At 47.5% G+C, this 49,848-nt stretch carries 45 protein-coding genes and 1 pseudogene (1 of these 46 only partly in view); 28 read left to right on the top strand and 18 right to left on the bottom strand.

Translation table 11 applies throughout. The annotated features are described in order from the left end of the window. Positions 1 to 388: 388 nt before the first annotated feature. Entirely contained in the window at positions 389 to 1,114 is a 726-nt protein-coding gene (locus OU793_RS04730) for an HAD family hydrolase (protein ID WP_005496615.1), read from the bottom strand. A gap of 676 nt (positions 1,115 to 1,790) precedes the next feature. On the opposite strand from OU793_RS04730, the gene OU793_RS04725 reads away from it, so the two are divergent. The 5 genes from OU793_RS04725 to OU793_RS04705 all read left to right on the top strand — a co-directional run bounded on the left by OU793_RS04725 (position 1,791) and on the right by OU793_RS04705 (position 8,425). Further along, positions 1,791 to 3,506: an ABC transporter ATP-binding protein gene (locus tag OU793_RS04725; protein WP_005455179.1), complete on the top strand. Its 1,716-nt coding sequence runs from the start codon at positions 1,791 to 1,793 to the stop codon at positions 3,504 to 3,506. 92 nt (positions 3,507 to 3,598) lie between these two features. Beyond that, complete coding sequence (locus tag OU793_RS04720) at positions 3,599 to 5,152, top strand: ABC transporter substrate-binding protein (protein WP_005478744.1); 1,554 nt, start codon at positions 3,599 to 3,601, stop codon at positions 5,150 to 5,152. Positions 5,153 to 5,327: 175 nt separating this feature from the next. Further along, complete coding sequence (locus tag OU793_RS04715; RefSeq protein WP_005455219.1) at positions 5,328 to 6,305, top strand: ABC transporter permease; 978 nt, start codon at positions 5,328 to 5,330, stop codon at positions 6,303 to 6,305. A 2-nt stretch (positions 6,306 to 6,307) separates the two neighbouring features. Next, positions 6,308 to 7,264, top strand: coding sequence for an ABC transporter permease (locus tag OU793_RS04710; protein ID WP_005455202.1), 957 nt, complete (start codon positions 6,308 to 6,310; stop codon positions 7,262 to 7,264). A 156-nt stretch (positions 7,265 to 7,420) separates the two neighbouring features. Continuing rightward, on the top strand, positions 7,421 to 8,425 hold the full coding sequence (locus OU793_RS04705) for an SPOR domain-containing protein (protein ID WP_140103256.1): 1,005 nt from the start codon (positions 7,421 to 7,423) through the stop codon (positions 8,423 to 8,425). A 104-nt stretch (positions 8,426 to 8,529) separates the two neighbouring features. On the opposite strand, the gene OU793_RS04700 is transcribed toward OU793_RS04705, so the two are convergent. The 5 genes from OU793_RS04700 to OU793_RS04680 form a co-directional block, all read right to left on the bottom strand. Beyond that, positions 8,530 to 10,833, bottom strand: a complete 2,304-nt coding sequence (locus OU793_RS04700) for a hypothetical protein (RefSeq protein ID WP_140103255.1) — start codon at positions 10,831 to 10,833, stop codon at positions 8,530 to 8,532. 263 nt (positions 10,834 to 11,096) lie between these two features. Beyond that, the gene (locus tag OU793_RS04695; protein WP_274647730.1) at positions 11,097 to 12,656 is read right to left on the bottom strand and encodes a hypothetical protein; all 1,560 of its coding nucleotides are present in this window, start codon (positions 12,654 to 12,656) and stop codon (positions 11,097 to 11,099) included. A 3-nt stretch (positions 12,657 to 12,659) separates the two neighbouring features. Further along, entirely contained in the window at positions 12,660 to 13,232 is a 573-nt protein-coding gene (locus OU793_RS04690; RefSeq protein ID WP_005455178.1) for a sigma-70 family RNA polymerase sigma factor, read from the bottom strand. A gap of 2 nt (positions 13,233 to 13,234) precedes the next feature. Continuing rightward, complete coding sequence (locus OU793_RS04685; protein ID WP_062905312.1) at positions 13,235 to 14,707, bottom strand: hypothetical protein; 1,473 nt, start codon at positions 14,705 to 14,707, stop codon at positions 13,235 to 13,237. Positions 14,708 to 14,720: 13 nt separating this feature from the next. Further along, positions 14,721 to 16,073 (bottom strand): serine/threonine-protein kinase, encoded by a 1,353-nt coding sequence (locus OU793_RS04680; protein ID WP_025509515.1) that lies wholly within the window; start codon positions 16,071 to 16,073, stop codon positions 14,721 to 14,723. A 219-nt stretch (positions 16,074 to 16,292) separates the two neighbouring features. On the opposite strand from OU793_RS04680, the gene OU793_RS04675 reads away from it, so the two are divergent. The 4 genes from OU793_RS04675 to OU793_RS04660 all read left to right on the top strand — a co-directional run bounded on the left by OU793_RS04675 (position 16,293) and on the right by OU793_RS04660 (position 19,291). Beyond that, positions 16,293 to 17,300: a substrate-binding domain-containing protein gene (locus OU793_RS04675; RefSeq protein ID WP_005496635.1), complete on the top strand. Its 1,008-nt coding sequence runs from the start codon at positions 16,293 to 16,295 to the stop codon at positions 17,298 to 17,300. Between the two features lie 55 nt (positions 17,301 to 17,355). Next, a complete protein-coding gene (locus OU793_RS04670) occupies positions 17,356 to 18,291 on the top strand; it encodes a LysR family transcriptional regulator (protein ID WP_140103254.1) in 936 nt (311 codons plus the stop codon). Positions 18,292 to 18,560: 269 nt separating this feature from the next. Next, complete coding sequence (locus OU793_RS04665; RefSeq protein WP_140103253.1) at positions 18,561 to 18,965, top strand: SMR family transporter; 405 nt, start codon at positions 18,561 to 18,563, stop codon at positions 18,963 to 18,965. Then, a complete protein-coding gene (locus tag OU793_RS04660) occupies positions 18,962 to 19,291 on the top strand; it encodes an SMR family transporter (RefSeq protein WP_005478614.1) in 330 nt (109 codons plus the stop codon). The genes OU793_RS04665 and OU793_RS04660 overlap by 4 nt, the downstream gene beginning before the upstream one ends. A 74-nt stretch (positions 19,292 to 19,365) precedes the next feature. On the opposite strand, the gene edd is transcribed toward OU793_RS04660, so the two are convergent. After that, positions 19,366 to 21,162, bottom strand: a complete 1,797-nt coding sequence (gene edd / locus OU793_RS04655) for a phosphogluconate dehydratase (RefSeq protein ID WP_159404214.1) — start codon at positions 21,160 to 21,162, stop codon at positions 19,366 to 19,368. Next, on the bottom strand, positions 21,162 to 21,686 hold the full coding sequence (locus tag OU793_RS04650) for a gluconokinase (protein ID WP_005467756.1): 525 nt from the start codon (positions 21,684 to 21,686) through the stop codon (positions 21,162 to 21,164). The genes edd and OU793_RS04650 overlap by 1 nt, the downstream gene beginning before the upstream one ends. A 153-nt stretch (positions 21,687 to 21,839) precedes the next feature. Here OU793_RS04650 and OU793_RS04645 point away from each other — a divergent pair, with 153 nt between their 5' ends. Beyond that, on the top strand, positions 21,840 to 23,216 hold the full coding sequence (locus OU793_RS04645; protein ID WP_005478622.1) for a GntP family permease: 1,377 nt from the start codon (positions 21,840 to 21,842) through the stop codon (positions 23,214 to 23,216). A gap of 9 nt (positions 23,217 to 23,225) precedes the next feature. Beyond that, positions 23,226 to 23,837 carry a bifunctional 4-hydroxy-2-oxoglutarate aldolase/2-dehydro-3-deoxy-phosphogluconate aldolase gene (locus tag OU793_RS04640; protein ID WP_005394384.1) on the top strand — a complete coding sequence of 204 codons (612 nt, stop codon included), beginning with the start codon at positions 23,226 to 23,228 and terminating at the stop codon, positions 23,835 to 23,837. A gap of 104 nt (positions 23,838 to 23,941) precedes the next feature. Here OU793_RS04640 and xapA read toward each other — a convergent pair whose 3' ends face one another. Next, positions 23,942 to 24,766, bottom strand: a complete 825-nt coding sequence (gene xapA / locus OU793_RS04635; protein WP_140103251.1) for a xanthosine phosphorylase — start codon at positions 24,764 to 24,766, stop codon at positions 23,942 to 23,944. A 119-nt stretch (positions 24,767 to 24,885) separates the two neighbouring features. Here xapA and OU793_RS04630 point away from each other — a divergent pair, with 119 nt between their 5' ends. Further along, on the top strand, positions 24,886 to 25,791 hold the full coding sequence (locus OU793_RS04630; RefSeq protein WP_005379156.1) for a LysR family transcriptional regulator: 906 nt from the start codon (positions 24,886 to 24,888) through the stop codon (positions 25,789 to 25,791). An 80-nt stretch (positions 25,792 to 25,871) separates the two neighbouring features. On the opposite strand, the gene gorA is transcribed toward OU793_RS04630, so the two are convergent. Further along, positions 25,872 to 27,227, bottom strand: a complete 1,356-nt coding sequence (gene gorA, locus OU793_RS04625) for a glutathione-disulfide reductase (RefSeq protein ID WP_005478739.1) — start codon at positions 27,225 to 27,227, stop codon at positions 25,872 to 25,874. A 259-nt stretch (positions 27,228 to 27,486) separates the two neighbouring features. Continuing rightward, positions 27,487 to 28,326 carry a 23S rRNA (adenine(2030)-N(6))-methyltransferase RlmJ gene (locus OU793_RS04620; protein ID WP_005478729.1) on the bottom strand — a complete coding sequence of 280 codons (840 nt, stop codon included), beginning with the start codon at positions 28,324 to 28,326 and terminating at the stop codon, positions 27,487 to 27,489. A 399-nt stretch (positions 28,327 to 28,725) separates the two neighbouring features. Between OU793_RS04620 and prlC the strand changes: the two genes are divergently transcribed. Then, entirely contained in the window at positions 28,726 to 30,768 is a 2,043-nt protein-coding gene (gene prlC / locus OU793_RS04615; protein ID WP_025441126.1) for an oligopeptidase A, read from the top strand. Positions 30,769 to 30,834: 66 nt separating this feature from the next. On the opposite strand, the gene asnC is transcribed toward prlC, so the two are convergent. Then, a complete protein-coding gene (gene asnC / locus OU793_RS04610; protein ID WP_005465258.1) occupies positions 30,835 to 31,299 on the bottom strand; it encodes a transcriptional regulator AsnC in 465 nt (154 codons plus the stop codon). A 170-nt stretch (positions 31,300 to 31,469) separates the two neighbouring features. Here asnC and OU793_RS04605 point away from each other — a divergent pair, with 170 nt between their 5' ends. The 3 genes from OU793_RS04605 to OU793_RS04595 all read left to right on the top strand — a co-directional run bounded on the left by OU793_RS04605 (position 31,470) and on the right by OU793_RS04595 (position 36,181). Continuing rightward, positions 31,470 to 34,553, top strand: a complete 3,084-nt coding sequence (locus OU793_RS04605; RefSeq protein WP_331274624.1) for an ABC transporter substrate binding protein — start codon at positions 31,470 to 31,472, stop codon at positions 34,551 to 34,553. Positions 34,554 to 34,642: 89 nt separating this feature from the next. Continuing rightward, the gene (locus OU793_RS04600) at positions 34,643 to 35,422 is read left to right on the top strand and encodes a class I SAM-dependent methyltransferase (protein ID WP_025502333.1); all 780 of its coding nucleotides are present in this window, start codon (positions 34,643 to 34,645) and stop codon (positions 35,420 to 35,422) included. A 186-nt stretch (positions 35,423 to 35,608) separates the two neighbouring features. Then, the gene (locus tag OU793_RS04595; RefSeq protein WP_025507137.1) at positions 35,609 to 36,181 is read left to right on the top strand and encodes a hypothetical protein; all 573 of its coding nucleotides are present in this window, start codon (positions 35,609 to 35,611) and stop codon (positions 36,179 to 36,181) included. Between the two features lie 52 nt (positions 36,182 to 36,233). Here the strand turns inward: OU793_RS04595 and OU793_RS04590 are convergent, their stop codons facing one another. Both OU793_RS04590 and uspA read right to left on the bottom strand, forming a co-directional pair. Then, positions 36,234 to 37,112 carry a carboxylate/amino acid/amine transporter gene (locus OU793_RS04590; protein WP_005467602.1) on the bottom strand — a complete coding sequence of 293 codons (879 nt, stop codon included), beginning with the start codon at positions 37,110 to 37,112 and terminating at the stop codon, positions 36,234 to 36,236. 64 nt (positions 37,113 to 37,176) lie between these two features. Next, positions 37,177 to 37,602: a universal stress protein UspA gene (gene uspA / locus OU793_RS04585; RefSeq protein ID WP_005467601.1), complete on the bottom strand. Its 426-nt coding sequence runs from the start codon at positions 37,600 to 37,602 to the stop codon at positions 37,177 to 37,179. Between the two features lie 227 nt (positions 37,603 to 37,829). Here uspA and ftnA point away from each other — a divergent pair, with 227 nt between their 5' ends. From ftnA to OU793_RS04570, 3 genes are all read left to right on the top strand, one after another. After that, positions 37,830 to 38,357: a non-heme ferritin gene (gene ftnA / locus OU793_RS04580; protein WP_005467599.1), complete on the top strand. Its 528-nt coding sequence runs from the start codon at positions 37,830 to 37,832 to the stop codon at positions 38,355 to 38,357. A gap of 90 nt (positions 38,358 to 38,447) precedes the next feature. Continuing rightward, complete coding sequence (uspB, locus tag OU793_RS04575) at positions 38,448 to 38,771, top strand: universal stress protein UspB (protein ID WP_005394407.1); 324 nt, start codon at positions 38,448 to 38,450, stop codon at positions 38,769 to 38,771. A gap of 157 nt (positions 38,772 to 38,928) precedes the next feature. Next, positions 38,929 to 40,122 carry an NAD(P)/FAD-dependent oxidoreductase gene (locus OU793_RS04570; RefSeq protein WP_005496652.1) on the top strand — a complete coding sequence of 398 codons (1,194 nt, stop codon included), beginning with the start codon at positions 38,929 to 38,931 and terminating at the stop codon, positions 40,120 to 40,122. A 101-nt stretch (positions 40,123 to 40,223) separates the two neighbouring features. Here the strand turns inward: OU793_RS04570 and OU793_RS04565 are convergent, their stop codons facing one another. Then, a complete protein-coding gene (locus tag OU793_RS04565; protein ID WP_005478617.1) occupies positions 40,224 to 41,567 on the bottom strand; it encodes a sigma-54-dependent Fis family transcriptional regulator in 1,344 nt (447 codons plus the stop codon). A 433-nt stretch (positions 41,568 to 42,000) separates the two neighbouring features. Between OU793_RS04565 and OU793_RS04560 the strand changes: the two genes are divergently transcribed. The 5 genes and pseudogenes from OU793_RS04560 (at position 42,001) to OU793_RS04540 (ending at position 45,134) form a co-directional block, all read left to right on the top strand. Further along, positions 42,001 to 42,552 carry a BON domain-containing protein gene (locus tag OU793_RS04560; RefSeq protein WP_005466985.1) on the top strand — a complete coding sequence of 184 codons (552 nt, stop codon included), beginning with the start codon at positions 42,001 to 42,003 and terminating at the stop codon, positions 42,550 to 42,552. A 45-nt stretch (positions 42,553 to 42,597) separates the two neighbouring features. Beyond that, positions 42,598 to 42,774 carry a DUF1328 family protein gene (locus OU793_RS04555; protein ID WP_159404213.1) on the top strand — a complete coding sequence of 59 codons (177 nt, stop codon included), beginning with the start codon at positions 42,598 to 42,600 and terminating at the stop codon, positions 42,772 to 42,774. A gap of 8 nt (positions 42,775 to 42,782) precedes the next feature. Beyond that, the gene (locus tag OU793_RS04550) at positions 42,783 to 42,980 is read left to right on the top strand and encodes a hypothetical protein (RefSeq protein WP_025607697.1); all 198 of its coding nucleotides are present in this window, start codon (positions 42,783 to 42,785) and stop codon (positions 42,978 to 42,980) included. A gap of 91 nt (positions 42,981 to 43,071) precedes the next feature. Continuing rightward, positions 43,072 to 43,503 carry a hemerythrin domain-containing protein gene (locus tag OU793_RS04545; RefSeq protein ID WP_069537369.1) on the top strand — a complete coding sequence of 144 codons (432 nt, stop codon included), beginning with the start codon at positions 43,072 to 43,074 and terminating at the stop codon, positions 43,501 to 43,503. 34 nt (positions 43,504 to 43,537) lie between these two features. Further along, positions 43,538 to 45,134: pseudogene (locus OU793_RS04540) on the top strand (diacylglycerol kinase family protein). A 226-nt stretch (positions 45,135 to 45,360) separates the two neighbouring features. Here the strand turns inward: OU793_RS04540 and OU793_RS04535 are convergent. Together OU793_RS04535 and OU793_RS04530 are read right to left on the bottom strand one after the other, a co-directional pair. Then, a complete protein-coding gene (locus OU793_RS04535) occupies positions 45,361 to 45,759 on the bottom strand; it encodes a hypothetical protein (RefSeq protein ID WP_005466483.1) in 399 nt (132 codons plus the stop codon). Between the two features lie 116 nt (positions 45,760 to 45,875). Next, on the bottom strand, positions 45,876 to 46,307 hold the full coding sequence (locus tag OU793_RS04530) for a PA2169 family four-helix-bundle protein (protein WP_005466482.1): 432 nt from the start codon (positions 46,305 to 46,307) through the stop codon (positions 45,876 to 45,878). 445 nt (positions 46,308 to 46,752) lie between these two features. Here OU793_RS04530 and OU793_RS04525 point away from each other — a divergent pair, with 445 nt between their 5' ends. The 4 genes from OU793_RS04525 to OU793_RS04510 are packed head-to-tail and all read left to right on the top strand — an operon-like array spanning position 46,753 to position 48,890. Then, complete coding sequence (locus tag OU793_RS04525; RefSeq protein WP_005466481.1) at positions 46,753 to 47,001, top strand: hypothetical protein; 249 nt, start codon at positions 46,753 to 46,755, stop codon at positions 46,999 to 47,001. Between the two features lie 43 nt (positions 47,002 to 47,044). Next, positions 47,045 to 47,557, top strand: coding sequence for a phage holin family protein (locus OU793_RS04520; RefSeq protein WP_140103877.1), 513 nt, complete (start codon positions 47,045 to 47,047; stop codon positions 47,555 to 47,557). Further along, positions 47,502 to 47,852 carry a hypothetical protein gene (locus OU793_RS04515; RefSeq protein ID WP_079882678.1) on the top strand — a complete coding sequence of 117 codons (351 nt, stop codon included), beginning with the start codon at positions 47,502 to 47,504 and terminating at the stop codon, positions 47,850 to 47,852. The genes OU793_RS04520 and OU793_RS04515 overlap by 56 nt, the downstream gene beginning before the upstream one ends. Before the next feature lie 9 nt (positions 47,853 to 47,861). After that, positions 47,862 to 48,890, top strand: a complete 1,029-nt coding sequence (locus OU793_RS04510) for an AI-2E family transporter (protein ID WP_140103876.1) — start codon at positions 47,862 to 47,864, stop codon at positions 48,888 to 48,890. A gap of 32 nt (positions 48,891 to 48,922) precedes the next feature. Here OU793_RS04510 and OU793_RS04505 read toward each other — a convergent pair whose 3' ends face one another. Then, positions 48,923 to 49,848: the 3' portion of an EAL domain-containing protein gene (locus OU793_RS04505; protein WP_005478689.1), read on the bottom strand. It continues 1,510 nt past the right edge of the window; 926 of the gene's 2,436 nt are visible here — the last part of the coding sequence; the start codon falls outside the window, past its right edge; it ends in the stop codon at positions 48,923 to 48,925.

The following is a 49,848-nucleotide window of genomic DNA, read 5'->3' as shown; positions in this document are numbered from 1 at the left end:
CTTCACCGACCACCATTAGAAAGCCTGCTTTTTAGCAGGCTTTCGTCGTTTTAGAGTTTATTACATAGCTTGGTCGACAATACTTCAAAGGATTTGGACCCAAGTGGGGGTCGCCTGAAGTTAGAATATAGCTCTTCACCAACCGCGATTTAAAGCCCCAGTCGAAAGACTGGGGCTTTTTTGCATTTTAGCCACTCTATTTTCCTCCATATTAGCTGAGAATGGCTAGCCAGAAGATTTCTATCAGCAGAATCTCGCTTTGCGTATGAATTGTAAGGTTGGTGCAGATTTTGGTGCTTTAGACCACCCATGATCCCAGAGCTTTTCGCGCAGATAAAATAAACCCCAGCTCAATGTCTGGGGTTGTGATTTTCTTAATCCGCTGTTGTTATTGGGCGAGTGTTTTCAGGATTTCCTTTAGCTCGACGGTTTCTCGGATTTCAAAGTTCGGCGTTATCTCTGTTGGATTACTTGCGCCAGTCGCATTCACCCACACACTCAAAATACCCATGTTGTTTGCGCCTGCGATGTCTGCTGCTAGAGAGTCACCGATGTGTAAGGCTTCTTCTGGTTTGATGTCGACAAGATTCAAGGCTTTTTGGAATATGCTGGCCGCTGGTTTTTCTTCTGGCTCTTCGCCACCCACAATAATATGGTCCACCCATTCATCCATTTGTGTTGCTTTCAATTTGGGGTGCTGCGAGAAAATTGGACCGTTAGTGATCACGACGAGTTTGTAGTGCTTACGTAGATCCGTCAGCATTTCTTTTACGCCAGGGAAGAAAGTGAACGCGCCCATACGTGCTGAATCAAAATAGTGTTGCGCTTGCTGAGCTTGCTCTGCATCGATGTGGATGCCGTTCTCCGCCAAAATCGTTTGGATCAGACCACAGCGAAAAGCATTTTCGTCTGGAAGAAGAGCAACCAGCTGAGGAAACTCTGCGTTGAGCTTTTTATATACCCCTTGCAAGTAGCGTTGTAAGAATGCTTGAGGATCAGAGACTTGTGGATACGTTTGTTGAATCCAGGCAGCAAATTTTTGCCCTGCAGCTTTGTCTGCTTGGGATGTGCCACATAACGTCTCGTCCATATCAAAAAAAATCGCTTTAAGCACAGGGGCTCCTTTCATTCGCTACTTAGTCATTAGTCACTGGCGTCGAAAGCCTATTATCCCACTCTAAATCGCATCGTAAAGAGGCAATCCGTCAGCAAATTGTGCAGTTTCGTTTACGCTTAAGTGATGCTGTTCTTTTGGCTTAATCATTAAACCGCATAACGGGCGCATAATCGCAACTTTGAGGAGGTTTCCTCTGTTTTGTTGTGGTGCTCACGTTTTAGCCTTAGGCGAAGCCGGTTAACTTTGGTTTTTTATGTTTGCCGACTATTTTGTTAGTAACATTTTATGCCGAAAAATCGCTTTTGGTACGATATATTGTTTGGTAAATGTTAATAATCGCACATGAATAGTGTGGTTATAGTGTGAGGTGATGTTGTGCCTATATTTAGAGCATTTTTCTAGTTTTAATGGTGCATGGCGCACAAAAATGGGGTGATATGAAAGTGGTTAAATACTTGTTAATGCATTTTTATTCGCTCATTGTGCGTGTATTCAATGTTTTTACGGCGGAATATACTTTAATTGTTGCTTTTTTGTGTGATTTTTGCCAAATTGTTTCCGCATTAAGATTTCAGAGTATTATTCTGAATTTGAACGGATTCATTCAGGTGATGAATGGCACGGGCTTTCCCAGTGCAATTCGATACCACAGACAAGGCAGTAGAGGTCTGAAATGTCACTATTAGAGGTGAAAAACCTTCGTATTGAGTATCCATCCCGACACGGCGTTCACGCGGCCGTGAAATCACTTTCGTTTAATATTGAACGAGGCGAAATCGTGGGTGTTGTTGGCGAATCCGGTGCGGGTAAGTCCACCGTTGGTAACGCCGTTATCGATTTGCTGAGCCCTCCGGGACGCGTTGCCAGTGGCGATGTCTTTTTGGATGGTGAAAAAATCTCTGGCTTAACACCAGAAGCGATGCGTAAGGTGCGTGGCTCGAAGATTGGTTTTATCTTCCAAGACCCTATGACCTCTCTTAACCCTTTGTTTACGGTTGAGCAGCAGCTAAAAGAAACCATTCATGCCAACATGAAAGTGTCTGACGACGAGGCGTATCAACGCGCGTTGTCTCTGATGCAGCAAGTCGGCATCCCTCAGCCTGAAAACCGTCTTAAACAGTATCCTCACCAGTTTTCTGGTGGTATGCGTCAGCGTGTGGTTATCGCGATCGCTTTGGCTGGTGAGCCAGATCTGATCATCGCCGATGAGCCAACCACGGCACTGGACGTATCAATCCAAGACCAAATCCTGAATCTTATCCGTGAGTTGTGTATCCAGAACAATGTTGGTTGTATGTTGGTTACGCACGACATGGGGGTGGTTTCAAACGTTACAGACCGCGTGGCGGTAATGTACCGTGGCGATCTTGTTGAGTTTGGGCCAACGGCAAAAGTGTTGGGCAACCCAGATCACCCATACACGCGCAGCTTGATTTCGGCGGTTCCTCGCTCAGACAGAAAGCTCGATCGTTTCCCTCTGGTGAGTTACATCGAAGAAGCGACAGAAATGAAGTCGCTGGACATCAAGAACCACTGGCTGGGTCAAAGCCAAGATCAGCGCGAGTACACTGGCCCGTTGTTGGATGTGAAAAACGTCAACCTAAGGTTTGTGACTAAGGACTCTTTGTTTGAAAGCCGCCGTGAGTACGTGCAGGCTTCGAACAATGTGAGTTTTGAGGTGCACGAAGGTGAGACGTTTGGTCTGGTGGGTGAGTCAGGTTCGGGTAAGTCGACCATCGCGCGCGTGATTGCTGGTTTGTATGAGCCAAACTCTGGCCAAGTGAAATTTGAAGGCATCGATCTCACGGCGATGAAGTCGGAAAAAGAGCGTCGTCCGATGCGACGTCAAATGCAGATGGTGTTCCAAAACCCATACACGTCTATGAACCCTCGTATGAAGGTGGCAGACATTATTGCCGAGCCAATTCGTTTCCATAAACTCACCAAGAATGAAGCAGAAACACGTCAAATCGTGAATGATTTGCTTGATCATGTTGGTTTGGGTCGCATGGCTGGCGTGAAATATCCTCATGAATTCTCTGGTGGTCAGCGTCAGCGTATTTCGATTGCGCGTGCCCTGGCAACTCGTCCTCGACTTTTGATTTGTGATGAACCGACATCAGCGTTGGATGTGTCGGTACAGGCACAAATTCTGAACTTGCTAAAAGATCTGCAAAGTGAACTGAACCTAACGATGTTGTTTATCAGTCACGATTTACCGGTGATTCGTCAGATGTGTGACCGAGTAGGTGTAATGCAGATGGGCACGTTATTGGAAGTCGCGCCTACCGAGCAGCTCTTTACTGCTCCACAGCACGAATACAGCAAAAAATTGATCTCTCTGATGCCTGAATTTACGGGCTTGCGAGAAGAAATCAAAACGGCATAAACCAAGTATTTCGCTTGGCTGATCTTTAGTCATTATAAAGACGCAAACACAATAACAAGGGATCCGGATCCCCGCATGAAGGAGTTATGCAAATGAAAACCATGAAAAGCAAATTAGCAGTGGCGCTAATGGCTGCGGGCCTTAGTTTTAATGCGCTAGCAGCAGATATTAAAGTTGGCTACGCTGCTGACCCAGTATCGCTTGACCCGCATGAGCAGTTGTCTGGCGGTACACTGCAAATGTCACACATGGTATTTGACCCTCTAGTTCGTTTCACTCAAACAATGGACTTCGAACCTCGTCTAGCAGAAAGCTGGGAACGTGTTAACGACACAACGGTACGCTTCAAACTGCGTGAAGGCGTGAAGTTCCACTCTGGTAACTCGCTAACAGCGGATGATGTGGTGTGGACATTTGAGCGTCTACAAAGCTCTCCAGACTTTAAAGCGATCTTCGACCCGTACGAGAAAATCGTAAAAGTGGATGACTACACGTTCGATTTGGTTACTAAAGGTCCATACCCACTTGTTCTGCAAACGGCGACGTACATCTTCCCTATGGACAGCAAGTTCTACTCAGGTAAGACAGAAGACGGCAAAGACAAGTCTGAACTAGTGAAGCACGGTAACTCATTTGCATCGACTCACGTTTCCGGTACTGGCCCATTCATCGTGACATCACGTGAACAAGGCGTAAAAGTGGAATTTGAACGCTTCAAAGATTACTGGGATAAAGCGTCGAAAGGTAACGTTGATAAGCTAACGCTAGTACCAATCAAAGAAGACGCGACTCGTGTGGCTGCGCTTCTTTCTGGTGGCGTCGATATGATTCACCCAGTAGCGCCAAACGATCACCAACGTGTGAAAGATGCGAAAGGCATCGATCTCGTGACACTACCTGGTACGCGAATCATCACGTTCCAAATGAACCAAAACAGCAATGAAGCGTTGAAAGACGTGCGCGTTCGTCAAGCTATCGTGCATGCGATCAACAACGAAGGCATCGTGAAGAAAATCATGAAAGGTTTCGCGACAGCTGCTGGTCAGCAAAGCCCTGCGGGTTACGTTGGCCACAACGAAAAACTGGTTCCTCGCTACGATCTGAAGAAAGCTAAAGAGCTGATGAAAGAAGCGGGCTACGAGAACGGCTTTGCCCTAACTATGATTGCGCCAAACAACCGTTACGTGAACGATGCAAAAGTTGCACAGGCTGCGGCGGCAATGTTGTCTAAGATTGGTATTAAGGTTGATCTGAAAACCATGCCAAAAGCGCAATACTGGCCAGAGTTTGATAAGTGTGCGGGTGACATGCTGATGATCGGTTGGCACTCAGACACTGAAGACTCTGCGAACTTCAACGAGTTCCTAACAATGACTCGTAACGAAGAGACAGGTCGTGGTCAGTACAACTGTGGTTACTACTCAAACCCAGAAATGGACAAAATTGTAGAAGCAGCGAACGTGGAAACGGATCCAGCGAAACGTGCAGAAATGCTAAAAGGCGTTGAAGCGACGCTTTACAACGACGCAGCATTTGTACCGCTACACTGGCAAAGTGAAGCGTGGGGCGCGAAGTCTAACGTGAAAGCAGCAGACATTGTGAACCCAATGGTTATGCCTTACTTCGGTGACCTAGTGGTTGAATAATCACATGATGTAGTTAGAAGGAGGGGACGTATTCCCTCCTTCATGAGCTTCTCTCAAGGAATGCTTGATGAGGCTCATCACTCAGCTCAGTTTTGTTTCAGTCGGATTGAGCGAGTTTTACAGACTGAATTTTCTCTCTAAATTTAGAGATCTATGGATAGTTAAGGGGCAAGGAATGTTTTCGTTTCTGGTCAAGCGCCTGTTTCAGGCACTGATAGTGATGTTTGTGATCAGTTTGGTGGCGTTTGCCATTCAGGACAACCTGGGTGACCCGCTGCGTGAGCTTGTAGGTCAGTCGGTTTCAGAGTCGGAGCGTCAAGCGCTGCGTGATGAACTGGGCCTGAACGATCCCTTTATCACAAAGTACACTCGCTTTGTCGGTAATGCACTGCAAGGTGATTTAGGTACGTCTTACTTTTTCAAGCGCCCAGCGGTTGAGGTTATTCTTGATAAGCTGGTGGCGACACTAGAGCTCGTGTTTGGCGCAACGCTCATCATTATTGTTTTATCGATACCACTTGGGGTGTACTCCGCGATTCACCCGAAAAGTATCTTCACCAAATTTGTCATGGCGATGAGTAGCGTCGGCATCTCGATTCCGGTGTTCCTGACGGCGATCATGCTGATGTACGTCTTCTCCATAGAGCTTGGTTGGCTGCCTTCCTACGGGCGGGGCGAGACTGTCAACGTGCTCGGTTGGGAATCTGGCTTCTTTACCATTGATGGTATCAAGCACCTGATCTTGCCGTGTATTGCGCTGGCATCGATCATGTTGCCGCTGTTTATCCGTCTGGTTCGTTCAGAAATGCTGGAAGTACTGAGTTCGGAATACATCAAGTTCGCTAAGGCTAAAGGCCTGAACTTACAAAAGATTTATTACCAACATGCACTTAAGAACACCATGCTACCGGTACTGACGGTAGGTGGCGTGCAAATTGGTACCATGGTGGCCTACACCATCCTCACAGAAACCGTGTTCCAATGGCCGGGCACTGGCTTCCTTTTCCTAGAGGCGATTAACCGTGTTGATACACCGTTAATCACAGCCTACGTAATCTTTGTTGGTCTGATCTTCGTGGTAACCAATACCATCGTTGACTTGCTGTACGGCATCATCAACCCAACTGTGAACCTAACTGGAAAAGGAGCTTAATCATGAGCCAAACCAATACTCCTGCTGCTCCTTCAGCCGTTCCATCTGCGTGGGAGCGCTTTAAAAACTCGGATTTCTTGTACTACTTCAAGCGCGACAAAGTGGCGATGGCGAGTTTTACGGTGTTTCTGATGTTCTTGGTGCTGGCACTGGCGGCGCCAATTCTGGCACCAACTGACCCGTACGATCTGACATCTATCGATATCATGGATTCAGAATTACCACCATCTTGGATGGACGGCGGTGAAGAACGCTTTGTGCTCGGTACCGATGAGCAAGGCCGTGATATTTTATCGACCATTCTTTACGGCTCTCGTTTGTCGCTGACGATCGGTTTTCTGGCGGTCGGTCTACAGCTTGTACTGGGCATCATCATTGGTTTGTCGGCAGGCTACTTCGGTGGTCGTATCGATAGCTTCTTGATGCGTTTTGCAGATGTGCAGTTGTCGTTTTCAACTATGATGGTAGCGATCATCGTCTCGGCCATTTTCAAAGCCAGCTTTGGCAGCGATTTTTACAGCCAATACGCGGTCGTGATGCTGGTGGTGATCATCGGTGTGGCTGAATGGCCACAGTACGCGCGTACGATTCGTGCATCGGTACTGGCAGAGAAGAAGAAAGAATACGTAGAAGCGGCACGCGTGATGGGCTTTAAAGCTCCACGCATCATGTTCCGCCATATTTTGCCGAACTGTTTGTCACCAATCTTGGTTATCTCAACCGTTCAGGTGGCCAACGCCATCATGTCGGAAGCGGCGCTGTCGTTCCTAGGCTTGGGTCTGCCTGTTGACCAACCATCTTTGGGCGCGTTGATCAGCATCGGCTTTAACTACATCTTCTCTGGTGCTTGGTGGATTACAGCCTTCCCAGGTATTGTGCTAGTTACTTTGGTACTGGTTATTAACCTTCTGGGTGACTGGTTACGCGATGTATTTAACCCGAAACTGTACAAAGGTTAAGAATTTAGACATAGAGCATTGTTAAATCGCTCATTTCCTTCCTAAACTGAGAGCCGGATGCAATTCCGGCTCTTTTTTTGCTAGTTATTCTTTATTCACATTTTTTTGGCGCTTTGCCGCCATAATGACCTTACCCACTAGTTCAGAGTGAAGCGTATGGAAATGAAGAAGGCACACCTCTTATCACGCATTGTCCAATCAGGCCTCAGCTTAGGAGGGCTATTGCTGTGCGCCCAATTTTCAGCCCCGGTACTGGCCGATGACTTTCTTTGTCAGGCGACTCAAGCGAGCGACAAAGAACTGCCGATGCTAGAGAAAAGTTGCCCAATCGGTCAGGGTGTTTGGGGAAAGAAAGTGCCGCAAGGAGGCAATGATTTCTATTGGATTCAATGTGGCTTGCTGCCTAAACCAATGCCACTTGCTAAAGCCAAACCCATTTACAGCAAAATCACCACCGATGTTTGGATGAAGCCCGAAACAAAGGGCTATCGTTGTCTTATTGGGCCTTATACAGAATTTTCTAAAGCGTCTGCTGATTTGCGAGGAGTCAAAACCTTGTCGAACTATCGCGAGGCATTTATTCGTGTGGTTGGCAAAGGGAGTGACAACACCGTGAAGCAAACGCAGCCGTCATCAAAGCCGACTCCTGTCGCCAAACCAAACGTCGCCCCGAAGCCTGTTGCGCCAGTCGTGGCCAGTCGTCCAGATACCGAGGCGTTTAAAGCTTCTGCGACAAAAACGACAGCGCAGCCAGTTACGGCAAAAGAGCCGAAACCGAGCACGACAACAAAACCGGTAGCGAAAGCAAAACCAACACCGAGCGTAAAAGACAATGGAGAGGTGGAAGTGCGCTTGCGAGCGTCTCTACATGGCAAAACGTATGTCGTGCCTTACCTGTTAGATAATCAGTTTTATATGGAATATGGTAAGCCGTGGAATCGACTCAACTACGAAAGCTCGCAACAGATTTGTCAGCAGTTGGGCATGTCGCTCGCCACGGCGACTGAATTTAAAGCGTTGCGAGATTCTGGTGTGATGGAGAAGAACAAATGGCCGCTGCAATTGCCGTATTGGGGTAAAGATAAGAAAGGCTTGTTTGCCGATCGAGAGCCAAATCAGTTAACCGGCACGTCGTTGTTGAATGTGATGTGTGTGAAGTAGCGGTTGTTCATCCTTAATGTATTCATACATTTTAGGACGAAACATGCTTGTCAAAACGAAGAAAGCCCCGCGATGCGGGGCTTTAGATTTCTTGGCCTAAGGGATTATTCGTTATCGCCTTCGCCAGTCCATTCGATATTAAATTTCACTGCTTCAATGTACTCTGCATTTTTATCATTAGCATAACCGATGAAGCTGTAGATATTCTTTACATCTAAGCTTTGAATCTGAGACAGATCAAAGTAGATGCTTGCATAGTCATACTCTTCGTCTGTAATCGTATTACAGCTGCCACCGATGTAATGTTGGCTGTACGGCGTGGTTAGATCATTGCCAGAGAACGTAAAACTTTTGTAGAACTCGTCGATGGTATCGCAACTAAAGTCTTTGCCTTCTACATCAAAATTTATGTAGGCCTTGTAACCTTGAGAGCCCTCAACTAACGCAAAACTTACCATGCCGAGATCGTAAACATTATCTTGTTCTGCTGGTAGGTAAATGTAGCCAAAGCGTTTGTCGTAGCTATCATCTGATTTCACTTGAATGCGAGATTCTGCATTAGCAGCATCTGCGAAGTACGTGTAGCGTTCTGCCTTCTCGTCTAATGCGATAGGGCGTTGAACGATAGTTTTTGCGCCTTTTGCAAGTTCGTCGGCATTACCAGCAACGTCAACTTCAAAAGACTCAGTCAGTGACTCGCCATCTTCTTCGAATTGGAATGTTGCGATCAGACGACCGTTTTCTACTTTGTACGTCGCTTGCTCCTTTTGTGTGTCTGCGTCAGTACATTCTGTGCGGTTTTCTGAGCTGCGAACGTTGCCGTAAACAACACCACCTTCAAACTTGATTGATTCACACCATACGCGAGAGTAGTCAAACTCATCGTTATCATCACCATCATCAGAGCCGTGCTCTAGGTAGTACCAAGTTTTACCTTCTAATGGGTGAGCCGTTGGTGGTGGCGTAACGCCTTCTTTTACTTCTGGCATGCTGAGTGCAATCTGCACCGCAGTATGACCATCTGTTGCGCTAATGGTAAGTGCTGCACCAGATTCACCAGCTTTTGTCGGTGTGCCTTTAATGGTGATAATCGCATTGCCATCTTCAATTGCTGTTAGGCCTTCAATGCCTACGTAGTCCGCTGAGTAGTCGGTGATCTGACCGTCTTTATCTTGGAACAAACCAGAAACATCGAGCGTTTGTTCAAACAGTTCGCCCTGTTGTAGGTACCAGCCATCAACAATGGATTGCAGGCGAGCTTGCTCTGCTTCAACAACCATTGGTGGTAAGTTTGCAGATTCGATTTCGATTTCGAATACTGTGCTCACAGTTGATAGCACATCCCCGTTAGAGTTTTTGTCCTGCGCCGTTAGAACAATCTCAAAATCACCGGATTTTTCTACGATCGCGGTTGGGTGTAGAACAATTAGGTTACCAACTTGCTCAACTTCAATGCCTGTGCCCGCTAAATTATGCGTCAGTTTTGTGCTCACAAGGCTTTGGTCTTTGTCTTTGAAAAGACCTTCGATGTCTAGCTCAACGCCATCAAATGCGGCACCTTTTACGATTTTTGGTAGCTTATCCAGTTTATCTTCAGCTGCGTCTTCTACGGTTTCGTTGACGGTTAGCTTGTTGTTGACTACCGTTTCAGGCGCTAAGTTGTCGCTATTCGGCGTGCTATCAGTGATGACTGGACGTAGGCTCGGGTCATTGATGTTTTCGCCAGACGCGACAAGACGATCCACTTCTTGGTTTGCCGCTTGAGCAAACTCAGTCGCTTTCTTCTCGTAATTTGTTGGGTTTTGCGCTTTAGATTCTGTCAGAATCTGAGCGGTTTTATGTAGTTCGGCGTTTTTTGTCGCACCTTCAACAAAGTCACTGTACAGATCAATCGGAGCTTCCTCTGAGCCTCCCAATGCTTTGTTTACGTTTGCTTTCGCGTCTTCTTCAGTAATTGAAGGGTCTTTTGCCATTTCAATCGCCACAAGGTCCGTGATAGGTGAGATCACGTTAGACGATGATGGTGCGCGGAATACGATTTCGTGCGCCATAGCTTGGCTTGGGTGGTCCATATCTACGGTGTAGGTGCCAGCGTATTTCTTGGCATCCAAGGCGATAAGTTGTTTCTGTTTCGCACCGTTTGGAACGAGAGTTTGCAGTGCTAAAGTTTTTCCTGGTTTAGCGGCCAGTGTAAGCTGACCTTTCTCATCGGTCAGACCAAGAATAGATTCTTGAGTGTCCCATTGACCGTTGTTGTTCGTGTCTTCAAAAACAACTGCATTTTTGAAGTAGCCGTCAAAACCTGTGATCACAACACCGTTGCTTGCACTGCTTGAACCGCTATCTGAACCGCCACAGCCTGTAAGAGCGATAGCCACTGACGCTGCTAATAAACTCACCTTATTCATTATTCATTTGTCCTTGTTCGTTTCCGAATGAGAAAGTCGCTTTTTTTATTGTTGTTTTTCTTAAATCTCACTAGTGAGATTTAAGAAAGTTGTGTCTTTTTAATCACTATTGAGTAAGTGTTCAAGACACGAAAAACCGCATAAAACCCGTAAAATTTATTTGAGTTTTTTGTCGATGAGGAAGGAAATGAGACTTTGATCACGGTTCCACTTTTTGTTTTTAGTGATTTAATAGTCAAAATAACATTATGTATTTTAAGTGGTTATTTTTTGTTGCTTGAGCGTAACGGCTTTGGGCTGTGATAAATCATATTGATTTTAAATTCTTCAACGCGATCAGCCAGTTCAGGCTTTGGACGCAAAATGTAGCTGTACACCTCGCCATCAAGTAGTTCGTCGTAAGGCGAGTAGCTCAGATCAAATGCTAACGATTGTTGTCTGGTCGTGGGGTTACTAATGTATTCGTAGCAGTCAATTAGGTAAGTCGGATCGTAGGGGTTAGGATCGGAGATGATGTCGACCTGATAGTCTCCTTGACCAGCAATGACATGGCTGCCGTACCAGATGGCGACATCAGCACAATACAAGTTTGGATTGTAAGTGCGTAAGTTGAGATCGGAATCGATGCTTTCACCATGAGGACCAATGACTTGAGTTCCATGGTGATAAATATAATTGCCAATTTCAGCCACGAGATAATCGCCGTTTGGGCGAGGTAGCAAATAGTCAAAAAAGGATATCTGGTATAAATATCGTCCTATCGGTGCGTTGATGCGTTTTTCCATCGATTGCTTGTTCTTTTGCATGGTATAGCTTTCGAATTGTTTGCCATCAAACACGGTGGTGAAATAGTTCTGAGTCTCTTTATGAACCTGAGATGGGTACACCTTTTTGGTGGTCCAGATTTGACGAGCACCATTTGCGCTAACAATCAACGAGTCATCACTGATTTTATAATGGCCCACTTTTTTTAGTGCTCCCTTTTCTGGGCATAAGCGCTCAAAATACACTTCTTCGTTTTCAAACTGAAATGCTTCGCAATACACCACTTCATACGCGTACGCGATACCGCCAAGGTTTTGTGTGGTTTCGAGGCGATACACAATGTCACCGACCAAAGGATGGTCGGTGTTGTTTTGCTCTTCTTTAACGACTGGCAATTCAAAACGGGTCGTGACCCAGGCGTAATCTTCTTCACCATGATGATTGTCACGAGCTGCCACGGCTAAGTAAGTGGTTTGGTCGATTTCTTCTGGCGCACCTTGTACCACGATTTGGCCTTGGTTGAGCACCTGAAGACCATTGGCGTTTTCTAACCAGATCCGAGTTGTGAGCAGGTCACCATCGGGGTCTTCAAACAATTGGTTCAGGCTTAACGAATTGCTGATCGGCTTGTTTTGCGTCAGCTCCCAACCATAAATGATGGTTTGCAGTTGCTGTTCGACCGATAGATTGATGATGGGTTTGCTGTTGTTCGCCGCATCAACCTTGGGTTGTGGTGTCACCGCCGTCAGATCGTAAGGGTAGTAACCATCAAACGTATCGAAAGGGTTCTCGGCGACGTTTTGTTGATCGAATGGGGTGGCATTAAGCACAGCATCTAAATCGAGAGAGCTCGAGCCATCCAACGCCGATGTTGTGAGCGCCTGCTTCACCTCAATTAACGACGTACGTTCACCATAGTGATGTTGGCTTTTTCTTTTATCGACAGGAGAGCTGTTTAAAGAGCTGGCCGCAGACGCCATGTTGCTCTCGTCACTTAACAAGTAAACGCCCAATAAACCGGCGCCGATCGCGCCGATAATCCACAGTTTCTTGGTCATGATTTATGCGTGTGCCATTCTTGATTGCAGCCAGCTGCGTGAGAACTTGAGGTCTTTTTCGATCAGACTTGCGCTGCACTCTAGCAGTTCGCTGATCTCCTGGTTCTTCATGCCCATCAGGTATTTGAGTTTTAAGGCGCTCGATTGACGTGGGTAGCGTGTGCTAAAGCTATCTAAGGCTTTGTCCATGATGATCAACTGCTCAAAGCGGTCTTCTTCGTCCTTCATCAGCGTGATGTGCTGGCGTTTTTGCGCTTGGTGTGAGCGGGCGTTGTCGATCAATATTTGGCGCATGACTTTAGCGGCCATTAAGAAAAAATCACGCTTGGTGGCGATTTCACTCATGTCGCAGTTTGACATCTTTAGGTAAGCATCATGAATCAATGCGGTGGTGCTGTTGACGCTGTCTGCCAATACCATGTTGTCGGTGCCGTATTTTTCGGCGTTGCGCTCACGTTCTTGTTGGGCGATTTTACGCAGTTGCAAATAAGCGAATTGGTACAGCTCGCTTTCGGCTTGTTTGTTGCCAGACTGCCACTGCTGAATAATGTGGGTTAGGGCTGAAGTCGTTGCCATGGTTATACCTCCTCGCTCACTTTGACAAATTCAGAAATCGTATGCGTTTCAATATGATCAGAACCATCTCGGTTACGACTAACGTTCTGTTGGTAGCGATACAAAATGCCTTGCTCCCAGTTGGCTCCTGCCGGTAAGTATTCCCAAGTGGTGTAGTTGATTTCTGCCGGAGTGGTTGACCAGCGCACCATGATGTTCATTTGCGCCAAATTGGCTTTCGGTTCGTCATTGTTTACCCACCACATATCGGCAAACTCGCGGGTGACATCTTGGGTGTATAGGCTTGCATCGGTTGGGCAGGTCTCGGCGCTGCGTGGCAATCGCATCACTTGTTGGTGGCGCATTAACAGACACGATTGTGTCATGGATTGCTGGTGGTATTGGGTTTGCTGCCACACGCCGAGGTAGTCGATGTCGTGCTCGTTGGTGTTAGGGTAGGAAAACCACAGCATTTCAGTGCGGTTGCTGTGTTGGATGTGTTTGTTGCGCCCGAGACCTTGTACTTTCTCCATAAAAAGCTCAGTGCTTGGGTCAAAATTCATCGCGACTGAGCGATATTTCCAGTCGCCTTCATCGTCAAAGTCTTCGAGAGAGAAGCCGTTCAAGTCGTTGCGGGTGCATCCTGTGATAGAGCAACCAACAAGGTTAAACCAATCCGCAAATTTGCTAATCGGCTCGACAATATCTTCCGTAATTTGGTGATTCGGCGATATGAAGCAACCTTGAAAATGGTCGCCAACACTCGGGTGTTCAATTAACGAATCTTTGGTGATGGTGAATCGGGTCTCACCAAAAGGGGGGCGATATTTGGGGTGATGTTTATAGCGCAGATCGTAGGCACAAGCGCGGCCCTGCCAATCTTTCTTTTTGATCACGATGTTTTTGAACGTGATGCCGCGAGGTTCAAAGATGATCTCATCAGAGGCAAAGTTTTCCTCAATGTACTGCTGGCTTTCGTTCAAGTGATCAATCGCCTCATCGACAGAAACCCAGTCGAGGTTGAGATGTCGTTTAGCGTCATCCAGATAATTGAGATCGAGACTCTTGAGCTGGCTTTGAAAGCGAGGATCAGACAATACACGGTTGGCTAAGACAATTTCCTCACGATTCTCAGGCGTGCTGTCGAGAGAAAGCAGCAGACGCGTCATATTGATGCTGCGGCTGGGTTTGGTCGTCGCCATCGTTGGCGTAAGCACTTCTTGGCTCGATAAGGTTGTCAGCAGATAACCTTTGTCATCGTTACCAAGGAAGAAGCTGATCACATCACCTGGTTGGTAGTGAAATGCGCCTTGCTGAGTGACTCCCGTGATATTGGAACTGGTTTTGTAATACAGGCCAGTCACTGGAGAGTCGATAAAGTAGCCTTGCTTCAAGGTTGAAGCTGGCGGGTGTGAAGTGGCTGCAGAAGCATCTGCCGCCAAAGTGGACGTAGCCGTCAATGCAGACAGCCAAAATACCACTGAACGTGTATACATCTTGTTTTAAGCCTTATTGGTTGGTGCTGTCCTTAGACGCACAATTTGGCTGACAACTCATTGGTGTAGTTAGGTGCTTCTCTGGCACCGGTGTCATCATCGCCAACAACATTTTTTGTTTTATATGTTTGGGGATATCTGGGTTAGAGAGTATCCGCCTTCGTGTTAGCTCCATCATGGAGTTCACCGAAAGATGTTCGACGTTCTGCCCCTTCGCATGAAAGATGAGGCGAGTCAGTTCGTACATCATATCTTCTGCAATCTTCTTCTCTTGTTGCAGTTGGATATTCTTTTGAATCAATGCATTACCAAATAGCACGCCGGATAAAACCAGAATGGCAGATAATGCTGCAGCCAGCGGACGGCGCTGTACTAAACGCAATGCGCTGTACAACGGCCAATGTTTTTTTTGTTCGATTGGGCGCCGCTCAAGCATGCGCTCAATATCAATTCTTAGTGCTCGAACATCTGAATAGCGCAGTTTTGCGGCAGAGCGTGTCGCGCGTCTAATGACCCAGTAAACATCAGACCAAACGCGCGGTGACGGAAACATCATCGCGAGAATTTTACCCAGAGAGTACACATCGCTTTGTGCCGTCAGAAACTGACCAGTCTGTTGTTCTGGACTGGCAAAGTTTTGGCTAAACGCAATTAATGCGGGTGGGGATTCGCCACCGCTGTTTTGCACTTTCTGCGTCAGGTTGAAATCGAGCAATTTCGGTCGTTTATTTGGGTCAATCAGGATATTTTCAGGCTTGAGATCGGCGTGTAAAACGTGGTGGTGATGCGCGTGTTCCATTGCCTGACAAATCTGCTTAAACAGCGTGAGCTTCTCACGGTCTGTCAGTGTGACTTCGGCAAGATAATCATCCAATGTTTGGCCAAACACGCGCTCCATGACGATGTAAACCGAGTCGTCATGCAGGCCGCCGTCAAAGACTTTCGCAATATAAGGGTGATTTAAACGTGCTAGTAGCTGCGCTTCATCGAAAAGTGCCCGTTGTCCGAGCACATTACTTAAATTGCTTTGGATGAATTTGATCGCAAGATCTTGCTCGAAGGTCTCATCTGCGCGTTGCGCGGCATAAACGACGCCCATACCACCACGTCCCAACTCATGAGTTAGGCGATACTTACTGATCACTTCGCCACTAAGGTCGATCTCGCTGTTGGTCGCTTGATGAGCGCCAAAGTAAAGCAATTGCGTTAATCGCTCTTCTGGGGCTTCATGGGCTAAAAGGGGCGCGAGTTGAATGTATAGCTCAGGTTGACTCTGTTGCAATTCTTGGAGGTATTGCTGCTTTTGAGAGTCGTCCAGATCAAGAAGATGATAATAAACTTGGGTTTCGCTGGAGCCTAACTGCACAGTGCCTGATATCTTATTGTTTTACGTGCGCTATTTTATAAGAAACTCAATATTAATGTCATTTATTTATTCGTTTTGCGAGTGTTTCTTTAAAAACAACTCTGTAACAATAAGTGCATGATTTTATTGTGGATATTATGTTTGGCTTTTGGTGGCTTGTCGGCATCCTGTGTATTCGTCATAATGTTACATGTAACATTATTGATAAATCACATATTTATGGCTCAACAGAATAAAAAAACACGAACGACATTGCAGGATGTCGCAGACCAAGTTGGCGTAACAAAGATGACGGTTTCGCGCTATATGCGCAATCCAGAATCGGTGGCTGAGAAGACCCGCGTGAAAATTGCCGCGGCAATCGAGGAGATGGGGTACATCGAAAATCGTGCCCCCGCGATGTTGTCTAAGTCTTCCAGCAAAGCCATCGGCATCTTACTTCCTTCTCTGTCCAACCAAATTTTTGCTTCCTTTGTTCAGGGCATAGAGACGGTCACTAAGGCTAACGGCTACGAAACACTACTGGCACACTTTAGCTACGATGAGTTGGAGGAAGAGCGCAAAATCGCCTCTTTGCTTTCCTACCAAGTGGATGGGTTGATTTTGACTGAAAGTCACCACACTCCACGCACGTTGCAGATGATCAAAAACGCTGGCGTTCCGGTGGTCGAAACCATGGAATTGCCGCCACAACCGATTGATATGGCTGTGGGCTTGGATCATGAAGACGCTTCGTACAACGCGGTGAAACGTATGTTGGACGCTGGCAAACGCACCATTGTTTATTTCGGTGCGCGTTTGGACACGCGTACCAAACTGCGTATGCAAGGTTACGATCGCGCGATGAATGAAGCCGGACTCGAACCCAAACATGTGTTAACTGGCGTGCACTCCAGTTTCTCCCTTGCGCATGATTTGCTTGAACGCGCATTGGAAACGTACCCAACGCTCGACGGGGTGTTCTGTACCAACGATGACATCGCAATTGGTACTATGCTGAGTGCGCAGCAGCGTGGCATTCAAGTCCCGCAGCAATTAGCGGTGGTGGGTTATAACGCCTTGGATATCGGTCAGACCATCAGTCCGAAGCTGACCAGCGTTGATACGCCGCGTTTCCAAATTGGTGTAAAGAGTGCAGAGCTTTTAATTGCGCGTCTGAAAGGTGAAGCGCAAGAAGAAAAAGTGTTTGATATGGGTTATCAGATCACTTCAGGAGAGAGTGTTTAACTCGCAGTTAACCGCTCTTCGTATTCGCTCATCAATGGTATTGGCAGGTTAGGGTATGGCGCATCAGCTGGATGCATTGGATCTCAACTTAATGCGTTTATTAAAAGCCGTGGTGGAAAACCGCAGCATCAAGCTGGCCGCAATGCAGCTTGGCATTTCTCAACCGAGCGCCAGCCGCGGCGTAATGAAGCTTAAGCAAGTGTTTGATGACCCGCTATTTGTGCGTAAAGCGCATGGGGTAGAGCCATCTCCCATGGCGATTCGCCTTGCCGCCGAATTCGATAACATGATTGCACCACTGGAAAAAGTGGTGCAAGAGTTTGAAGTATTCGACCCTCAGCAATATCAAGGACAGATCGCGATTGTAACCGACCCTTATTTGATGGATGAACAAGGGCAGCGATTGCTAACTGGCTGCCATCGAGCGTTCCCTAAAGCGCACTTTGCCTTTTCCAGTTGGAACAGTTACTCGCACGATGAAATGCTCGAAGGTGAGCACGATTACTGCATTCTTGACCAAGAGACCGAACTGTCGAAAGACATTTACATGCGCCCGTTATTCGTTGAAAAACGAGTGATTTTGGCGCGTAAAAACCATCCGACCTTGTCGAAAATCAGCAATGATTGGGACACGGTCTCCAAGCTGCCCCTTGTTTCTTTGCCTGCGCCCGCGTCATATAAACCGCTTTGTACCGTGGAGTCCGAGTATCGCCGCATGGGCTATGAGCCCGTGGTGTTATTGAAATCCTATAATTTGCGCGTGGCTTGCCAAATGCTGCAAGAAACCGACGCAATTATGTATGCCAGTCAAAGCTCGGCATTGTTGATGCCGGAACTGGCGTCTTACGCAATGCCACTCGTCAACCGTGAGTTCAGTCAGTTTGTGGTCTCTGGCGGTTTCCTTCAAACCAACCGCAACCATCCTTTGCACAGACACCTGCATAAAGTGGTGCGACAAACCCTCAATACGCCGCTGATTTTTACGCAGTGACGTCACTTTATGGCATCGGCTGAATGAGAGAGCTGGTGCTTTAACCTTGTCAGTATTGTGTGATTACATAGACAACTTACTTCTTAAGATATTCAAAAATGAATATCTCAATTACCTGTCTCTTTTTCCTACCCAGCGCTAACCTTATCTCAAATAGTCAGGAGAAGTGGCTCATTTTTATCTTTTTAACTTTTTGAATGTCGATACAGGTACGCGACATTCACCATTCTCCGTTATGCATTTTTTTAATTTCTGATGGAGGATTAATCATGCTAGTTGCACGTCTATTTTTATTGCTCGCCATCGTTGCCGAAGTGGCTGGCACCAGCACGATGTCTCTTATTGGACAAGGGCACGGGTGGTGGGGCTACATCGTAATGTATGTGCTGATCGCAATCTCTTACTACTTTCTCGCGTTTGCCGCGAAGAAAATATCGATCGGTGTGGCATACGCTGTCTGGGAAGGGTTGGGTATCTCGTTGATCACCGTGGTGTCGATCATCGCCTTTGATGCCAACTTAAACCATCAAGAGCTGTTTGGTTTGATGTTAGCCGTTGTCGGCATTGTGTGTGTGACTTTAGGGGAATCACACGATCAACCTAACGCTGAGAAAAACGCCGATAAATCGGCAAAAGAACGTTCATTTTCTGCTAGTACAAGGTGCGAATCATGAGTCAATTTTTTACGATGTCATTTGGATTTGTCGTGATGGCTGCCTTGGTCGATATCATGGCCAATATGGCGCTGACACGCTCAAAAGGTTTTAAATACAAAGGCTGGGGCATTGCGGCGATTGTGTTGGTACTGACAGCATTCACGCTGTTGGCACAAGCGGTTAAAGAGATCGACTTAGCCATTGCTTATGCTTCTTGGGGCGCGATCGGTATCTTGGGTACCGCAGTGGGTGGAGCCTTGCTGTTTAAGCAGAAACTCAAGCCAATCGGCTGGTTTGGTATCTTTGTGGTGATTGCTGCGGTCGTGGTGATGAAAACCGCTTAATCAAGCCAAACAAAAACAACGAAGACAAATATAAAGAGCGGAGTATCAAACTCCGCTCTTTTTGTTTTTCTGGCTTACACAATGAAGCTTGCGCCTTCTTCTGCGCTAGAGACGTTTTGGCGGATCACGCTAAACAAGCCTCGTCCCCAGGTTTGTTGGGTAGATTCGGTGTCGAAATGAATCAACTCGCGACCAGTGGTATCGCTTAAGTTGTTCAGTTCGCCCGTTTGGCAATCAAGGCGAATCAAATCGCCGTTGCGCACCAAACCAATCGCGCCACCACGAATGGCTTCTGGAGAAACATGAATCGCAGACGGAATTTTACCTGACGCGCCAGATAAGCGACCGTCAGTAACCAGCGCCACTTTAAAGCCCGCTTTTTGCACGTTACCTAAAATTGGCATCAGCTTGTGCAGTTCAGGCATGCCGTTTGCCGCTGGGCCGTTGTGTGTGACCACAACGATGCAATCTTTGTTCAGCTCACCACGTTTGTACGCGGCTTCCACTTCATGTTGGCATTGGAATACGATCGCAGGTGCAACAATCACGCGTTGCTCTTCTTTCACCGCAGACACTTTCACCACGGCTTTACCCAAGTTGCCAGTCAGTACGCGAGTGCCGCCAGTGTTTTGGAAAGTGGCGTCCGGTTTGGCGATCACGTCACCGTCTTGGCTGCCTTGGCACGGTGTCCAAGTCAGTTGGCCATCGATAAGGCTCGGTAGCGTCATTTGGTCTTCAAATTCACCAAACACGGGTTTCACATCGCGATGCAAAAGCTTGGATTCATTCAAGCGGTGCAATAACGCAGGCACGCCACCCGCGTCTTGGAACGCGTTCATATCGGCTGGTCCGTTCGGGTAAACGCGAGCTAACAAAGGAACCACATCCGACAGATCGCTGATGTCTTGCCATGTGAGCAAGATGCCAGCAGCACGCGCCACGGCGATCATATGAATGGTGTGATTGGTGCTGCCGCCAGATGCAAGTAGAGCGATGATGCCGTTGACCAAGCTCTTTTCTGTGACCACCTCGGCCAGCGGACGGAAGTGTGCAGAACCCGCCGTCATTGAGGCGATTTTCAGAGCCGCGTGATCGGTTAACGCTTTACGCAGTTGGGTATGGGGATGAATGAATGCCGAACCTGGCAGCATCAAGCCCATGGCTTCGAACACCAACTGGTTGGTGTTGGCGGTGCCGTAAAACGTACACGTACCCGCAGAGTGGTAAGCGCGACACTCCATATCCAGCAGAGCGTCTTTGCCGACTTCACCCGCTGCGTATTTTTGGCGTACGTCGACTTTCTCTTCGTTGCTGATGCCTGTTGCCATCAGACCCGCAGGTACAAACGCAGTCGGTAGGTGCGCGTAAGACAGCGCGCCCATAAGTTGCCCCGGGGCAATTTTGTCACAGATACCAAGCAGTAATGTGGCATCAAAGACATTGTGACTCAAAGACAACGCCGTTGATTGCGCAATTAAGTCACGCGAAAACAGCGACATATCCATGCCTGCTTGACCTTGAGTCACCCCATCGCACATCGCTGGCACACAACCTGCGACTTGCGCTGTATGGCCGTAGTCCGCCAGTACTTGTTTGATTTGCGCTGGGTAGTCTTGGTACGGTTGGTGGGCGCTCAACATGTCGTTGTAGGCGCTGATCAGCGCGACATTGGCATGAGTAAAATCGAGAATAGTTTTCTTTTCAGAAGAGCAAGAAGCGGCGACTGCATGGGCTAAGTTACCACAAGATAAACCAACACGGCCTTTGCCAGCTTCGGCTTGCACTTCGGTGCGAGCAAGAAACGCAGCGCGCGCTTCACGGCTGCGCTCGGTCAAACGTTGTGTGACCTCAAGAACAACAGAGTGAGTCATTACGCCACCTCGATCGCTTGCATTTTGATTAGCTCAGCGGCAGAGCGTTCCACCACGTCGCTGATGTCTCCGTCGATACTGACGATCAGAGTTTGAGGCTCGTTGTCTGGGCGCTCTAGCGTCTCGAATTGGCTCTTCACCATGTTTTCTTTCATGAAGTGGCCTTTGCGCATACGCATGCGATTAAGGATCAACTCCATATCGCCATCAAGGAACAGGAAGGTCACGTTGTCGTTGCCTTCGCGGATCTGATCGCGGTAAATCTTTTTCAGTGCTGAACAGACAATAATGCCGTGTTCGTTTTTGCTTTCTAGGCTGTACGCCGCATCACGAATGCGTTCTAGCCATGGCTTGCGATCATCATCGTTCAGAGGCTGGCCCGATGCCATTTTCTGAATGTTCGCTCGTGGATGAAGATCATCACCATCAATGAATTTACGCCCTAGCTTTTTCGCTAGATGCTCACCAATTGTGCTTTTACCACTAGCACAAACGCCCATAACGATGACACTACTACCAGCCATAACTTATCCTCATAACCAAATTTGCGCGTGATCTCAATTTTTGAATTCACTTTAAAATATGGGTTTATCTTATTCATGTTATCGGTAACATGTTACCGGTAACTGAAATAAATGTGAACCATAACACAAACAATAATTCTTAAAGGTGAACCTATGGAGCAATTAACCCAAGCCCCAGATCCTACGTTCCTACTGACGATTGCAGGCCTTGCCATTGCAGCGTTACTCGTTCTGATCATTAAACTGAAAGTCCATGCTTTTGCTTCCCTTACTATGGTGAGTTTAGGCACAGCAATCGCCACTGGCGTTCCTTCTGAGAAAGTCGTATCGACCATGATGGGCGGCTTCGGCGGCACACTGGCTTCCGTGGCATTGCTGGTTGGTCTTGGTGCGATGATCGGTAAAATTCTTGAAGTGACTGGCGGTGCGAAAGTGCTGGCAGACACTTTGATTGGTCGCTTTGGTAAAGAGCGCGCACCATTTGCTTTGGGCGTCGCTTCATTACTGTTTGGCTTCCCAATCTTCTTCGATGCTGGCCTTGTAGTGATGATGCCAATCATCCTAAGTGTGGCGGCTCGTTTTGGTGGCTCACCAATTAAATACGCGTTGCCTGCAGCTGGTGCTTTTGCGGTTATGCACGCGTTTGTTCCACCACACCCAGGTCCGGTTGCAGCGGCAGAATTCCTTGGCGCAAACATCGGTCTGCTATTGGTGGTGGGTATTCTGGTTGCTATTCCAACTTGGTACCTTGGCGCTTACCTATTTGGTTTGTACGCGGGCAAAAAATTCGATATCCCACTATCTAAAGCCTTCTTTAATGGCGAAGCGATGGTGGATGAGCGCAACGCACCAAAATTTGGCACGGTTATGACCATCCTTGTGCTGCCAGTCCTGCTAATCTGTTTGGATACGGTATTGAACACACTGGCGGTTGCAGGTTTGATTGATGGCAAAACGGCACTGGTTGAGTTCCTACGTATGCTAGGTAAAACCCCAGTCGCATTGCTGATTACTTTGATTGTCTGTCTGGCTGTGTTTGCCAAAGACTACGGCATGGCAAAACTAGAAAAATTGTGTGGTGAGTCATTGGCTCCAATCTGTGGCGTTATCCTAGTAACGGGTGCTGGTGGCATGTTTGGCGGCGTACTGCGCTCAAGCGGCATCGGTGATGCACTGGCTGACGTTCTTACAGACACAGGTATGCCTGTGATTGTGGCGGCGTTTGTGATTTCAACCTGTCTGCGTGTTGCTCAAGGCTCGGCAACGGTAGCGCTAACCACAACGGCGGCTCTTATCGCGCCAGTTGTGGCAGCATCTACAGGTTTGAGTGAACTAGACCTTTGCTTTATCGTAATCGCGATTGCGGGTGGTGCAACGGTACTGTCTCATTTCAATGACTCTGGTTTCTGGTTGGTATCTCGTCTGCTTGAGATGGATGAGAAAACCACATTAAAAACTTGGACGGTAATGGAAACGTTACTTGGCGGTATCGCGTTTATTATCGTCGCAACATTAAGCTTTATTCTTTAGAGGTTCCCCATGACAACACTTGAACAACGATTAAGAGAAATCAAAATCGTCCCAGTTATCGCAATCAACGACGTAGCACACGCTCTGCCACTGGCAAAAGTGTTGGTAGAAAACGGTTTACCATGTGCGGAAGTGACATTCCGCACCGAAGCGGCGGCGGAGTCGATTCGCATCATGCGTGAAGCGTACCCAGAACTGTTGATTGGCGCGGGCACCGTTCTGACCACAGAACAAGTGGATATCGCCATCGAAGCGGGCGTGGACTTTATCGTTAGCCCAGGCTTCAACCCAACCACAGTGAAATACTGTCAGCAACGTGGCGTGACCATCGTACCGGGTGTCAACAACCCAAGCTTGGTTGAGCAAGCGATGGAAATGGGTTTGCGTACGTTGAAGTTCTTCCCTGCTGAGCCATCAGGCGGCGTAAACATGCTGAAAGCACTCACGGCGGTTTACCCAGTGGAATTCATGCCAACAGGTGGCGTAAGCCCATCCAACGTGGAAGATTACCTAGCGCTGAAATCGGTTGTAGCTTGTGGCGGTACGTGGATGGTGCCAACCGCAATGATGGACAACGGCGATTGGGAAGGCATTGCTGAATTGGTTCGCGCAGTTAAGTAAAACGCGCAAACGGCTCCGAAATACCCCGAACGTTAGAAAAAGTGATACGAAAAAGGGTCATCAAGTTATTTGATGACCCTTTTGCTTTTTGGAATGAAGCGGCTTTAGAAGTGATGCTTCATAAAGCGCTTAATAAAGCGAATGAAATCTGCTTCGGCTAGCTTCGCGCACTTCAATGTTTGGGCGTGAGACAATTCTACATCTCCCAAGCCTTCTGCCATGTTGGTGATCGCACACACTGCCAATACGGGTAAGCCGCAATGCGCCGCAGAAATCACTTCTGGCACGACCGACATTCCCACAACATCACCACCGATGATTTGCATCATGCGGATTTCGGCTGCGGTCTCAAAGTTGGAGCCTGTGTAAGAGACAAACACACCTTCATTCAGGTGAATGCCATTGGCTTTGCCGACTTCAAACGCTTCTGCGCGTAGGTCTTTGTCGTACGCATTGGCGAGGCTGAAGAACCTCGGGCCGTACTCTTCATCATTCGGACCGATCATTGGAGATTCAGGCATGGTATTGATGTGGTCATGAAATACCACCAGAGAACCGACGTCGATGCGTTCAGGGCGAAGTGAGCCTGCCGCGTTGGTGACGAGCAGAAACTCACAGCCCAGCTTTTTAAAGGTGCGCACGGGCGTTGTCATGACCTTCATTGAGCCGTGTTCGTAGTAGTGACCGCGACCTTTCATGCACACTACGTCTACGCCGCCCATGGTACCAAGCACCAACTCACCAGAGTGGCCTTGCACGGTGCTAACCGGAAACCCTTCGAGCTCTTCGTATGGAATGACCACTTTGTCTTGTAGTTCGTCTGCCAATACGCCTAAGCCAGAGCCTAAAATAAACGCCGCTTTAGGTTGGAAGTTTGGTTTGCGTTCGCGAATGGTTTGTAGCGCGCCGATTACTGGATCCTGATTCATGTTAGTCACCTTCTGGTTGTGTTGATTCCATTGTGTGACTTTCTGCGCTGGTTATCTTTGCTTTATTCGTTACTATCATCCTTAAAAAGAGGATGATGAAATTCGCTAGGACTCAATGCATGAAGTCAGAACCATTTGAGCGCGTGACGCTGAAGATGCTGCGTTACTTTTACGAGGTCGCACAAACCAAGCATTTCACTAAGGCGGCCGAGAATCTCAATATCACCAATTCGCCGTTGAGCAATCGCATCAAAGAGTTGGAAGAGGTGCTTAACGTCAAACTGTTTGAGCGTGATTCAAGAAACGTCATGCTGACGGAGGCCGGACGATTGTTGGAGTCCAAATGCCAACTGATTTTTCAGACCTTGGATGTCTCGCTCAATCAAGTGCAGCAAGTGGGGTTGAACCAGAGAAATATCCTGCGAGTTGGTGTGGTAAGTAGCGCATTTTGGGGCGGATTTGATCGTCTGTTACAGCGTTTCCATGCTGAGCATGACACTTATCACGCCGACATTTTTGACCTCAACCCAGAGACGCAAAAGAAGCATCTGAGCGAGAAGAAAATTGATGTGGGCATTGTGCGTTTTGCCGATGCACTCAACATTTATCCGTATCAGTCGGTATCTTTGGGCAAAGATGTGTTTGTGGTGGCGGTGTCGGAGCAACATGAGTTAGCCAGCAAATCTTTGCTGCGGCTCCAAGATTTAAAGACGTGTGAGTTTGCGTTTATGAGTTTGGCGAATTCAGCCTCGGCAAACTTCATCATCAATGCCTGTCTGCAAGAAGGCTTTTCACCCCATATTGGCAAACAAGTGGTGGAGCCAAGCACCTTGATGGCGTATGTAGCAAACAGCAATACCGTGACGTTGGTGCCGTCGACGTTTTCTCAGCATCATTGGCATGGGATTCGTTTTATCAAGCTGAAAGAGTCACTGCGTGCAGACTTATGTCTGATTCATGACGGTAAGCAGGAGAGTGCTATCAAAGCCGAGTTTATTCGCACGCTATTGGAGAATGCGAGTTAAGCATGGGCAAACAAAAAAGGTCACCCTAAGGTGACCTTTTCAAATGATTTGCTGAAATCAGCAATGCGATTAGCGCGCAATTAACGCATCGTTACGAACTCTTCAGAGCCCGTTGGGTGGATAGCCACAACAGAGTCGAAGTCTGCTTTGGTTGCGCCCATCTTCATTGCTACGCCGAAGCCTTGGATCATTTCATCTACCGTGAAACCGATGCCGTGTAGACCAACAACCGTTTCTTCTTCACCCGCACATACAAGCTTCATCTTACATGGTTGACGGTGCTTAGTAACGGCGGTGTACATCGCCGTGAAGCCAGATGTGTAGACTTTGATGTTGTCTTTGCCGTACTTCTCTTCCGCTTCTTGCGTTGTAAGACCGATAGTGCCGATTGGTGGGTGGCTAAATACCACAGTTGGTACCAAATCGTAGTCCATCTTCGCGTTTGGTTTGTTGTTGAACAAACGCTCAGAAAGTTGACGACCCGCTTTCACTGCTACTGGTGTTAGCTCGATACCGCCTTCCATGATGTCACCCACACAGTAGATGCCTTTCACGTTGGTTTCTTGGTATTCGTCTACCTTAATGTAGCCTTTTTCGTTCGTTGCCACGCCAGTTGACGCTAGGTTGATTGCGTCAGTTGCTGGGTGACGACCGATTGCCCAAATCAGTTGGTCAACGTTTTGGCTCTCACCGTTTTCTAGGTGCAGGGTTAGGCTGCCATCGGCTTCTTTTACCACTTCTTTTGGTACAGAATGGGTGTGCAGTGTTGGGCCTTCTGCTTCCATTACTTCAACCAACGTATCGATGATCATAGGATCGAAGCTACGCAGTGGTGACTCTTTACGTACGAACAGGTGCGTTTCTGTACCTAGTGCGTGCAGTACGCCAGCAATTTCAACTGCGATGTAGCCAGCGCCGACAACCGCAACGCGTTTTGGTTGCTCTGCTAGGTCGAAGAAGCCGTTTGAATCGATGCCGTATTCAGCGCCTGGAATGTTTGGAATAGTAGGACGACCACCAACCGCGATTAGGATGTGATCCGCAGTATAATGTTCACCGTTTACTTCTACGGTTTTCTCGTCAACAAACTTAGCAAAGCCTTTAATCACGTTTACTTTGTTGTTGCCAAGAACGCGATCGTAAGATTGGTGAATACGACCAATGTACGCCTGACGGCTCTCAACCAGTTTGCTCCAGTCGAAACCTTTCACGTCGACATCAAAACCGTAATCTTCTGCGTACAGGTTCATTGCTTCTGCGATTTGTGCGCCGTGCCACATCACTTTCTTCGGTACACAACCTACGTTTACACAGGTACCGCCGAGATCTTGAGCTTCGATTAGCGCAACTTTCGCGCCGTACATCGCCGCACGGTTTGCAGATGCGATGCCGCCACTGCCGCCACCGATACAGATATAGTCAAAATGAGTCGCCATTACTTTCTCCAAGAGCTTATAAATTTTATCTGGTACATAGATAGATTGGGATGACCTTGCCTGAACTCAATGCCACCATTATCCCACTATCATAAATCGAATGTAACGAATTCCTAAATGGGAAAAAGTGACATTGCTTATGACAAATAGCGATGAGAGGTACAAAAAGAAGAATAAGCGCGATCAGACGGCGGAGGTGAGAGCATAAAAAAGCGCAACGAGAATGTCGTTGCGCTGAGAGGTTTCGGTGCAGAAGTGCTTACTCTGGCACAATCCAGTCCACTTTCCAGTGGCCGGTGGCTGGTGCGATCGCGTCTTGCAGGAATGGCAGAATTTCTTTCATCTGGCTTTCCAGTTTCCACGGTGGGTTAATCACAATCATGCCGGATGCCGTCATGCCGCGCTCGTTGGTATCGGGTGCGACACCCAATTCGATTTGTAGAATCTTACGAATGCCGAGGCTCTCTAGACCTTCAATCATGTCTTCGATGTCGTGACGGTTTACCACTGGGTACCAAATCGCGTAGATGCCCGTTGCCCAACGTTTGTGGCTTTGGTAAATCGCTTGCACCACATCGCGGTACTCTTTAGCTAGCTCGTATGGCGGGTCAATCAGTACCAAGCCACGACGTTCTTGCGGTGGTAGGCTGCCTTTTAGACGCTTAAAGCCATCTTCTTTGTAGATGCTGACTTGGCGGTCGCGATGGAATTCTTGTTCCAGCAATGGATGATCGGCTGGGTGCAGCTCTGTCAGTACCATGCGGTCTTGTGGGCGGATTTGCGCACGCGCCACACGCGGTGAGCCTGGGTAGTAGCGCAGCTTATCACCGTTGTTGAGTGCTTTGATGGCATCGATGTAGCTTTTGATGTCTTCAGGAATATTTGGGTTATCCCAAATACGTGCGATGCCTTGTTTGTATTCGCCCGTTTTCTCAGACCATTCGTGAGTCAGATCGTAACGGCCCACACCCGAGTGGGTATCGTGATAAACGAATGGCTTATCTTTTTGTTTCAGCGCATCAAGAATGAGGCTTTGAACGATGTGTTTGACCACGTCGGCATGGTTGCCAGCGTGGAAGCTGTGGCGGTAACTTAACAAATTAAACTCTCGAAACACTCTTTGGCTGAGTGTGGTCTGTGATTTCAGATACAATAAATTTTCGGTGTGTTGAGGGTATTATACCCAACATCCTTGCAGATGCAGAATCTCCGTTTGATTTTGCGCGACTTAAAATGCACTCACTATTGAAATCTCTTTAAGTCACCCATACTTACTAAACATATTGAACCTAAGTGGGATCGCAGTGCTCCAATAGAGTGCTCTGCCACTTAGGCAGAATAAGACTCAGGGACAGAGCAAGCTCTCGTTGATCATCCGGTCATCGCAGCATAGAGAAAGGGAACGGAGCTCCCCCAATCCATGTTGTCGGCTTACTTGTGCATTGGGTCCGCCTATTTTATGGGCAGTCATAGAGCCAAAACACAAAAGGAATTATTCATGTCTAATCCACTTCTAACGTTTACGGACCTACCTCCGTTTTCGCAAATCAAACCAGAACACATTAAACCTGCTGTCGAGCAGGCGATTGCAGATTGTCGCGCCAAAGTTGAAGAGGTGCTAAAGGACAACACCAACCCAACTTGGGAAAATGTGATTGCTCCTCTAGAAGAAATTGATGACCGTCTGAGCCGCATTTGGTCGCCAGTTGGTCACATGAACTCTGTGGTGAACAGCGAAGCTCTGCGTGAAGCGTACGAAAGCTGTCTACCAATTTTGTCGGAATACGGCACTTGGGTTGGTCAGCACAAAGGCTTGTACGAAGCGTACAAAACCATTAAAGCGAGCGAAGAATTTGCAACGCTAACGCGTGCCCAGCAGAAAACCATCACCGATGCGCTACGTGACTTCGAACTGTCGGGCATCGGCTTGCCATCAGACGAGCAGCACCGTTACGGCGAGATCAGCAAACGCATGTCTGAGCTGAGCTCTAAATTCTCCAACAATGTGCTGGATGCCACCATGGGTTGGACCAAGCACATCACGGATGAGAAAGACCTCGCGGGTATGCCAGAATCGGCGTTGGCAGCAGCAAAAGCCGCTGCAGAAGCAAAAGAGCTCGATGGCTACCTGATCACGCTGGATATCCCATCTTACCTACCTGTCATGACGTACTGCGACAACCAAGAGTTGCGTAAAGAAGTGTACGAAGCGTACGTGACGCGCGCTTCTGATCGTGGTCCAAACGCAGGCAAATGGGATAACTCAGAAATCATTACTGAGCAGCTAAAACTGCGTCATGAAATCGCACGTATGCTGGGCTTCAACACCTTCAGTGAGAAGTCGTTGGCGACGAAAATGGCAGAAACTCCGGCTCAAGTGCTTGGCTTCCTAAATGACTTAGCGACACGTGCGAAACCGCAGGGTGAGCGCGAAATTGAAGAGTTGCGTCAGTTTACTAAGGGCGAATTTGGCGTTGAAGAGCTGAACGTGTGGGATATCGCTTACTACAGCGAGAAGCAAAAACAGCACTTGTTCCAAATCTCGGACGAAGAGCTGCGCCCATACTTCCCAGAGTCAAAAGTCGTGAGCGGTCTGTTTGAAGTGTTAAACCGCGTGTTTGGCATGACCGTTACTGAGCGTGAAGGCGTAGACACTTGGCACGAATCTGTGCGCTTTTTCGATATCTTTGACGCTGAAGGCACACTACGTGGCAGCTTCTACCTAGATCTCTACGCTCGTGAACACAAACGTGGCGGCGCGTGGATGGATGACTGTCGTGGTCGTCGTATTACGCTATCTGGCGAACTGCAAACGCCGGTTGCGTACCTAACCTGTAACTTCAACCGTCCAGTAGGCGACAAGCCAGCACTGTTTACGCACGATGAAGTTGTGACACTTTTCCATGAATTTGGTCACGGCATCCACCACATGCTGACGCAGGTAGAAACTGGCGCGGTATCAGGCATTAATGGCGTACCTTGGGATGCGGTTGAGTTACCAAGTCAGTTCCTAGAAAACTGGTGTTGGGAAGAAGACGCGCTGGCGTTCATTTCTGGTCACTACGAAACGGGCGAGCCGCTACCAAAAGTGATGCTAGACAAAATGCTCGCGGCGAAAAACTTCCAATCTGCGATGGGTATTTTGCGTCAGCTAGAATTCGGCTTGTTCGACTTCACGCTTCACACCGAATATGACCCAGAAGTGGGTGCGCGTGTGCTGGAAACCTTGGCAGAAGTGAAAGAGAAAGTGGCGGTTGTTCCAGCGGTTGAGTGGGCGCGTTTCTCACACAGCTTCGGTCACATCTTCGCTGGTGGTTACAGCGCGGGTTACTACAGCTACCTATGGGCAGAAGTGTTGTCGTCAGACGCATTCTCTCGTTTTGAAGAAGAAGGTATCTTCAACAAAGAGACGGGTCAAAGCTTCCTGAACAACATCCTAGAAATGGGTGGCAGTGAAGAGCCAATGGAGCTGTTTAAGCGCTTCCGTGGTCGTGAACCACAAATCGATGCACTGCTGCGCCATTCGGGTATTGCGGCGTAAATTGAGCAAAAAACACCAAGGCCAACCGTTCGGTTGGCCTTTTTTGTACATTTTTTATAAAAAATTTTACGGATTCACGTTGCGGTTGATCGGGTTTTGCAACGATATCAATGTCTCCGTGGACTGAACCTCATCAATGGCTTGCAGCTTATCAATCAGCACAAATTGCAGCTCTTCAATCGATTTGCACATCAATTTGACGAATATGTTATACGCGCCTGTGGTGTAGTAAGCTTCCACTACCTCATCGAGAGCATTGAGTTTTTCTAACGCGGAGTGGTAGTCACGCGCCGCGTTAAGGTTAATACCAATAAAGCAACACACATCGTAGCCGAGCTTCTTGGTATTTACGATCACCTCCGTACCCTCGATTATGTCAGCCGATTTCATTTTCTCGATACGCACATGAATGGTGGCAGGGCTGACATCGAACTGCTTAGCCATTTCGGCGTAAGGCGTTCTGGCGTCTGCCATAAGTGTTTTTAAGATTGCGCGGTCAAGGTCGTCGAGTTTCGGCAGGCTCGCATTCATACTATTATTTCCGTTGGGTATGAGAGTTACGTCTCTTTTATACTCACAGCGGACACGATTCACAAGGTTTGGCAGGGGTAACTGCGGGTTAACTCCGATGCTATGGAGAGAATGTGCAGCGTTTTCTGATTTTGGTCGCCTTATTCTGGAGTGCATGTGCCTGGAGTGAACTGACACTTGCTCAAGAGCCGAAGGTGCTTGTCGTCCATTCTTATCACCAAGGATTCTTTTGGACGGACTCCATTCAGCGCGGGATCGATCAACAACTCGATGATCGTGAGATGGACATGCGCGTCTTATACTTGGATTCCAAGCGCAACCAGAGCGAGCAGTTTTTTACCCAGCTCGAATCACTCTATCGCACCAAGTTGAGTGATGAGCGTTTTGATGCCATTTTGGTGACGGACAACAATGCATTGGAATTGATGCAACACTTGGCGCCGCTGATCAAAGACACGCCAGTGATTTTCTGTGGCATCAACAATTACCGTCCTTCCTTTCATCAATCACTTAACGCAACCGGCGTGATTGAGAACGTCGATTTAGAAGCGAACTTAGCGCTTATCGAGCGTTTGCATCCAGACAACAAGCAGATTTACATCATCAGTGACCATTCAGTGACTGGTGCAATACTTCGCGACGAGATTGACGATTTTATCCAACAACATGACCGTTATCGCAACAAGATCACTCAACTTGTCCCTGACAATGTTGAAGCATTGAAGCAAAAAATCGCTCAACTCAATAAAGAAAATGTGGTGCTGTTTTGGACTTACTACCGCGACAAAGATGGTGTGGTCGGCAGCGAGCGTGACTGGATTCAGATCAACAAGGCCTCCAACGCGCCATTGTTTATGGTACACGACGTAGGTTTGGGTCATGGCGCGGTGGGCGGCGTGATTCAAAGCGGTTATCGCCAAGGTGTTGAAGCGGCTAGATTACTAGAACAGGTGCTCGACCACCCACAAGAACCATTACCTCCGGTGGTGAATGGCGATTCTGAAATCAAGCTCGATTACCAAGCGGTCGTGCGCTGGGGGTTGGGCGCAGAGCAAGAATCCTCGGCGGTCTTTTTTAATAAGCCGATGGAATTTTCGGAGCGTTTCGCCAAAGAAATTCGCTTGTTTGGCAGTTTGTTCGTGTTGATGCTGGTGGCTATTTTGCTACTGAGCTACTACTTGCAACGCATTCGTCGCAGCGAGACAGCTGCTCGTGAAAGCCAGGCGATTTTAGAGTCCATTTTTGACCAAAGTATGCAGTACATGGGGATTTTGGACAAACATGGTTTGCTTAAATCTGGCAACGATCGTCTGCAATCTTTGCTTTATCATCAGGAATTACGCTTAGATAAGCCACTTTGGTTACATCAAAACTGGAGTGAGCAAGCACGCCACGCGATCGCCGATTATTTTGATGCACCGCAGCAACAAGTTTCGACATTTGAAGCCGAAATCTGGAGCAAAGAGCACGGCTCTATGGTACTCGAAATTTCCTTAAAGCCGTTCTCCCAGCAGGTAGGCAAACAAAAGCAGTATCTGTTTGAGGCGCGTGATATCACCAGCCGTAAGTTGATGGAAGATAAGCTCTATCAGCGTGAGTCGAGCTTGCGTAATTACTACGAGCAGCAGCCCGTGATGATGGTGACGCTCGACAGTCACAACCGCATCCAAGAAGTGAACCGATTCGCGCAGCTGTTATTGGGCTACGAGCCGATTGAGATGCTCGGCCATCGCCTGCGAGAGTTCTATCTTGATGACAAAGCACTGTTCCCACGCCAGGTGTTGTTGCAACCGAGTCATCAAGTTCATGATGTATGGCGACGTGAAATCGAGTATCGCCATGCTGACGGGCACAGTGTTTGGGTACGCGAAAACATTCGACCGCTCAACGATTCCGATCAGTTGCTGATTGTGGGTGAAGACATTTCAGAGACCAAACTTTTGGCTGAGAAGTTAGAGTATCAGGCGCGTTATGACTTATTGACGGGGACATACAACCGCAACCACTTTGAGTTGGAGTTGAAAACTGCGCTGCGTGAAGTGGATAGCCACCGCCGAGTGCATGCGATGTTATACCTCGATCTCGACCAGTTGAAAGTGCTTAATGACACCGTTGGGCACGATGCGGGCGATGCCGCGATTCAATTTTGCGCCAGCATGTTGGAAGAGGTGCTGCCATACAATTCCGTGCTTGCGCGAATGGGCGGCGATGAATTCGCGGTGCTACTGAAAGATTGCGACGAGTATGGCGCGATCAATATTGCGAAGGTGATTATCTCCACATTGGGTGAGCACCTGTTTATCTGGGAAGACACACGCTTATTCATCAGTTGCTCGGTCGGCATTCGTATCATCGACCACACGGCAGAAACGCCGCAAATGGTGCACGCGCAAGCAGATTCGGCCTGCCATGCGGCGAAAGAGCAGGGGCGTAACCGTTACAATCTATTCAGCTTAGATAATGAAGAGTTGCAGCGTCGTCAGATGGAAATGCAGAGCGTCAACTTGGTGCACGAGGCGTTGTCCAATCAACGCTTGGAGCTGTTTGCTCAACGAGTGATGAATTTGCAGTCGCCAGAGTCGCTGATGTATTTTGAGATTTTGGTGCGTATTCGTGACGCGCAGGGTAACTACGTCTCTCCGGCGATTTTCATTCCCGCTTCCGAGCGTTATAACATTGCGCATTGGATTGATAAGCAGGTGATCAACCAAGCGCTTGAATGGTTTGAACAGCGACCAGACGTAGTGGAAAAGTTGGGGCGTTGCTCGATTAACCTTTCTGGTCAATCCATGGGGAATCAGGAATTTATCGATTTTCTCTTCGAACGATTGAAAAACTCGACCATGCCGTGCGAAAAAATCTGTTTAGAAATCACAGAGACGGCGGCCATGGGCAATTTAGATCAAGCCATCGACTTTTTCACCAGAGCCAAATCGCTCGGCTGTATGATTGCGCTGGACGATTTTGGTTCGGGCTTGTCTTCTTTTGGTTACTTGAAGAAACTTCCTGTAGATATCGTGAAAATTGATGGCCTTTTCGTACGAGATATCGACGTGAATGAAATGGACCGAGTGATGGTTCGCTCCATCAATGATTTGGCGAAGCAGCTTGGCAAAGTAACGGTGGCGGAATTTGTCGAAAACGAACAAGTCATGCAGCACTTGATCGACCTTGGTGTGGATTACGGGCAAGGCTATGGCATTGGTCACCCGAAACCGTTGGCAGAATTGGTCGAGAATCTCTCTTCGCTTTAACCTTGGCATCTCGCCGCCAATCTAGCTTTTAGAGGTAACTTGGGTATACACTCAGCGCCAGTTACCTCGATTTTTATTGGAGCCTCCTTTTGCAACTGCAATTGATCTGTGAAGACCCGTCTCAACAATCTCATCTCGACGAACTGGCTGCGCGTTGGCAGCTTTCTCACACTGACGAGAGCGACTTTGCTTTGGTGCTGACTGCGGAGCGTTTAGAGCTGCGTAAAGTCGATGAGCCTAAGCTCGGTGCGATTTTTGTCGATTTGATTGGTGGCGCGGTGGGTCATCGCCGTAAATTCGGTGGCGGTAAAGGGCAAGCGATCGCAAAAGCCGCAGGCTTGAACAAAGGTGCGACCCCAACCGTGTTAGATGGCACGGCTGGCCTTGGTCGTGACGCGTTTGTGCTCGCATCGCTAGGTTGTAAAGTGCAGATGGTCGAGCGTCACCCAGTCGTGGCGGCCTTGTTGGATGACGGTTTGGCTCGCGCGAAACAAGACCCAGAAATCGGCTCGTGGGTATCTGAGCGTATGTCGCTGATCCATGCCTCCAGCCATGACGCGCTGGATCAACTGGCGCAAGACAGCGAGTTTGTGAAACCGGATGTGGTGTATCTCGACCCGATGTACCCACACCCAGAAAACAAAAAGAAATCCGCGTTGGTGAAAAAAGAGATGCGCGTCTTCCAATCTTTGGTGGGAGCGGATTTGGATGCCGATGGATTGCTCGAGCCTGCTCTGGCGTTGGCAACGAAACGCGTGGTGGTTAAGCGCCCGGACTACGCGAACTGGCTGAACGAGCAAAAGCCAAGCATGGCGATTGAAACCAAAAAGAACCGTTTCGACGTCTACGTCAAAGCCTCGATGGCATAACCTCCTGACTCGCAAAAACTTCTCGTCACAGCATTGAACCAAGTGCTGTGACGCTGCCATTCTTTCCTGCACACTATTGATAGTTTTCACTTGCTAATTCGACACTCTGACTGTATATCTAACTAAGAATTATTATTATTTCACTTGTTGTGATGCTGTCGATAATTGGGAAGCTGGAGTAGTCGAATGTCTAAACGCTTATGTAAGATGAACCGCAAACAAATTGCGGCCAACTTGGGTGACATTCACCGTTTGGTCGTCGCACCTAAGTTCGTTTGTCGCTCTTGTGCACGCTCTTCCGCTTCTAAAGACTCATTGTGTAAGCCTGCCGCAATTCCTCCACAAAAATGCCAAGACAAGCCGTTAAACGAGCAACAAGCATGCGGTCTGTTAGCTGAAGCGCTGCCTGCACAATCCATCTCCGTCACGCCAAAACACAGTGCAGAAAAGGCGGCGATCGTGAAACGTGTGGTCGAGCGAGTGAAAGAGAAGAAACAAGCCGCGAAAGTGGTGACACCAGTGTCGATGGCGGCTCCTGCACTGTTTGATTTGGCCGATAAAAAAGCGCTTAAGAAAGCGAAAAAGGCACTGAAAAAACACTACAAACAGCAGAAAAAGCTGCTAAAAGTGGTAAAAAAGCAGCAGAAGTTGCTCAAGCGTCAACGCAAATTGGAAGCCCGCAATGCGAAGTTGGAAGTGTTGTTACCAACGCCGCCTAATGTGTTGATGGGCGCAAGCTCGCAAGCCAAAGTGCATTAATTGAATTAAAAAAAAGTTTTTTATTGCTGGAATATGTGTCGAGAAAGGCGCGCTACTTATTGGCATAGCTCATTTCAACGCGTTTTTTCACCCACGTTTCGTTAATCCATAGCGATAGCATGATGATCGCGCCGCCAATCGCGAGGCGCACGATGTCGACGTCTCGGTTCCAAATTACGATGTTCACAATCAGGCCTGCTGGCACTAACGCGTTGTTCATTACCGCTAACGCGCCGGCATTCACTAAGGTTGCCCCTTTGTTCCACGCAAAGTAACCAAAGCCTGATGCAATCAAACCAAGGTAGGTCAAAATGCCCCATTGGGTTGCGGTGGTTGGCAGTTTGTCGAGGTTGCCCATGAGCGCGAAAGCCACGGTTGCTACACAAAGCGCACCCAAGTAGAAGTAACCAAACACGGTGTGCTGTGGTAAATCGACGGGCTCACTTTCCATGATGTATTTGTAGCCCACCTGACCGATGGCAAAACAGAGGTTTGCCCCTTGTACGACCAAAAAGCCCATTAGGAAGTTTTCGTTAATGCCAGCGAATTTGATCCATGCCGCACCCGCGACTGCGATCAGCGCAGTGACTAAATACCAAGGCGAAAAACGACCTTTCAGGAAGTCGTAAATCAGCGTCACATAAATCGGTGTGAATACAGTGAACAGCAACACTTCTGGGACAGAAAGGAGTAAGAAAGACTGGTAGTAGAAGCAGTACATCAAACCGAGCTGAAAGCCGCCGACGATCATCAGTTTCGCGATCAGAGATTTGCTTACGCCGCGGAATTTAAGGAAAGGAATGAATACAACGCTGGCCAGTGCCACACGCATGAACACGGAGAACCAAGAATCAACCTGACCAGCAAGGTAAACGCCGATCAGGCTGAATGAAAATGCCCAAAGCAGGGTAACTGCGGATAGATAAGCCATAGATGAGAATCTTTATCAACAACAAATGTGCCCGCAGTCTAACCAAGTTTTAACGTCGCGCCAATCAGTCTTTTAGCGGTACGACCAGCATATCGACTGGTGAACAGTTAATCAGTTGACGAGTTGAAGAGAGAATCTTGCTCCAGAAATCTTGGTGATGACCACAAACCACTAAATCGATACTGTAATCTTTGATGGTGTCGCACAACTCGTTACTTAAATCACCACTACCGACTAAAGTATGAGTGATTGGGTATTGAGCGTACTCCGCAAAGTTTGCCAATTGGGTACGAGACGCTTCCATCGCTTGATGCTGCGCTTCTGCCATGTTGATATCGATAAGCCCGGTGTAGAGCTCTGCGTAATTCACGTCGATGTGAATAAAAGAGACTTTCGCATCCAGAGGTTTAGCCAGTGATACGGCTTTCTTAATCAACACTTTACTGTCGTCTGAAAGGTCGACTGCCACAAGTATGTGTTTGTAACTCATATTGCTATCTCCTTGTAAGGTCGTATACCTAAGCAACCTCGAACTGACCTCAGTGCCAAGGCCCTGACTTCGACATTTATGAAGTCACTTGGGTATAGTTTCAGATTAGCACTAACCCTTGAGAAATTTTGCCGAAGTGATCTCATATCATTATTGTAGGTACAAAGTCTTGTCTCAGTAATCATGTTATAGTGGTGTAAAACGCATGCACATAAATAGGAGTTAACATGCTGTCTCAAACTATGGTCGAACAATTGAATGAGCAAATTAACCTAGAATTTTTCTCATCCAATCTATACTTACAAATGAGTGCTTGGTGTGAAGACAAAGGTTTTGAAGGTGCGGCTGAATTTTTACGTGCACACGCCGTAGAAGAGATGGAGCACATGCAACGCCTGTTCACGTATGTGAGTGAAACTGGCTCAATGCCTATCCTAGGCGCGATTGAAGCACCAAAACATGATTTCGCAAGCCTAGGTGATGTTTTCCGTGAAACCTACGAACATGAGCAAATGATCACGGAAAAAATCAATAAATTGGCGCATGTTGCATTTACAAGCCAAGACTACTCAACGTTTAACTTCCTACAGTGGTACGTGTCAGAACAGCACGAAGAAGAGAAGTTGTTTAAAGGGATTTTAGATAAGATCGAATTGGTTGGTGAGGACGGCAAAGCATTGTTCTTCATCGACAAAGATCTAGCTCAAATGGCGAAAGAAGGTTCATCTTCAATCATGGGTGCTCCAGCTGCGTAAAGCGTTCTCAACGCGATAAGTAGCGGTTAAAAGACGAAGCATTGATCGTCTTTTTCTCTTGAGCATTGTTGAAGATGTAGGGAGGAAAAGATGATCAGTGGAGACACAATCTTATTTGCGCTAATGGTAGTAACGGGGGTCAATATGATCCGTTATCTCACCGCTCTTCGTTCTCTTATTTACATCATGCGTGAAGCGCACCCATTGTTGTATCAACAAGTGGATGGCAATGGTTTCTTCACCACTCACGGTAACGTCACCAAACAGGTGCGTTTGTTCCACTACATTAAAAGCAAAGAGTATCACCATCACCATGATGAGATATTCACAGGTAAGTGTGAACGGGTGCGTGAGTTGTTTGTGCTATCAACCGCGTTGCTTGGTGTTACCCTACTGGCGGCCTTCATCTTGTAGGTCTTTCCAGCTAAGCCGTACTAGGCGATGCTTGGAATTTAAGCGCTTTTCCCTTTCGACATTTGTCGGTAGAATGGCGCTCTTAGAAAGCAAGGATGTGCAATAAGCACATCCTTTTTTATTGTTTTGGATTTTGGATAGAGCCTAAGAGCGACCGATGAGTAAGAAATTTGATGTTGTTGTAATTGGCGCGGGAGCCGCGGGTTTGATGTGTGCTGCAGAAGCAGGCAAGCGCGGACGCAGTGTGCTTGTGCTGGATCATGCCAAAAAGCCAGGACGTAAAATCCTTATCTCTGGTGGTGGCCGCTGCAACTTCACCAACTACGACGTATCAGCCAGCAACTACCTATGCCAAAACCCACACTTCGTAAAATCGGCGCTGTCGCAATACACCAACTGGGATTTCATCTCCATGGTCAGCAAACACGGCATCGAGTTTGAAGAGCGCGACCACGGCCAATTGTTTTGTGTCGATGCTTTTACCGCCAAAGACATCGTGAAGATGCTGCTGGCCGAGTGTGACATGCCAAACATTCAACAGCGTTACCAATGCGATGTGCACACCATTGAGAAAACTGAAGAAGGCTTTCGTCTGCACGCGGGTACTGAGCCCGTTGAGTGCGAATCTTTGGTGATTGCGACTGGTGGCCTTTCCATGCCAAAACTGGGCGCGACGCCGTTTGGTTACAAAGTGGCTGAGCAGTTTGGTCTGCCAGTAATCCCAACCACGGCGGGACTTGTGCCATTTACGCTGCACAAAGAAGACAAAGAAGATTTTGCTGAACTGTCTGGCATTGCTGTGCCTGCGGAAATTACCGCCGAAGACGGCACCATGTTCAAAGAAGCGCTGTTGTTTACTCACCGCGGCTTATCGGGTCCTTCGGTTTTGCAAATTTCCTCTTTCTGGAAAGCGGGTCAGAAAGTTTCTATCAACTTAGTTCCTAACGAAGACATCGCTCTGCTGCTCGAGCGCAGCCTTGAGAAACATCCAAATCAATCGCTAAAGAACACCCTAGCAAAAGTGTTGCCAAAGCGTTTAGTGGAAGTGCTGATTGAGCGTAAAGAGCTGATGGATAAACCTCTCAAGCAGTTCAACCCGAAAGAGCTTGCTAGCGTGGTGGAGCGTTTAGAAAACTGGTCAATCGCACCTAATGGCACCGAAGGCTACCGCACGGCGGAAGTGACTTTGGGTGGTGTAGATACCGATCACCTGTCTTCTAAAACCATGGAATGTAAAAACATCAAAGGCCTGTACTTCATCGGCGAAGTGATGGATGTGACCGGTTGGTTAGGTGGCTATAACTTCCAATGGTGCTGGTCGAGTGGCTTTGTGGCAGGTCAGTGGGTGTAATCCAGCGCTGCATGCAAAGATAGGCACGCAAAGATAGAAAGAGACGATGAAAAAGAGCACTGAGTTCAATTCAGTGCTCTTTTGCTATTTGCAGTGTGTTTTTACTCGTCTTGATACTTTTCGAGCTTGTTGTACAGCGTTTTAACGCTGATACCCAGTTCCTGAGCCGATTCCGTTTTGTTGCCTTGATTCTCTTCAAGCGTATTGAGAATAGCGGCTTTTTCCAGCTCTTCTAACGATACGCCAGCAGGCACCATGTCTTCTAATCGGGTGCCAGTTTCTAGTGGCGGCGTATCGAAAATCAGATGTTCATCTTTAATGGTATCGTCGGCGAGAATGAACGCTCGCTCGATGGTGTGCTTGAGTTCTCGAACGTTGCCAGGCCAATCGTGCATGGCGATTTTTTGGATTGCCGAGTCGAGAATCGTCTTGGTTTTGGATTCGTTAGCGTTGCGGTGCGCAATAAAGTGTTTGGCTAATCCGACGATGTCTCCGCCGCGTTCGCGTAATGGTGGAACGGTTAGCGGAAAGTGCGATAGCCTGAAAAATAGGTCTTCACGCAGAAATTGTTCTTCGATCGCGACTTTAGGATCGCGGTTGGTCGCCGCGACGATGCGGGTATTGGCGATGTGGACGGTATTACTGCCCACTGGGCGGTATTCGCCAGTTTCTAGCACACGCAGCAGTTTCACTTGATGCTCGATCGGCATCTCCGTAATTTCATCCAAAAACAGCGTGCCGCCTTCCGCTTGCTTAAATACCCCTTGGTGAGTTTTGTTCGCGCCAGTAAATGCGCCTTTTTCGTGGCCAAACAGTTCGCTATCGACCAGTTCTGGGCTAATCGCACCACAGTTGATGGCAATAAAAGGTTGCTGCTTGCGCTCGCTGGCGAGATGGATGGTTTGTGCCACAAGCTCTTTACCTGAGCCACTTTCACCGACAATCAATACGTTGGCTTCGGTTTTTGCGACACGGCGGATCATGCGGTACAGCTGGTGCATCGGAGAAGATGAGCCAACTAGCAAACCAAACTGATCCAAATCGCTGGTGGCGACTTTACGTCCTTGCTCCTGCTTGTGCTGATAATACTGGCTCACTTCGGTCAGCGTATCAGACAGGATGGTGAGATCGACGGGTTTTCTGTAGTGAAAAATAGCACCTAGGTTCATCAGTTTATCGAGGTTCTCGTTAGGCGCGCCTGAACTGATGATGATTAAGTCCATGTCGTAAATGGCTTCGATATCGGAAAGTCGCTGGTAATCAGCGTGAGTGAAATGCGCTACTTCGACAATTGCGACATCCGGTTGAACGTCGACGAAGTGATCAATCCAATCATCGTCCGTTTCTGTGTCATACAAACGGAACTTATGTAATTCCTGACAAGAAGCGATAGCCTCTTTGAGGGCGGGGTCTTGTATTCTTAGAAACAGGCTTGGCAGTGACATAGAAATGTCCTCTTCACTATAACAGAAACAATGTACGTGTATTATTTAAGCTGTACAAGACAAAATATTGTCAAAGTCTGTTTAGAATCTGGTTGGTTATTAATATAGTGAGATCAACAGCAAACTATATATCTACATCGTTTTTCTTTCCTTATTTGTTGTGTGGAATTGTAATTGTTAGAAATTAATCTCTCTTGATGGTTTTTGCGTACAAAAATAAACGAAAGGATGAGATGTTATTTCTTCTCTATTTATCTTTTCTTCTTCAATGATTAAAAATTACATTTCTTCTGTGTAAATTATTCACGAATGGTTTCTCTCTCATCTTAAATATAACGGCTGTTTTTAAATAAACGCTTTAAAAATAGCGACTTATAAAGTTGGCACATGCTTTGCTCTATTAGAACTGCAACGTCAATATAGGAGAATTACCATGAATAACATCGCAGCTAAAATTGTACTTACTTCAGTTCTTGCAACGTCATCTACCGCAGTATTAGCCAGTGATAAATGGGAAAAAGAATCCATGGACGCTTGGCTAGATGGTAAAGCAGAAACCACCTTACTGCTTAACAGCAACCTGAACTCTTTTGATATCAACACTGATGTTGAAAATCAGGTGGTTACGCTGACAGGTTCGGTCAATAACGATTTGGAAAAGTCGCTGGCAGAAGAGTTGGTTTCAGGCCTTGATGGTGTGAAAAAAGTAAATAACGAGCTAACGGTAGTGAGTGAAAATAAACAAGATGCCGATTCTGATGCATTTGCTGCATTAACGGATTCAAAAATTACTACTATTGTGAAAACTCGTTTACTGATGGATACCAGCGTTAGTGGTACAGACATTGATGTCACCACAGAAAATAAAACCGTAACCTTAACCGGTAAAGTGAACTCAGATGCCGAGCACGATCTGGCATTATCGATTGCAAATAATACCAACGATGTAAATAAGGTTGTCGATAAAATTGAAGTTGTTCAGTAATAACTAATATTGAGCTTTCACTTTAAAAAATAAGGAGACAACACCATGGTTCGTTGGATGTTTATTTTCCTTGCTTTAGCTCTCGTTTCAGTGGTGCTCGGATTTAGTGGTATTGCCGGTGCCGCCGCAGCTGTCGCGCAAGTGATATTTTATCTGTTCCTGTTGTCATTAATTGTATCAATAGTATTTGTGATACTTGGAAAGAAAAACGTAAATAGATAGGAGTTAGCATGCGAGTTACGTCATTTATTTATCGTATCGCCGCAGTATCTGGTTTGGTATTTGCTTTAGCGGCGTGTAGTGATGAAGGGCCAATGGAAAAAGCGGGCAAAAAATTGGATGAGACTGCGGAAGAAGCGCAAAACGCCATTGAAGATGGTTGTGAAAACCTTAAAGAGAATCTGAACGCGGAAGACAAAGATTGTTAAGCGTTCACCTCATCCACCAACAGCAAAAAAGGGCGGCGTGATAACCGCCCTTTGTTTTACCAACTATTCTTAATCCGATAAGGAGTCAGAGATGAAGAACATATTCGATGTGCTAAAAGAAAGTCATGAAAAACAGCGCCTTTTGCTGGATGCACTGATGGAAACATCCGGAGATTCCCCAACTCGTCGAGAGTTTTATCGCGACCTAAAGCACGAGCTTGAGCAACATGCCGCCGCTGAAGAGCGTTACTTTTACGCACCGCTGATTGAGAGCGATAAGACGATCGATATGACACGTCACGGTATTGCTGAGCACCACTCCATCGACAAAGTGATCGCTCAGTTGGATGACACCGCGTGGAGCTCGCCCGCTTGGCTTACGCACATGAAAACACTGCGCCACAAGGTACTGCACCATCTGGAAGAGGAAGAGCAACGCTTTTTCCAAATGGCAGGCAAGGTGATGTCCGATAAACAAAAACAGCAGTTGGCCAATGACTATATCGAAGAGATGGCCAGCTAAGCGTTATCCCATCGCTAAGGATTAAGGAGGTCGAATGTTCATCGTCAAATATTATCTACTTGGCGCGCTGGTTGCGTTGCTCGCTGCTATCTACATACCTCAAATCGTAGTGAGTTTACTGCTGCTTTGGGTTTCGCTTTCCTTAGCGTTAGTCAGTGCGGCTTATTTATTTGATTTCCCGTCCATCTTTAGAAAAAGCCAAGACGGAAAAATTGTCTGGTGGATTCGATGGGCATTCATTCCTTTCTTGCTCGGGGCGAAAGCCTACAACGCCTGGGAGAGACGGCGCGATACTGTCCCTCCCATTCAACAAGTCAGCGAAAATCTTTACCTTTCCCGTCGCTTATTCCCGAGCGATTTGGCGTTTCTCGACTCTCACGACATTTCCTGCATTGTTGATGTTACGGCGGAGTTCGCAGGTTTAGAAAGCGCCATGACTGACAAGCAATTCAACTACCTTTCTATTCCCGTGCTGGATCATAAAGCGCCGACTTTGGAGCGTTTACGTCATGCGATGAATTGGATTGATACCCAAATCGCCTGCGGGCGCTCTGTGGTTGTGCATTGCGCACTTGGGCGTGGCCGTTCGGTGTTTGTGGTGGCGGGTTATGCAGAAAATCAACCGCGTGCGCAGTACTGCAAGGCTCAATAATCTGCAGATCAAAACCCTACGGGCGATCAGTGAGAAAGGTGTGCTAGCACTCGATGAGCCGACCTGGATGGTGGTAAACCCTGTCGCGGGCGGTGGGAAATGGCTGCAATACGAACAACATGTGATTCGTGAGTTGACCAAAAAATATCGTCTCAACATTCGCCAAACGGACGAAACCACCAGTGCAGAAAGCCTCGCACTGCAAGCTAAACAAAGTGGTGTGAATCAGGTGATTGTCTCTGGTGGCGATGGCACGGTGACTGAAGTGGCGAGCCAATTGGTCGGCACGGACATCAAGCTCGGCATCATACCGTTGGGTACGGCGAATGCGCTGTGCCACGTGCTGTATGGTATCGGCATGAAGTTATCACCGGTGGAAAAAGCGTGTGAAGCTATTCTCGCAGGTCATTGCCAACGTATAGATACCGCAGAATGTAATCAGCGTTTGATTCTGTTGGTGCTGGGTATTGGCTTGGAACAGAAGATGATTGAACACGCGCATCGTGAAGAGAAAAATGCTTTTGGGCAACTGGCGTATTTAACGGGCTTTTTTAACGCTGTTATTTCCGAAGAGGTGCAAACTCTGCAAGTAACCCTCGAAGGGCAGGCGGCGAGTGAACAAGCATGGGAGAGTCAGGAGATGGAGGTGCACAGCTTCGTCGTTGCCAACATCGCGCCATTCAGTACTGTGTTAGCGCAAGGTGGCGGCGCGCCGCGGCCAGATGATGGGAAATTGCACATTACCTACCTTGATAACACTCAGTCGCTGGGTGGACGCCTAGTGGCGTTGTCGGATCTAACATTAACCAGCGTCGGTGCGCAGGATGAGTCGAATCTGTTTCAGTACGCGAGCGCGACAGGGGTAACGATTACTGCGGATAAGCCGATTGACTACGTCATCGACGGTGAGCTCTATTCTGACCGTCGTTTAGAGATCAAGATTCGTCCTCAGTCGCTTAATGTGTTTGTTCCCAGTTAACGTCGGTGAAGACGACTGCGAGTAGAGTCGAATACAAACTACAAACAAAGACGCAAAAAACGTATCACTTGTGATGCGTTTTTTTATATCGAACGTCGACTAATGGTGGATGCGAATAGATGCAGAAAGTAAGTAAAGTCTGTGTTGGTCGATGCGTAGAATAGACAAAGCAACAGATAGAAGGGCAAAAATAGAGAAGGTAAACGAGGGAAAAAGGTGAGCAGAGCTACTCACCTTGGGGTAAATGTTTTTCCAGCTCGTCGTTTTCGACTTGTAACGCCGCCACCCAGTACGAGATCAGCGCTGTTAAGTTGGCATCATCCAACTCTCGGAGGAGCTGTTTTAACTCACTCAGTAATTGCGCATTCATAAAATGCATCTCTTTATAATTACCGAGAGTAGCAATTCCCGTTTTGTTGGCGTGTTCTGCGATAAAGTCGTCGCCATTTTGATCAAAAAATAGATCGACCATTTTTTTGATCATCACTTTTTCTATTTTAACGAACCGATAGGCTGATCGAGCAATATTCATATGTGAATGAGGATCGACAAGCGGTAAACACGTTTGGCGATGGTGCGCCATTTTAATGAGTAATTCCCTTACTCGCGTATTATTCAATGTCATACTGACCTCTTTTTCAGTATTTCAGCATTATGCTTTGGTATGTGTGAATATTCATCAATGGTTCTGAATAAGAATGGCCAATAATGTTGACCATTCTTTTTAGGGTTATTTATCGATTAGCTGATCAGGCTAATATTGCTGAGTTTTTCTTTACAGCTTTTGATGTCACTGCGCACTTTGAGTAGCACGGCGTTATCTGCTTGCTCTGGCTGCGCGGTGATGACGTTTTCGATCTCTTTCAATACCTTACTTTCCACGCCTTCGAGCTGTTCCAAGTACATCGACTCTTTGTCTGACGACACTTCTTTCATGACATCACTGTACACTTCGCGTGCCTTGATGGTGTAAGACACGGGCGTGTCGTCGGCAGTTTGAGGATTCGCAATCGCATAAGGTTTCAACTCTAATGCGGCGTGTTCTCGTACATGAACCAGATCCTGCAATACATGGTTTAGCGATGTGTTGTCGATGTTATCAATCGCTTTCTTGTAAATATCATTACCGCTGTGAATAAGCTCAATGATTGAGGCGATGTTTTCATTTCTCATATCTTCTCCTTTATTTTACTGCGGTTACTTTATTGCAGTGCTTAAGCGCAACTTATATTGCGATGCCTTAGCCATTAAATATGAACAATATTTTTCATGTGGCATTTTATATCTAGCATTTTGTATGCCATGAATATTGAGTGTGAGAGATGCCAGATAATATAAGGAGTAAGCATGGTGGTGGTTATTAATTGCGCGTGATTGCTTGTGGGGAATAAGAAAAAATTACAAATAAGAATCCATTCAAAGGAAATAATTACAGGTCATTTTGCAACGATTGGAGCTATTTAAATTCTATTTCAATAAAAACAATAACTTATTAAGTTGGCACAGTAATCGCAATATCAGTCACGAGGAAACAAAAAGAATTCACTTTTATCAGATTACTTCTCAGCGGAATCACAACCGTTTAATCCAAGGTAATCTCAATCAACGGAGGCTAGTTATGGCTAATACAAAAGAAAGCGCAGTTAAACCTCAAGAGCAATTTGAAGAAGCGTATCACCTTGCAGAGCAAGCCACTTCAGAAGCGGTTGGCGCCATGAAAGAACATGCCAAAGAGAAGCTGGAAGTTGGCGCAGAGAACATTCAGCAAGCGACCAAATCCGCAGAAAACGTCATTAAAGAGCGTCCGCTGTTGAGTATCGGTTGTGCATTCCTGGCAGGTTGGGCGGTCTCTAAGCTCATCAAATAAGCCTGTCCCTGACATTTCGCTCTAATCATGAAGGAAGAGTTTTATGAATGACTCCGAGCATACCATCAATGAGCGCCAAGGCTCGGCTACTGCAGACAGTAGCCGAGCCCTAAATGGGGCTAAAAATCAGGAAATTGAACAAGCCATTAATGGGCTACGAGCCATTTTGTCGCAGATTGACGATCTTTCGACGTCACTGCGAACGTGGTCGGGCTCGACGTTGGATTTGTTTTTGCTAGAGATGAAAGTCAACGTGGCGGCTGCGCGCCAAATCGTGATGTTCAGCATCATTTTTACGCTGCTGTCGGTTCTGTTTATCTTCAGTGTGTGTTTGGCTGCGGGTGTAGTGACGTACCACTTTACCGCTCAACTACTGCTAAGTGTTGGCGTGTTTATTGTGTCGTTAGGTCTAGCGCTAGTTGGGTTGGCGTGGTGGCAGAAGAGGCTGACGCACTTCCTTGGTTTCAAAAATACAACCGACCAATTGCAGGAGGGCTGGCATGCGTTCTCTAACCAAACTCGACCGAGCCATGCAGATAAAACGCATCGAGGGTAAAGCGGCTTTGGAGCAATGCTTGCTGGATAAGCAAACCCTCAAATTTACCTCGAACCGATTCGTGCAAGAAAACCCGTGGACAGCGCTTGGGTTGAGTGCTTTTGCCGCGATTGCTGTTGCGAAAGCTGGGCGACTGTCTCGCGTCACGTCATCTTTCTCCTCCATCAGTTTGCTGCTCAATGGTGCGATGGATTTGAGTGGTCAGCTAGCCAAATTTTCTTCGTCGTCTGCTGCATCCTCAAAAGAAGCAGGTGAAGAAGCGGCTCAACCTTCCGATTTACCACCTCATCAGTAGAGGACGCACATGAATGGAAAATTAAACCTTCCTATCAATACCGTGATTGGTGTGTCTCTGCTGGTGTTATTGCTTGTTCCTGCACTCTACTTCGCCAAACCGGTGCTGTTACCTATGGTGATAAGTACTTTCGTGGCACTGCTGTTTAGCCCGTTGATCAATTATTTTGAAGATAAAGGCCTGCCACGCACGATAACCGTGGTGGTGACGTTGACGTTATTGGTGAGTGTTTCAATACTCGGTTTAGCGGCGATATCAGAACCCGCGAAACAATGGTGGGCTGAGTTGCCAAGCATCGTCCAAAACGTTTCGCAGGAAGTGAATGAAGTGACCAAAGCGTCGTCAGAGCACATGAACGCGCCGCTTGAGATCGCCAGTGACATGAACATTGACGAGATGGGCAACAACACGGTGTTTTCTCTGCTGAAAGCGCTCGCGACCACCACACCAACGCTGTTAACTCAGGCGATGATTGTGCTGTTTATGGTGTATTTCATGCTTAATCATGGTCGAAGTCTGTTTCGTAAATCGGTATCGCGTTTGCGTGGTTTTTCGAAACAACGTCAGGCGGTGGAGTTGGTGCAGGCTCTGCAGAAAGATCTATCGCGCTACATCGGCACCATTACTTTGGTCAATGCGGGTTTAGGCTTGTGTGTAGGGTTGGTGTTTTTTGTCCTCGGCCTTGAAGACCCATTTCTATGGGGTGCGTTTGCGGGGGTAATGAATTTCGCGCCGTATTTGGGACCAGTGATTTCGATGGTGAGCTTTGGTTTTGTCGCGTATCTGCAGTTAGATTCGGTCAGTTTTATGCTGACAGTGGTGTCGATATATCTGTTGCTGAATTTAATCGAGAGTCAGTTTGTCACCCCAACTTTGCTAGGGAGGCGGTTTAACCTCAACCCGTTAGTCATCTTTATGTGGCTGGTCTTTTGGGGTTGGTTGTGGGGCGGAATGGGGCTGTTGATTGGCGTGCCGCTGTTGGTGTGCATCAACATTTTAGCGAGTCGTTTGGCGCTTTGCGGTTCGACGAACATCTAACCGCAAAGTTGCCAGTGTATTGAACGTTGTGCTTAGTTAAATAACTTTTCCGCCGCAACGGGTGGGCTGAATAAATATCCCTGACCGTAGATACAACCTTTGTCGACCAAGTAAGCCACTTGTTCTGGCGTTTCGATGCCTTCTGCCACGACTTTGAGTGAAAGCGTCGTGCCCATCGCAATGATGGCGTTCACTATGGCGTTGCTGTCGTTGTCGTTAGGCACATCGCTGACAAACGAGCGGTCGATTTTCAGTTTGTTGATTGGCAAACCTTTAAGGTAAGACAGCGAAGAATAGCCTGTGCCGAAGTCATCCAACGAAATCTCGATTCCGAGTTCACACAGCTGATTTAGCGATGCGATGGCCAGTTTTGGATCGATAAGCAAAAAGCTTTCGGTAATTTCCAGCTCCAAGCGATGCGCCGGGAATCCCGTTTCACGAAGGATAGTTTTGAGCTTGTTGATGAAGCGCGACTGTTGCAATTGAAGTGCTGATACATTGACTGCAATTTTGCCAAATTGAACGCCTCTCGCCAGCCAGTCTGTCCCTTGTAAACAGGCGTCTTTGAGTACCCATTCGCCGATGTTTTGAATCAAGCCCGTCTTCTCTGCGATAGGAATAAAATCCGCAGGTGGCACTAAGCCAAATTCTGGGTGTTCCCAACGTACCAAGGCTTCCACGCCAATAATTGCGTTTTGCGCGAGGTTGTATTGCGGCTGATACACCAAATGCAGTTGTTCTTTTTCTATCGCTTCATGCAGCGCAGATTGAATACGGACGTGCGATACCGATTTGTCAGTTAAATCCGGAGAGTAGAACGCGTAGCCGTTACGGCCATTTTTCTTCGCCAGATACATTGCGGTGTCGGCGTTTTTTAGCAGCGTTTCACTGTCTTGACCGTCGTTCGGGTAGAGTGCGATACCGATGCTGGTGGAGATCCGCAGCGAATCGTGATTTG

Source organism: Vibrio sp. VP6 (assembly GCF_028823755.1).
GTDB classification, from domain to species: Bacteria; Pseudomonadota; Gammaproteobacteria; order Enterobacterales; family Vibrionaceae; genus Vibrio; species Vibrio parahaemolyticus.
This window is presented reverse-complemented; position numbering and strand designations above follow the sequence as displayed.

What these genes read in the sequence shown, in the direction of transcription:
- OU793_RS04725 (WP_005455179.1), top strand. Translation starts at nt 1,791, where the DNA reads ATGTCACTATTAGAGGTGAAAAACCTTCGTATTGAGTATCCATCCCGA.
- OU793_RS04720 (WP_005478744.1), top strand. Translation starts at nt 3,599, where the DNA reads ATGAAAACCATGAAAAGCAAATTAGCAGTGGCGCTAATGGCTGCGGGC.
- OU793_RS04715 (WP_005455219.1), top strand. Translation starts at nt 5,328, where the DNA reads ATGTTTTCGTTTCTGGTCAAGCGCCTGTTTCAGGCACTGATAGTGATG.
- OU793_RS04710 (WP_005455202.1), top strand. Translation starts at nt 6,308, where the DNA reads ATGAGCCAAACCAATACTCCTGCTGCTCCTTCAGCCGTTCCATCTGCG.
- OU793_RS04705 (WP_140103256.1), top strand. Translation starts at nt 7,421, where the DNA reads ATGGAAATGAAGAAGGCACACCTCTTATCACGCATTGTCCAATCAGGC.
- OU793_RS04700 (WP_140103255.1), bottom strand. Translation starts at nt 10,833, where the DNA reads ATGAATAAGGTGAGTTTATTAGCAGCGTCAGTGGCTATCGCTCTTACA.
- OU793_RS04695 (WP_274647730.1), bottom strand. Translation starts at nt 12,656, where the DNA reads ATGACCAAGAAACTGTGGATTATCGGCGCGATCGGCGCCGGTTTATTG.
- OU793_RS04690 (WP_005455178.1), bottom strand. Translation starts at nt 13,232, where the DNA reads ATGGCAACGACTTCAGCCCTAACCCACATTATTCAGCAGTGGCAGTCT.
- OU793_RS04685 (WP_062905312.1), bottom strand. Translation starts at nt 14,707, where the DNA reads ATGTATACACGTTCAGTGGTATTTTGGCTGTCTGCATTGACGGCTACG.
- OU793_RS04675 (WP_005496635.1), top strand. Translation starts at nt 16,293, where the DNA reads ATGGCTCAACAGAATAAAAAAACACGAACGACATTGCAGGATGTCGCA.
- OU793_RS04670 (WP_140103254.1), top strand. Translation starts at nt 17,356, where the DNA reads ATGGCGCATCAGCTGGATGCATTGGATCTCAACTTAATGCGTTTATTA.
- OU793_RS04665 (WP_140103253.1), top strand. Translation starts at nt 18,561, where the DNA reads ATGCTAGTTGCACGTCTATTTTTATTGCTCGCCATCGTTGCCGAAGTG.
- OU793_RS04660 (WP_005478614.1), top strand. Translation starts at nt 18,962, where the DNA reads ATGAGTCAATTTTTTACGATGTCATTTGGATTTGTCGTGATGGCTGCC.
- edd (WP_159404214.1), bottom strand. Translation starts at nt 21,162, where the DNA reads ATGACTCACTCTGTTGTTCTTGAGGTCACACAACGTTTGACCGAGCGC.
- OU793_RS04650 (WP_005467756.1), bottom strand. Translation starts at nt 21,686, where the DNA reads ATGGCTGGTAGTAGTGTCATCGTTATGGGCGTTTGTGCTAGTGGTAAA.
- OU793_RS04645 (WP_005478622.1), top strand. Translation starts at nt 21,840, where the DNA reads ATGGAGCAATTAACCCAAGCCCCAGATCCTACGTTCCTACTGACGATT.
- OU793_RS04640 (WP_005394384.1), top strand. Translation starts at nt 23,226, where the DNA reads ATGACAACACTTGAACAACGATTAAGAGAAATCAAAATCGTCCCAGTT.
- xapA (WP_140103251.1), bottom strand. Translation starts at nt 24,766, where the DNA reads ATGAATCAGGATCCAGTAATCGGCGCGCTACAAACCATTCGCGAACGC.
- OU793_RS04630 (WP_005379156.1), top strand. Translation starts at nt 24,886, where the DNA reads ATGAAGTCAGAACCATTTGAGCGCGTGACGCTGAAGATGCTGCGTTAC.
- gorA (WP_005478739.1), bottom strand. Translation starts at nt 27,227, where the DNA reads ATGGCGACTCATTTTGACTATATCTGTATCGGTGGCGGCAGTGGCGGC.
- prlC (WP_025441126.1), top strand. Translation starts at nt 28,726, where the DNA reads ATGTCTAATCCACTTCTAACGTTTACGGACCTACCTCCGTTTTCGCAA.
- asnC (WP_005465258.1), bottom strand. Translation starts at nt 31,299, where the DNA reads ATGAATGCGAGCCTGCCGAAACTCGACGACCTTGACCGCGCAATCTTA.
- OU793_RS04595 (WP_025507137.1), top strand. Translation starts at nt 35,609, where the DNA reads ATGTCTAAACGCTTATGTAAGATGAACCGCAAACAAATTGCGGCCAAC.
- OU793_RS04590 (WP_005467602.1), bottom strand. Translation starts at nt 37,112, where the DNA reads ATGGCTTATCTATCCGCAGTTACCCTGCTTTGGGCATTTTCATTCAGC.
- uspA (WP_005467601.1), bottom strand. Translation starts at nt 37,602, where the DNA reads ATGAGTTACAAACACATACTTGTGGCAGTCGACCTTTCAGACGACAGT.
- ftnA (WP_005467599.1), top strand. Translation starts at nt 37,830, where the DNA reads ATGCTGTCTCAAACTATGGTCGAACAATTGAATGAGCAAATTAACCTA.
- uspB (WP_005394407.1), top strand. Translation starts at nt 38,448, where the DNA reads ATGATCAGTGGAGACACAATCTTATTTGCGCTAATGGTAGTAACGGGG.
- OU793_RS04570 (WP_005496652.1), top strand. Translation starts at nt 38,929, where the DNA reads ATGAGTAAGAAATTTGATGTTGTTGTAATTGGCGCGGGAGCCGCGGGT.
- OU793_RS04565 (WP_005478617.1), bottom strand. Translation starts at nt 41,567, where the DNA reads ATGTCACTGCCAAGCCTGTTTCTAAGAATACAAGACCCCGCCCTCAAA.
- OU793_RS04560 (WP_005466985.1), top strand. Translation starts at nt 42,001, where the DNA reads ATGAATAACATCGCAGCTAAAATTGTACTTACTTCAGTTCTTGCAACG.
- OU793_RS04555 (WP_159404213.1), top strand. Translation starts at nt 42,598, where the DNA reads ATGGTTCGTTGGATGTTTATTTTCCTTGCTTTAGCTCTCGTTTCAGTG.
- OU793_RS04550 (WP_025607697.1), top strand. Translation starts at nt 42,783, where the DNA reads ATGCGAGTTACGTCATTTATTTATCGTATCGCCGCAGTATCTGGTTTG.
- OU793_RS04545 (WP_069537369.1), top strand. Translation starts at nt 43,072, where the DNA reads ATGAAGAACATATTCGATGTGCTAAAAGAAAGTCATGAAAAACAGCGC.
- OU793_RS04535 (WP_005466483.1), bottom strand. Translation starts at nt 45,759, where the DNA reads ATGACATTGAATAATACGCGAGTAAGGGAATTACTCATTAAAATGGCG.
- OU793_RS04530 (WP_005466482.1), bottom strand. Translation starts at nt 46,307, where the DNA reads ATGAGAAATGAAAACATCGCCTCAATCATTGAGCTTATTCACAGCGGT.
- OU793_RS04525 (WP_005466481.1), top strand. Translation starts at nt 46,753, where the DNA reads ATGGCTAATACAAAAGAAAGCGCAGTTAAACCTCAAGAGCAATTTGAA.
- OU793_RS04520 (WP_140103877.1), top strand. Translation starts at nt 47,045, where the DNA reads ATGAATGACTCCGAGCATACCATCAATGAGCGCCAAGGCTCGGCTACT.
- OU793_RS04515 (WP_079882678.1), top strand. Translation starts at nt 47,502, where the DNA reads ATGCGTTCTCTAACCAAACTCGACCGAGCCATGCAGATAAAACGCATC.
- OU793_RS04510 (WP_140103876.1), top strand. Translation starts at nt 47,862, where the DNA reads ATGAATGGAAAATTAAACCTTCCTATCAATACCGTGATTGGTGTGTCT.